General features: G+C 61.3%; 57 protein-coding genes and 8 pseudogenes (1 of these 65 running past the window's edge). 9 read left to right on the top strand and 56 right to left on the bottom strand.

Annotated features, from left to right (window positions below):
• The 6 genes and pseudogenes from X742_RS1000000176755 to X742_RS01000000170375 all read right to left on the bottom strand — a co-directional run.
• A pseudogene (locus X742_RS1000000176755) lies at positions 1-123 on the bottom strand (PRC-barrel domain-containing protein) (it extends 344 nt beyond the left edge of the window).
• 85 nt (positions 124-208) lie between these two features.
• Positions 209-412 (bottom strand): dodecin family protein, encoded by a 204-nt coding sequence (locus X742_RS148425; protein WP_015317939.1) that lies wholly within the window; start codon positions 410-412, stop codon positions 209-211.
• 77 nt (positions 413-489) lie between these two features.
• Positions 490-1,332 (bottom strand): 3-deoxy-8-phosphooctulonate synthase, encoded by an 843-nt coding sequence (gene kdsA, locus X742_RS148430; protein WP_031241255.1) that lies wholly within the window; start codon positions 1,330-1,332, stop codon positions 490-492.
• Complete coding sequence (locus tag X742_RS148435) at positions 1,329-2,210, bottom strand: VOC family protein (RefSeq protein WP_023773662.1); 882 nt, start codon at positions 2,208-2,210, stop codon at positions 1,329-1,331. Before X742_RS148435 ends, kdsA begins: the two co-directional genes overlap by 4 nt.
• Positions 2,211-2,357: 147 nt before the next feature.
• A complete protein-coding gene (locus tag X742_RS148440) occupies positions 2,358-2,648 on the bottom strand; it encodes a Dabb family protein (RefSeq protein ID WP_023773661.1) in 291 nt (96 codons plus the stop codon).
• A gap of 168 nt (positions 2,649-2,816) precedes the next feature.
• Positions 2,817-3,068: a hypothetical protein gene (locus tag X742_RS01000000170375; protein ID WP_032924904.1), complete on the bottom strand. Its 252-nt coding sequence runs from the start codon at positions 3,066-3,068 to the stop codon at positions 2,817-2,819.
• 219 nt (positions 3,069-3,287) lie between these two features.
• Between X742_RS01000000170375 and X742_RS148445 the strand changes: the two genes are divergently transcribed.
• Positions 3,288-4,544, top strand: a complete 1,257-nt coding sequence (locus X742_RS148445; protein ID WP_023773659.1) for a cyclopropane-fatty-acyl-phospholipid synthase family protein — start codon at positions 3,288-3,290, stop codon at positions 4,542-4,544.
• Positions 4,545-4,677: 133 nt separating this feature from the next.
• On the opposite strand, the gene X742_RS148450 is transcribed toward X742_RS148445, so the two are convergent.
• Both X742_RS148450 and X742_RS148455 read right to left on the bottom strand, forming a co-directional pair.
• The gene (locus X742_RS148450) at positions 4,678-6,657 is read right to left on the bottom strand and encodes a bifunctional 2',3'-cyclic-nucleotide 2'-phosphodiesterase/3'-nucleotidase (RefSeq protein WP_023773658.1); all 1,980 of its coding nucleotides are present in this window, start codon (positions 6,655-6,657) and stop codon (positions 4,678-4,680) included.
• 150 nt (positions 6,658-6,807) lie between these two features.
• Positions 6,808-8,073 carry an NAD(P)/FAD-dependent oxidoreductase gene (locus X742_RS148455; protein WP_023773657.1) on the bottom strand — a complete coding sequence of 422 codons (1,266 nt, stop codon included), beginning with the start codon at positions 8,071-8,073 and terminating at the stop codon, positions 6,808-6,810.
• Positions 8,074-8,236: 163 nt separating this feature from the next.
• Between X742_RS148455 and X742_RS148460 the strand changes: the two genes are divergently transcribed.
• Positions 8,237-8,896: a 5-formyltetrahydrofolate cyclo-ligase gene (locus X742_RS148460; RefSeq protein WP_023773656.1), complete on the top strand. Its 660-nt coding sequence runs from the start codon at positions 8,237-8,239 to the stop codon at positions 8,894-8,896.
• A gap of 4 nt (positions 8,897-8,900) precedes the next feature.
• Here the strand turns inward: X742_RS148460 and X742_RS148465 are convergent, their stop codons facing one another.
• Positions 8,901-9,374 carry an Lrp/AsnC family transcriptional regulator gene (locus X742_RS148465; RefSeq protein ID WP_015317948.1) on the bottom strand — a complete coding sequence of 158 codons (474 nt, stop codon included), beginning with the start codon at positions 9,372-9,374 and terminating at the stop codon, positions 8,901-8,903.
• Between the two features lie 157 nt (positions 9,375-9,531).
• On the opposite strand from X742_RS148465, the gene ald reads away from it, so the two are divergent.
• Positions 9,532-10,647 (top strand): alanine dehydrogenase, encoded by a 1,116-nt coding sequence (gene ald, locus X742_RS148470; RefSeq protein ID WP_023773655.1) that lies wholly within the window; start codon positions 9,532-9,534, stop codon positions 10,645-10,647.
• 212 nt (positions 10,648-10,859) lie between these two features.
• On the opposite strand, the gene X742_RS148475 is transcribed toward ald, so the two are convergent.
• From X742_RS148475 to X742_RS148495, 5 genes are all read right to left on the bottom strand, one after another.
• Entirely contained in the window at positions 10,860-11,327 is a 468-nt protein-coding gene (locus X742_RS148475) for a DUF1203 domain-containing protein (RefSeq protein ID WP_023773654.1), read from the bottom strand.
• A gap of 178 nt (positions 11,328-11,505) precedes the next feature.
• A complete protein-coding gene (locus X742_RS148480) occupies positions 11,506-12,069 on the bottom strand; it encodes a GNAT family N-acetyltransferase (protein ID WP_023773652.1) in 564 nt (187 codons plus the stop codon).
• A 4-nt stretch (positions 12,070-12,073) separates the two neighbouring features.
• Positions 12,074-12,955, bottom strand: coding sequence for a 3-mercaptopyruvate sulfurtransferase (gene sseA / locus X742_RS148485; protein ID WP_023773651.1), 882 nt, complete (start codon positions 12,953-12,955; stop codon positions 12,074-12,076).
• Between the two features lie 29 nt (positions 12,956-12,984).
• Complete coding sequence (locus X742_RS148490) at positions 12,985-13,728, bottom strand: alanyl-tRNA editing protein (RefSeq protein WP_023773650.1); 744 nt, start codon at positions 13,726-13,728, stop codon at positions 12,985-12,987.
• Positions 13,729-13,840: 112 nt separating this feature from the next.
• Positions 13,841-14,875: a cysteine synthase A gene (locus X742_RS148495; protein ID WP_023773648.1), complete on the bottom strand. Its 1,035-nt coding sequence runs from the start codon at positions 14,873-14,875 to the stop codon at positions 13,841-13,843.
• Between the two features lie 224 nt (positions 14,876-15,099).
• Between X742_RS148495 and X742_RS148500 the strand changes: the two genes are divergently transcribed.
• Together X742_RS148500 and X742_RS148505 are read left to right on the top strand one after the other, a co-directional pair.
• A complete protein-coding gene (locus X742_RS148500; protein ID WP_023773647.1) occupies positions 15,100-15,921 on the top strand; it encodes an SDR family oxidoreductase in 822 nt (273 codons plus the stop codon).
• Positions 15,922-16,013: 92 nt separating this feature from the next.
• Positions 16,014-16,988 carry an alpha/beta fold hydrolase gene (locus X742_RS148505; protein WP_023773646.1) on the top strand — a complete coding sequence of 325 codons (975 nt, stop codon included), beginning with the start codon at positions 16,014-16,016 and terminating at the stop codon, positions 16,986-16,988.
• Between the two features lie 104 nt (positions 16,989-17,092).
• Here the strand turns inward: X742_RS148505 and X742_RS148510 are convergent, their stop codons facing one another.
• Positions 17,093-18,514: a DEAD/DEAH box helicase gene (locus X742_RS148510; RefSeq protein WP_023773645.1), complete on the bottom strand. Its 1,422-nt coding sequence runs from the start codon at positions 18,512-18,514 to the stop codon at positions 17,093-17,095.
• A gap of 409 nt (positions 18,515-18,923) precedes the next feature.
• Between X742_RS148510 and X742_RS148515 the strand changes: the two genes are divergently transcribed.
• Positions 18,924-20,456, top strand: a complete 1,533-nt coding sequence (locus X742_RS148515; protein ID WP_023773644.1) for an acyl-CoA carboxylase subunit beta — start codon at positions 18,924-18,926, stop codon at positions 20,454-20,456.
• A gap of 34 nt (positions 20,457-20,490) precedes the next feature.
• Here X742_RS148515 and X742_RS148520 read toward each other — a convergent pair whose 3' ends face one another.
• The gene (locus tag X742_RS148520) at positions 20,491-22,020 is read right to left on the bottom strand and encodes a bifunctional ADP-dependent NAD(P)H-hydrate dehydratase/NAD(P)H-hydrate epimerase (protein ID WP_023773643.1); all 1,530 of its coding nucleotides are present in this window, start codon (positions 22,018-22,020) and stop codon (positions 20,491-20,493) included.
• Between the two features lie 357 nt (positions 22,021-22,377).
• Here X742_RS148520 and X742_RS148525 point away from each other — a divergent pair, with 357 nt between their 5' ends.
• Both X742_RS148525 and glnA read left to right on the top strand, forming a co-directional pair.
• Positions 22,378-22,716: a P-II family nitrogen regulator gene (locus tag X742_RS148525; protein WP_006205430.1), complete on the top strand. Its 339-nt coding sequence runs from the start codon at positions 22,378-22,380 to the stop codon at positions 22,714-22,716.
• A 66-nt stretch (positions 22,717-22,782) separates the two neighbouring features.
• On the top strand, positions 22,783-24,192 hold the full coding sequence (gene glnA, locus X742_RS148530) for a type I glutamate--ammonia ligase (RefSeq protein ID WP_023773642.1): 1,410 nt from the start codon (positions 22,783-22,785) through the stop codon (positions 24,190-24,192).
• A 664-nt stretch (positions 24,193-24,856) separates the two neighbouring features.
• Here glnA and X742_RS148540 read toward each other — a convergent pair.
• Entirely contained in the window at positions 24,857-25,897 is a 1,041-nt protein-coding gene (locus X742_RS148540; protein WP_023773640.1) for a glutamine synthetase beta-grasp domain-containing protein, read from the bottom strand.
• Positions 25,898-26,209: 312 nt separating this feature from the next.
• Here X742_RS148540 and X742_RS148545 point away from each other — a divergent pair, with 312 nt between their 5' ends.
• On the top strand, positions 26,210-26,404 hold the full coding sequence (locus X742_RS148545) for a DUF2735 domain-containing protein (protein WP_023773639.1): 195 nt from the start codon (positions 26,210-26,212) through the stop codon (positions 26,402-26,404).
• 74 nt (positions 26,405-26,478) lie between these two features.
• On the opposite strand, the pseudogene X742_RS01000000170370 reads toward X742_RS148545, so the two are convergent.
• The 39 genes and pseudogenes from X742_RS01000000170370 to tuf all read right to left on the bottom strand — a co-directional run.
• Positions 26,479-28,438: pseudogene (locus X742_RS01000000170370) on the bottom strand (MFS transporter).
• A gap of 178 nt (positions 28,439-28,616) precedes the next feature.
• Complete coding sequence (locus X742_RS148550; protein WP_023773638.1) at positions 28,617-29,408, bottom strand: ATP12 family chaperone protein; 792 nt, start codon at positions 29,406-29,408, stop codon at positions 28,617-28,619.
• A 12-nt stretch (positions 29,409-29,420) separates the two neighbouring features.
• Positions 29,421-30,293, bottom strand: a complete 873-nt coding sequence (locus tag X742_RS1000000174880) for a DMT family transporter (protein ID WP_023773909.1) — start codon at positions 30,291-30,293, stop codon at positions 29,421-29,423.
• Positions 30,294-30,332: 39 nt separating this feature from the next.
• Positions 30,333-31,289: pseudogene (locus tag X742_RS1000000174875) on the bottom strand (RluA family pseudouridine synthase); the annotation flags it as partial.
• Between the two features lie 63 nt (positions 31,290-31,352).
• On the bottom strand, positions 31,353-31,727 hold the full coding sequence (crcB, locus tag X742_RS148560; RefSeq protein WP_023773637.1) for a fluoride efflux transporter CrcB: 375 nt from the start codon (positions 31,725-31,727) through the stop codon (positions 31,353-31,355).
• 126 nt (positions 31,728-31,853) lie between these two features.
• Complete coding sequence (locus tag X742_RS148565) at positions 31,854-33,611, bottom strand: hypothetical protein (protein ID WP_245273953.1); 1,758 nt, start codon at positions 33,609-33,611, stop codon at positions 31,854-31,856.
• Between the two features lie 160 nt (positions 33,612-33,771).
• The gene (locus tag X742_RS148570; protein WP_245273952.1) at positions 33,772-35,586 is read right to left on the bottom strand and encodes a hypothetical protein; all 1,815 of its coding nucleotides are present in this window, start codon (positions 35,584-35,586) and stop codon (positions 33,772-33,774) included.
• 122 nt (positions 35,587-35,708) lie between these two features.
• Positions 35,709-36,539, bottom strand: coding sequence for an aspartyl/asparaginyl beta-hydroxylase domain-containing protein (locus X742_RS148575; RefSeq protein WP_023773634.1), 831 nt, complete (start codon positions 36,537-36,539; stop codon positions 35,709-35,711).
• 332 nt (positions 36,540-36,871) lie between these two features.
• A pseudogene (locus X742_RS01000000170365) lies at positions 36,872-38,255 on the bottom strand (replication-associated recombination protein A).
• 168 nt (positions 38,256-38,423) lie between these two features.
• Positions 38,424-39,917 carry a DegQ family serine endoprotease gene (locus X742_RS148580; protein ID WP_023773633.1) on the bottom strand — a complete coding sequence of 498 codons (1,494 nt, stop codon included), beginning with the start codon at positions 39,915-39,917 and terminating at the stop codon, positions 38,424-38,426.
• A gap of 323 nt (positions 39,918-40,240) precedes the next feature.
• Complete coding sequence (gene rplQ / locus X742_RS148585) at positions 40,241-40,669, bottom strand: 50S ribosomal protein L17 (protein WP_023773632.1); 429 nt, start codon at positions 40,667-40,669, stop codon at positions 40,241-40,243.
• 104 nt (positions 40,670-40,773) lie between these two features.
• Positions 40,774-41,784, bottom strand: coding sequence for a DNA-directed RNA polymerase subunit alpha (locus X742_RS148590; protein WP_006205443.1), 1,011 nt, complete (start codon positions 41,782-41,784; stop codon positions 40,774-40,776).
• A 103-nt stretch (positions 41,785-41,887) separates the two neighbouring features.
• Positions 41,888-42,277 carry a 30S ribosomal protein S11 gene (gene rpsK / locus X742_RS148595; RefSeq protein ID WP_006205444.1) on the bottom strand — a complete coding sequence of 130 codons (390 nt, stop codon included), beginning with the start codon at positions 42,275-42,277 and terminating at the stop codon, positions 41,888-41,890.
• 137 nt (positions 42,278-42,414) lie between these two features.
• Positions 42,415-42,783: a 30S ribosomal protein S13 gene (rpsM, locus tag X742_RS148600; RefSeq protein ID WP_006205445.1), complete on the bottom strand. Its 369-nt coding sequence runs from the start codon at positions 42,781-42,783 to the stop codon at positions 42,415-42,417.
• Between the two features lie 200 nt (positions 42,784-42,983).
• Positions 42,984-43,580: an adenylate kinase gene (locus tag X742_RS148605; RefSeq protein WP_023773631.1), complete on the bottom strand. Its 597-nt coding sequence runs from the start codon at positions 43,578-43,580 to the stop codon at positions 42,984-42,986.
• On the bottom strand, positions 43,577-44,917 hold the full coding sequence (gene secY / locus X742_RS148610; protein ID WP_015317976.1) for a preprotein translocase subunit SecY: 1,341 nt from the start codon (positions 44,915-44,917) through the stop codon (positions 43,577-43,579). Before secY ends, X742_RS148605 begins: the two co-directional genes overlap by 4 nt.
• A 193-nt stretch (positions 44,918-45,110) precedes the next feature.
• On the bottom strand, positions 45,111-45,584 hold the full coding sequence (gene rplO / locus X742_RS148615) for a 50S ribosomal protein L15 (protein WP_015317977.1): 474 nt from the start codon (positions 45,582-45,584) through the stop codon (positions 45,111-45,113).
• Positions 45,585-45,606: 22 nt separating this feature from the next.
• Positions 45,607-45,804 carry a 50S ribosomal protein L30 gene (gene rpmD, locus X742_RS148620; protein ID WP_006205449.1) on the bottom strand — a complete coding sequence of 66 codons (198 nt, stop codon included), beginning with the start codon at positions 45,802-45,804 and terminating at the stop codon, positions 45,607-45,609.
• A 24-nt stretch (positions 45,805-45,828) separates the two neighbouring features.
• Positions 45,829-46,392 (bottom strand): 30S ribosomal protein S5, encoded by a 564-nt coding sequence (gene rpsE / locus X742_RS148625; RefSeq protein WP_006333394.1) that lies wholly within the window; start codon positions 46,390-46,392, stop codon positions 45,829-45,831.
• Between the two features lie 132 nt (positions 46,393-46,524).
• A complete protein-coding gene (gene rplR / locus X742_RS148630) occupies positions 46,525-46,884 on the bottom strand; it encodes a 50S ribosomal protein L18 (RefSeq protein ID WP_015317978.1) in 360 nt (119 codons plus the stop codon).
• A gap of 137 nt (positions 46,885-47,021) precedes the next feature.
• Complete coding sequence (gene rplF / locus X742_RS148635) at positions 47,022-47,555, bottom strand: 50S ribosomal protein L6 (protein ID WP_013895694.1); 534 nt, start codon at positions 47,553-47,555, stop codon at positions 47,022-47,024.
• Between the two features lie 88 nt (positions 47,556-47,643).
• Positions 47,644-48,042 (bottom strand): 30S ribosomal protein S8, encoded by a 399-nt coding sequence (rpsH, locus tag X742_RS148640; protein ID WP_006205453.1) that lies wholly within the window; start codon positions 48,040-48,042, stop codon positions 47,644-47,646.
• Positions 48,043-48,054: 12 nt separating this feature from the next.
• Positions 48,055-48,360 (bottom strand): 30S ribosomal protein S14, encoded by a 306-nt coding sequence (gene rpsN / locus X742_RS148645; protein WP_013895695.1) that lies wholly within the window; start codon positions 48,358-48,360, stop codon positions 48,055-48,057.
• Between the two features lie 27 nt (positions 48,361-48,387).
• Positions 48,388-48,966, bottom strand: coding sequence for a 50S ribosomal protein L5 (gene rplE, locus X742_RS148650; RefSeq protein ID WP_023773630.1), 579 nt, complete (start codon positions 48,964-48,966; stop codon positions 48,388-48,390).
• A complete protein-coding gene (gene rplX / locus X742_RS148655) occupies positions 48,959-49,273 on the bottom strand; it encodes a 50S ribosomal protein L24 (protein WP_006205456.1) in 315 nt (104 codons plus the stop codon). The genes rplE and rplX overlap by 8 nt, the downstream gene beginning before the upstream one ends.
• 12 nt (positions 49,274-49,285) lie before the next feature.
• The gene (gene rplN / locus X742_RS148660; protein WP_006205457.1) at positions 49,286-49,654 is read right to left on the bottom strand and encodes a 50S ribosomal protein L14; all 369 of its coding nucleotides are present in this window, start codon (positions 49,652-49,654) and stop codon (positions 49,286-49,288) included.
• Positions 49,655-49,726: 72 nt separating this feature from the next.
• On the bottom strand, positions 49,727-49,966 hold the full coding sequence (gene rpsQ / locus X742_RS148665; protein ID WP_010909280.1) for a 30S ribosomal protein S17: 240 nt from the start codon (positions 49,964-49,966) through the stop codon (positions 49,727-49,729).
• An 11-nt stretch (positions 49,967-49,977) separates the two neighbouring features.
• Positions 49,978-50,178 (bottom strand): 50S ribosomal protein L29, encoded by a 201-nt coding sequence (gene rpmC, locus X742_RS148670; protein WP_006205459.1) that lies wholly within the window; start codon positions 50,176-50,178, stop codon positions 49,978-49,980.
• 13 nt (positions 50,179-50,191) lie between these two features.
• The gene (rplP, locus tag X742_RS148675) at positions 50,192-50,605 is read right to left on the bottom strand and encodes a 50S ribosomal protein L16 (protein WP_006205460.1); all 414 of its coding nucleotides are present in this window, start codon (positions 50,603-50,605) and stop codon (positions 50,192-50,194) included.
• Positions 50,606-50,635: 30 nt separating this feature from the next.
• Positions 50,636-51,503, bottom strand: a pseudogene (gene rpsC / locus X742_RS0137620) (30S ribosomal protein S3); the annotation flags it as partial.
• Entirely contained in the window at positions 51,503-51,892 is a 390-nt protein-coding gene (gene rplV / locus X742_RS148680) for a 50S ribosomal protein L22 (protein WP_010909277.1), read from the bottom strand. The pseudogene rpsC and the gene rplV, both read right to left, overlap by 1 nt.
• 2 nt (positions 51,893-51,894) lie before the next feature.
• Complete coding sequence (gene rpsS / locus X742_RS148685; RefSeq protein ID WP_015317982.1) at positions 51,895-52,173, bottom strand: 30S ribosomal protein S19; 279 nt, start codon at positions 52,171-52,173, stop codon at positions 51,895-51,897.
• 16 nt (positions 52,174-52,189) lie between these two features.
• A pseudogene (gene rplB / locus X742_RS01000000170360) lies at positions 52,190-53,031 on the bottom strand (50S ribosomal protein L2).
• A 23-nt stretch (positions 53,032-53,054) separates the two neighbouring features.
• Entirely contained in the window at positions 53,055-53,348 is a 294-nt protein-coding gene (locus X742_RS148690; RefSeq protein ID WP_010909275.1) for a 50S ribosomal protein L23, read from the bottom strand.
• Complete coding sequence (gene rplD, locus X742_RS148695) at positions 53,345-53,965, bottom strand: 50S ribosomal protein L4 (protein WP_015317984.1); 621 nt, start codon at positions 53,963-53,965, stop codon at positions 53,345-53,347. The genes X742_RS148690 and rplD overlap by 4 nt, the downstream gene beginning before the upstream one ends.
• Positions 53,965-54,687, bottom strand: a complete 723-nt coding sequence (gene rplC, locus X742_RS148700) for a 50S ribosomal protein L3 (protein WP_023773629.1) — start codon at positions 54,685-54,687, stop codon at positions 53,965-53,967. Before rplC ends, rplD begins: the two co-directional genes overlap by 1 nt.
• 61 nt (positions 54,688-54,748) lie before the next feature.
• Positions 54,749-55,057, bottom strand: a complete 309-nt coding sequence (gene rpsJ / locus X742_RS148705; protein WP_010909272.1) for a 30S ribosomal protein S10 — start codon at positions 55,055-55,057, stop codon at positions 54,749-54,751.
• Between the two features lie 69 nt (positions 55,058-55,126).
• Positions 55,127-55,222 (bottom strand): annotated as a pseudogene (locus X742_RS1000000176570) (elongation factor Tu); the annotation flags it as partial.
• Positions 55,222-55,520 (bottom strand): annotated as a pseudogene (gene tuf / locus X742_RS1000000172800) (elongation factor Tu); the annotation flags it as partial. The pseudogenes tuf and X742_RS1000000176570, both read right to left, overlap by 1 nt.

The following is a 55,520-nucleotide window of genomic DNA, read 5'->3' as shown; positions in this document are numbered from 1 at the left end:
CGACGTCTTGTCGAGCATGACGTCCTCGATGCTGCCGATGCTGTCGCCTTGGGTGTTGTAGACGGTCGTGCCGATGACTCGTGAAGCGGCAATGGCTTCGGTGTGACCTGTTTGCGTCGTCATTGTTTGCTCCTCGTTGTCGTTAATCCGCACTTTGACAATGAGGGGCGCGGGCGAAAGTTCCCGACTTTTTTGGCGGGCTGCCCAATCACTCCGCGAGGATGAAAGTCACCTTCATATTGACGCGATAGGCTGCGATCTTGCCATCCTCGACGACGATCTTCTGATCCTGGATCCAGGCGCCTTCGACGTTCTTCAGGGTCTTCGCGGCGCGCGCAATCCCCTTCTCGATGGCGTCTTGAAAGCTTTTCCTGGACGACGAGGTGATTTCGGTGACACGGGCGACGGACATTGGCTTCCTCCTGCCAAAGCGCTCATTTGCCGGACAAGCCTACAACCGGGGCTTATTCGCTACAAGACATTGGCTTTTCAGCCCTTTGCTATCCTGTCGAAGGCCATGAGCCTTTCCAGCAGTGCCGGCATATCCTTCAGCGGCAGCATGTTGGGACCATCGGAGGAAGTCGAATTGTCCGGGTCCTGGTGGGTCTCGATGAACACGCCGGCAACGCCCACGGCAACGGCCGCGCGGGCCAGCGTCTCGACAAAGCGGCGCTCCCCGCCAGACGATCCGCCCTGCCCGCCCGGCTGCTGCACCGAATGGGTGGCGTCGAAGATCACCGGGGCGCCGATCTCGGCCATGACGGGCAGAGCGCGCATATCCGACACCAGCGTGTTGTACCCGAAAGAAGCGCCGCGCTCGGTGGTCAGCACATTGGCATTGCCGGAGCCGGTGATCTTGGCGACCACGTTTTTCATGTCCCAGGGTGCGAGGAACTGCCCCTTCTTCACATTGATGACCTTGCCCGTCCTCGCGGCGGCGACGAGCATATCGGTCTGGCGCGACAGGAAGGCCGGAATCTGCAGCACGTCGACATGCGGCGCCACGATCGCGCACTGTTCCTCGGTGTGGACATCGGTCAGCACGGGAAGCGAGAATTCCTTGCGCAACTCGTCGAAGACGGGAAGCGCGGCGTCCATGCCGGCACCCCGCGTTGCTGACAGCGAGGTGCGATTGGCCTTGTCGTAACTCGTCTTGTAGACGAGGCCGATGCCGAGCCTGCCGGTCAGCTCCTTCAGCGTGCCGGCCATATCGAAGGCGTGCTGGCGCGATTCGAACTGGCAAGGGCCGGCGATCAGCGCCAGCGGTCCGGTATTGTCGAAGACGACGTTGCCGACGGTTACCGACGAATTGGGCGCCAGGGGGTTGCTCATGGGATCTCCCGAAAGATGAAAGCCGCGCCCTGCCCGGATGCCGGCCGCACGATGATGTCATTGCCCGACATATCGTGCTGGATGGCATTGGCCGCAAGCAGGCGTGCGGTGGCGCCAATGTCGGGGATCGAAAAAACCACGGCGGCGAAGTGCAATTCTGATGGCGTACCGGCCGTTATTCCGAAGCGCGCCGTGAAAGCAGCGGCGTCCAGCACGGTCAAGCCTGCGTTCGGCAGATGAAAAACGCCGTCGTGCGCATCGGCGGCCTGATCATTGACCGCCACTGAAATCAGCCGATGCTGCTCGGCGGAAGCGCTGCTGATTGCAATCACCTCGACAATTCCGTCGACCCCATTGGGGTGAGCCTGCAAGGCTCCTCGGTCTACTCTCGGCGCGTTGATGCGCTGACAGGCAAAAAGAAACGCGTCCGTTTGGCCAGGAGCCGCGGCAAAGGCGAGCTTGAACGACGCCGTATGGCTTTTGCCCGCCGAATCGGTAAAGGCTCGGGAGAAGCTCAGCTTGTCTCCAGCCGACAGACCCGCTTCGACATAGCGTTGATGGTCGCCATCCGCATTGTCCGTGCCGAGGACCACCGCGGAAAATCCCTCGTTGCCACGACTTTCCCGATAGAGGCGATCTCGCGCAACGAAGACATTGCCCTCGGCAGCCGCCTCTGTCGCAGCCTGTTTACGGCCAATCGCAAGCGGCTCCAGATAGGAGCCGTCGGCGAGGAAAACGCAGCAGTTTTCCGTGCCAAACGGATGGATTCCGGTCGGAGCGACGACGAAGCCAAGGGCGTTAAGCCGGGCACGCGCCGCATCAAGGCTCTGCGTCGGCAGAACCAGATGATCGAGCGGATGAATGTCTGACGAGGTCATGGAAGCGCGATGTGCATCATTCGGAAGATCGGTTCAAGACTTGATCGCAATGCCGCCGGCGGCGGCCCCGCAACAACCAACTGGAAGAGTCTTGGACATTCGCTTCCGCCGCAACTGGACTTGACGTGGGGCTATCCCCCGCACGGATCAGCTTCGGGCCACGACATCAGCGGAATAGCGCAGCTCGCGCAATGGTTTGACCTTGCTGGTGGTCTGCGCATAGAGCGGGTGCGCCTTGTAGGCTGCCAGCGCCGCGTCATCGGCGAATTCCGCGTAGACGACGACATCGACTTCATCCGACAGCGGGTCGACCTTGGTGTTCAACGTGACCTCGAAGAGGCTGGAATGAGGAATGTCACCAAGCGCCAGCAGTCCGGTGCGAACTGCTTCCACATCTTCCTTGCGCCGCGCGCTGAAGAAAACGATATGCCGGATCAATCCCGCCTCCTCGATCTGAAATGTCGAGGTCTTTTGTGACGGCGGTCTCTTTGCGTCAACCGGTCATGGCGCCACGCGTCCTTGCGACGCGCCTCGATCGGGCTGGCCCTCGTCTCACCGCGGTGAGCACCCCAAATGAGGCGCCAGGCTGCTATCTCAAGAAGGATATCAGGCTTTTCCGGTGACGTAGCGCACGACATGGGAGAGTTCCCTGACCGTGACGTCAAGATACCGGCCCTGATTGTAGAGACCGTCCCAGATCAGAAAGAACGCGATGGCGGCAATGACAATCACATAACGCATGGCCAAAGCTATCGCACTAGCGCTGCGGCTGCCATAGACGTTTTCGATTTCGGGCAGCAGCCTGACGCAAGGCGGCGTATGCCAGCCACCCGCGTGGCGCAGTCCAGCTCTTGGCATGCCTCTTGAAGTTCCGCCTCATCGAGTGGAAGATTGGCGCAGGCATTCATCGGAAAGCGCTGAAGCTCGGGCTAATGGTCGCGCGCTTCGTTCGAGCCCGCCTGTCGCCGGATCCGCAGGCAACCCGGGACTAGGCAACGGCGTTCGAACCCGGCGAATGAACCAAGAGAACCGCGGCTCGGCAATTGCGCCGGCACCACGGAGATCCAGGGGCATGGAATGGCACACGGGGAACAGGATGGCATAGCGCCGGGCGACGTGGTCAGGCTCGACGAGTTCAATTTCGCCGAGAGCGTCAAGGGCCTGCCGGCCAAAGCGCGCATGGTGCTGTCGGCGGCGATGAACCTGCCGCGCGGTTCGCTGAAAGTCTGGATGCCGGACGGCCGCGCCGTTCTCGTCGGCGGCAAGGCGCCGGGGCCCGATGCAGAACTGGTGCTCAAGAACTGGCGCCTGCCGGGCCGCGCCTTTTCCGGCGGCACAATTGGTGTTGCCGAATCCTATATGGACGGCGATTGGGAAAGCCCTGACGTCACCAGCTTCCTGGAATTGTTCGTGGTCAACTCCGCCTTCGGTGAGAGGGTTGCGGGCGGCGCCAGCTGGCTCATCAACACAGTCCAGCGCATCCGTCACTGGTTCAACGAGAACACACGCACGGGATCGAAGCGTAATATCTCGGCGCACTACGATCTCGGCAACGCCTTCTACAAGGAATGGCTCGACCCGAGCATGACCTATTCCTCGGCGCTTTACGCCAATGGCGTCAACGATCTCGAGAGCGCCCAGGCCGCCAAATACCGGGCGCTGGCCAGGGATACGGGCGTAGGCGCGAAGGATCATGTGCTGGAGATAGGCTGCGGTTGGGGCGGCTTTGCCGAATTCGCCGCACGCGAAATCGGTTGCCGAGTCACCGGATTGACCATCAGCCGCGAGCAGCACGACTTCGCCAAGGCGCGCATCGCCAAGGCCGGCCTTGCCGAGAAGGTCGACATCAAGTTGCAGGATTACCGCGACGAAACGGGCACCTACGATCGCATCGCCTCGATCGAGATGTTCGAGGCGGTCGGCGAGAAATACTGGCCGGTGTTCTTCTCCAAGATGAAGGACTGCCTGAAGCCCGACGGCATGGCTGGACTGCAGATCATCACCATCAACGAAGCCGCCTACGACACCTATCGCGCCAGGCCGGATTTCATCCAGCGCTACGTTTTCCCGGGCGGCATGCTGCCGACGCCGTCCATATTGAAATCACTTGGCGCCGCGCACGGCCTTGCCCATCTGCGCGAACGCGTTTTCCCCGAGGACTATGCCCGTACGCTTGCCGAATGGCGCCAGCGTTTCCGAGGGTCGTGGGAGAAAATCGTACCGCTCGGTTTCGACGATCGTTTCAAGAAGCTCTGGGAGTTCTACCTGCACTATTGCGAAGCCGGCTTCCGAGCCAGCTACATTGATGTGCGCCAGGTGGTCTACAAGGCGTAGCCTGTGCGGGCGGCATTTCCACCGATGCGCTGGATCTTGTCATGCCGGTAGTCAAGGGGCGATTCGTGCCGCCGGCCCCTCCAAGGATCTGACATGCGGCCAAGGCTGACCGCACCAGTTTTTGACGGCCTGATCAGAGAAGGATGCGATATCTGGCAAAGCCAGCTTCGCCCTCGCCGGCAGGTTCGATCTTAAGCGACTTCACATCGGCGATGAAGTCCTTTGCCTTGACGCCGGTGTCGAAGACGACGCTGGTTCCCGGCAACGGCGCGAACGACCAGTTATCGTCGGCCGACGGGTTGATGGTGCCCTGGCTGACGATGTATCGAACGATGACATCGCGGTTGGTGTCCGGCGCCTCGTAGATGATCTTCGAGGCATTGATGTCAGGGAAATTGCCACCGCCGCCGGCCCGGTAATTGTTGGTCGCGACAACGAATTTCGCTGCCGGATCAATGGGTTTTCCGTCGAACATAAGCTCAACAATGCGATTGGAACCGGCATTGGCGATGCCGCCCTTGGAATCGTATTTCGGCGGCTGCGACAGGTCTATCCTGTAGGTGACGCCGTCGATCACGTCGAAATTGTAGGATGGAAAATCAGTGTTGATCAGAACCTGGTCGGTCTTCCCGGCCTCGATTCGGTTGAAAATGCCGGCCGACATTTCCAGCCATTCCTTGACCTGAGCCCCCGTAATTTCCACGGCGCGCACCGTGTTGGGATAGAGGTAGAGGTCGGCGACGTTCTTGATCGCGATGTCGCCCGCCGGCACGTCGGTATAGTAGTCGGCGCCGTTGCGTCCACCGGCTTTGAACGGGGCCGCCGCCGATAGCAACGGCACGTCCTTCCACTGTGTGCTTTTCAATATGTCCTTCAGGTACCAGGTTTGCGCCTGGCTGACGACCTGTACCGACGGGTCGTCCGCGACCAGCGCGAAATAGGAATAGAGCGGCGCGGACGTCTTGCCGACAGGGCGGCGTACATAGGCGAGGGTCGCTTGGTGGTCTTGCTCGAGAGCGGCGATGATGCGCTTGTCGTCCGGGACGGTCGGCTTGTTCTTGCTGTCGACACGCTCGAAGATGGGCCGCGCCTCCGATGTCGCCGAGACCACTTTCCACTTCGACCCGTCGCGCTCCAGCATCAGGTCGATCAGGCCCATATGCGAGCCCCAGAAACCGCCCATGACGGCGGGCTTGCCCTGCAGCGTCCCCTTCTGTGCGTCAACGCCCTCGAGCGCCTGGAAATCTTTCTTGCCGGGGAAGACCAGATGCTGGTGTCCGGTGAAGACCGCGTCGATGCCTTCGACGCCTGCGACAAAGAACGAGGCATTCTCCATCATGTCACCCTGCTTGACGTCGATGCCGGAATGCGAGAGCGCGATGACGATGTCGGCGCCCTCCTCCTTCATCCGCGGCACCCACGCCCTCGCCGCTTCGACGATGTCGCGCGTCTTGACGTTGCCTTCGAGGTTCTTGAGGTCCCAGACCATGATCTGCGGCGGCACGAAACCGATGATGCCGACCCTGATCGGCTGTTCCGCGCCTGACCCGTCCTTGATCTTCTTGTCCAGGATTATGTAGGGCTTGAGGTAGAGCTTGTCGTCGCGCGGGTTGGCGGCAAGCTCGGTACCCCGGATCAGATTAGCGCAGACGAACGGGAAATTGGCGCCGGCCAGCACCTTGTCCAGAAAGGACAGGCCGTAGTTGAATTCGTGATTGCCTAGCGTCGAACACTCGTAGCCGAGCAGGTTCATGCCTTTCATGATCGGATGGAGATCGCCCTCCTTCAGGCCCTTCTCATAGGCGATGTAGTCGCCCATCGGGTTGCCCTGCAAAAGGTCGCCATTGTCGATCAGCATCGAATTGGCGGCTTCCTTGCGCACCGCGTCGATGAGGGAGGCCGTGCGCGACAGGCCCATCGTGTCATTGGCTTTGTCGGCGTAGTAGTCATAAGGCAGCACGTTCACATGGATATCGGTGGTTTCCATGATCCTTAGATGCGCCTGGTTGGCCTGCGCCCGGGCGGAGAAGGGGTGAAGCACGATCAGCGCCCCTGTGGCGGCGGCCCCCGCCAGGAGACCACGGCGAGAGACGGGGTGGAGCAGTTGCGACATGTTTTCTCCTTCTTCGACGACCTGACGAGCCCTGCCCCGAAGCGAACTTCGCGCTGAAATCAGCTCAAGTCCACTCAAGAAGTCGCGCGCATCGGCACGCCAATCCATCAGCAACAGATGACGGCCGGATGAAAGGCGCGGTGAAGAAAGTCAGGTCTTGTCGTCGTCGCCCTGGGTGATCAACCGGGCGCTGCGCTGGCCTGTGACGTAGATCCAAAGCCAGCTCAGCGAAACCGCCAGCCGGTTGCGAAAGCCGATCAGGAAATAGATATGGGCAATGCCCCACAGCGACCATGCGAGCCAGCCGGTCAGCTTGATCCAGCCGAAATCGATCGCGGCGGCGCGCTTGCCGATCGTCGCCAGATCGCCGGCGTGCTTGTAGTGGAAAGGCCGCGGGCTGGTGTCGCCGGCAAGCCTGGCCTTGACGGTCGCGGCAACATGCCGTCCCTCCTGCTTGGCGGAAGGGGCCACGCCGGGCACCGGCCGCCCGTCGGGCCGCAGCACGTGGGCGGCGTCGCCGATGACAAAAATCTCCGGGCTGCCGGGCACGCTGAGATCAGGCTCGACCAGCACTCTGCCCGCCCGATCCGCTTTCGCTCCCAGCCACTCGGCGGCTGGCGAAGCGGCAACGCCGGCTGCCCACAGGATCGTGCGGGCCGGTAGAACCGTGTCGCCAAAAACCACGCCGTCGGCATCGCAGCGCGTAACGGCCCGGCCGAGCTCGACCGAAACGCCAAGCCGTTCCAGCTCCTTCCCGGCGTAGTCGGAGAGCTTTGGCGCGAAATTGGCCAGAATGCGGTCGCCGGCCTCGATCAGCACCACGCGCGTCTGGCGCGTATCGATGTTGCGGAATTCGCCGCGCAGCGTGTCTTGTGCCAGTTCGGCAATGGTTCCGGCGAGTTCGACCCCGGTCGGCCCGCCGCCGACGATGGCAATGGTCAGCAGTGCCTCGCGCCTGGCAGCGTCGGGTTCCCGCTCCGCCTGCTCGAAGGCCAGAAGAATGCGGCGCCGAATGGTGGTGGCGTCCTCCAAAGTCTTCAAGCCCGGCGCGAAAGGCTCCCACTCGTCATGGCCGAAATAGGCATGGCGCGCCCCGGTGGCGAGCACCAGCGTGTCGTAGGCGACGGCGCTGCCGTCGTCGAGCAGAACGCGTTTGCCGGCCCGGTCGACACCCGTGACATTGGCGAGCAGCGTGGTCACATCCCTGCGCTTGCGCAAGAGATGGCGGATCGGCCAGGCAACCTCCGAGGTTGCAAGCGCCGTGGTTGCCACCTGATAGAGCAGCGGCTGGAACAGATGATGGTTGCGCTTGTCGATCATGGTGATGCGCACCGGTGCGCCGGCCAGTGCGCGGGTGAATTCGAGACCGCCGAACCCGGCGCCAACGACGACGACATGATGTCTGGCATCGCTCATTTGATTCACCCCTGATGGCAAGATTGCCTGCCCTAGATGTAGGTATCTTGTGCAATGCAACAATGGCAGGACAGTGCTTGAGACTCGTCGTTCCATGTCGTGAATGCACATGTTCTATCGTATCGCGAGGTATAGCGTCATCGAACGTGAGATGAGGTGAGGCATGGCTAACGATCATGACAACCAGGGCCCGGCGCAATACTCTTCGCCGCCCTGCTTCATGCACGAGCTCGACCCTGCGTTCCAGGCACCACTCAGCGACTGGACCGACGTGCGGCGTTGGCGCAAAGCCGAGCGCGAAAGGCTGATCTCCGCCCGACTTGAAGTTTCCGCCGATGCCCGAACGGCAATGTCGCAACGCATCGCCGGCGGGCTGGATGCACTTGTCGGGGAGATCGCGGGCCGCATGGTCAGCCTTTACTGGCCATTTCGCGGCGAGCCGGATCTGCGGCCCTGGATGGCGTCCGTCAATGAGCGTGGCGGCCGCACCGCACTGCCGATCGTGGTCGAGAAAGGGCAACCGCTGATCTTCCGCGCCTACAAACCGGGCGACCGGTTGGAAAAGGGCGTCTGGAACATCCCGATTCCGGCAGAGGGTGATCCGGTGCTGCCGGACATCGTCATCTCGCCCATTGTCGGCATTGATCCGGCAAGCTATCGCCTGGGCTATGGCGGCGGCTTCTTCGACCGTACGCTGGCCGCCATGCCGTTCAAGCCACTGGTCATCGGCGTCGGCTACGAAATGCAGCGTATCGCCACCATCTATCCGCAGCCGCACGACATCCCGATGGATCGGATCGTGACGGAGACGGCCACGGTATAGGGCTCTACGCCATCTCCGGCTTCAGACCCATTGCCGTGCGGTCGACGATTTCGCGCAGGGCGAAGGACGAATTGATCTTCGTCACATGCGGCATCGCCGACAACCATTCCTTGTGGATGCGCTCGTAGTCGACGAGATCCTTGGCCGCGATCCGCAGGATATAGTCGTACTCGCCCGACATCAGGTGGCAAGACAGCACGTTGGGGCAGCGTTTGATCGCTGCCTCGAAATCCGACAGCGTCTTCTCGAACTGGCCGGAGAGCGATATGTGGACGATCGCCGTCATCTGGTGGCCAAGGGCCGCGTTGGACAGCCGGGCGTGATAGCCGCGGATGGTTCCGGACTTCTCCAAATTGTCGAGCCGGCGAGAGCAGGCCGACTGCGATAGGCCGACCTTCTCGGCAAGCGCCGCGTTCGGCATCCGCCCGTCCTTCTGCAAAGTCTCCAGAATGGCGATATCAATCCTGTCGAGCGGCATTTTTCGTGATTCCTGCGAAAAAGCGTAAGATTTTTGCAACGACTATCGAAACCAGCCTGTTCACGCAAGCGCATTCGCAAACACCTGCACGCCGATTCATGGTTCACTCCAGCACTACAGGGAGTGAGCCCAAAAGGGCCCGGATCAGGAGAAGAAAATGCGCATCGGCTGCCCCAAGGAAATCAAGAACCATGAATACCGTGTCGGCCTAACGCCAGGCTCGGTCCGCGAATATGTCGCCCATGGCCACGAAGTGCTGGTCGAGACCGGCGCGGGCGCCGGCATCGGTGCCGATGACAACGCCTATCGCGCCGCTGGCGCCGTCATCGCCAAGACGGCCGCCGACGTGTTCGCCAAGTCGGACATGATCGTCAAGGTCAAGGAGCCGCAGCCCAATGAATGGGCGCAGCTGCGCGAAGGCCAGATCCTGTACACCTATCTCCATTTGGCTCCGGATCCGGAGCAGACCAAGGGCCTGCTCGCCTCGGGCGTCACCGCGATCGCCTACGAAACCGTGACCGATGATCGTGGCGGCCTGCCGCTGCTGGCGCCGATGTCGGAAGTCGCCGGCCGCTTGTCGATCCAAGCCGGCGCCACGGCGCTGCAGAAGGCCAATGGCGGCCGCGGCGTGCTGCTCGGCGGCGTGCCCGGCGTGCTGCCCGGCAAGGTCACCGTGCTTGGCGGCGGCGTCGTTGGTCTGCACGCGGCCCGCATGGCCGCCGGCCTTGGCGCGGATGTCACCATCATCGACCGCTCGATCCCGCGCCTGCGCCAGCTTGACGACCTCTTCGCCGGCCGGATCCACACCCGCTACTCGACCGTCGAGGCGCTCGAGGAAGAATGCTTCTCCGCCGACATCGTCGTCGGCGCCGTGCTCATCCCGGGCGCCGCCGCACCGAAGCTCGTCAGCCGCGAAATGCTGTCCGGCATGAAGAAAGGCTCGGTACTGGTCGATGTCGCGATCGACCAGGGCGGCTGCTTCGAGACCTCGCACGCGACCACCCATGCCGAGCCCACCTACGAGGTCGACGGCGTGATCCACTACTGCGTTGCCAACATGCCAGGTGCCGTGCCGGTGACCTCGGCCCACGCGCTCAACAACGCGACGCTGCACTATGGTCTGCAACTCGCGGACAAGGGCCTGAAGGCTCTGGTCGATGACCATCACCTGCGCAACGGCCTCAATGTCCACAAGGGTAAGATTACCAACCGCGCGGTCGCCGAAGCGCTCGGCTACGAACTGGTCGAGCCGAAAGCAGTGCTGGCGGCTTAAGGCTTCCTTCAGTCTTCCCCGCCGGCTCGAACCGGCGGGTTTGTTCTAGAGCAATCGGCACAGGCAACAAAAAAGCGGAGCCAAAGCCCCGCTTCCTCGATATCGAGATTGCCGCCGGTTCATCCGCGGTCGGCCAATCGATCGACACTGGCTTTCTAGCGCGTATATGCGACAGCAGTACGACAGAGACTTTCTGCCGCCAATCCTAGATCTCATGCGCGCTCGACGCGGCACTGATAGCAATTGTTGCGGGCCGAGCGGACATGCACATAGGCAATGTCCTCACGCTCCAACAAAGTCTCGGCTCGTGCGGCAATTGCTGCGGTCGGGATGACGCCACCGCTGCCGTAGACGATGCGATCATCGCCGCCATAGCCGCGCACGATATAGTCTGGGCTGTCGAGGATCTCCGGCGGCTCCCCTGTCCCGGCGGCACGCTCGCATTCCTGGGCATGCAGGAAGATCGGCCCGGTTTCTGCATAGGGCTGAGGGTCTGGAAATGGCCGGTAGGCGAGGATGAGATAGACATCGCCGGCGGCGATATTCCTGAGGCAATGACGGCAGGGCATCCCGTCGCCGTCAGAGACTTTCCGCTCGGGCGTCCGGCCATAGGCATCGGGGCCGCCGCGCTGCAGGGCCCTGACATTTTCGGTCGGCAGAGCTGTGAATTGGATGGTCATCGCAAGATCTCCGGTACTGGTGACCGGAAACTATGCGCTCGCCGCCGTGCTTCCCACCCGATTCCCGCCAAGCGTCGTCAGATCGACCCTTTCGAGCTCAAGGAAGGCCACCGAAATCGGCTAATCAGTTCGACAATCCTTTGATGAATTGCCGAAGCAGCGGCAGATTCCGGCTGAGTTACGGCCGCATGACGCTGGCCGAGCGCTCGGCGAAAGGTAGGGGATGCACGACTTCCTTCTTCTGCGCGACCGGCTGGAAACCGAGCTTCTGGTAGAGCGGTAGCGCGGCCGGGTGGTCGAGCGTGCAGGTCTGCACCGTCACCCTTTTCGGCCCATATGACCATGCGGCGGCAATCGCCGAACCAAGGAACCAGCGACCGATGCCTTGACCGGTGGCATGTTCCATCATGCCGAAATAGGCGAGTTCGACTTCCTCGGGCAGATGCGGCTTGAGATCGAAGAAGCCGGCTGGCGCACCGTCGAGATAGAGCACCCTGATATCGCGATCCTCGCGGTGGATTCCGGCCGACAACTCATCGTCATTCAGCCTCAGAACATTCACCCACTGCCATTTGCGTCCCACCCGGTCCATGAGGTAGCGATAAAAATGCAAGGGAATGTCCCTGGTCTTCAGCAGCGCTACCTGGCGGTTGTAGGGTACCGGTGGCGAGACGGGCGGTGGGGCATGCATTTCGAGAAAAGTCACAGTGACCTCAATGTCCTGCAGCACGCCGTTTTCCATCAATTCATTCCTTGCCGGTCGTTGCTGGGCCGGTCGTTGCTGGGCCGGTCACGACTGGTGTATCGGACAATCCGCCCCACTCGGTCCATGAGCCGTCATAAAGCCTGTTATCGGTATGGCCAAGCGTCTCCAGCGCCAGCGTGACCACCGCGGCGGTGACGCCGGAGCCGCAGGATGTGACCACGGGTCCGGACAGGTCGATACCGGCGTCCTCGATCACTTTGCGCAAACGGTCCCTCGGCAGCAGCCTGCCGTTTTCCGAGAGCGCGGAGTACGGTACATTGCGCGCGCCCGGCATGTGACCGGAGCGGATCCCCGCACGAGGCTCGGGTTCGCTGCCGGTGAAGCGGCCCGGCCCGCGGGCATCGGCGATCTGGCCTGCCTTTGTATCGACAAGCCGGCGCATATCGGCCAGACCGACGACGCGACCGGCGTCGAAATCGGCATGAAAGACGCTTGGCGCGATCTTCGTCGGCTCGGCCGTTACCGGCCGGCCGGTCGCCTTCCAGCCGTCGAAGCCGCCGTCCAGAATATAGGTCTGGAAGACACCCATGATCCGGAACATCCACCATGCCCGCGGTGCGGAGAAAAAGCCCGGGCCATCATAGACGACAATGGTGTCATCAGCCGACACGCCCATTGAGCCGACATATTGGGCGAAATGCTGCGGCGATGCGAGCGTGTGGGGCAAGGCAGCGTCAGGATCCGAAACCGCGTCCTGGTCCAGGAAACGGGCGCCAGGAATATGAGCCGCATCATACTCGGCGCGCGCGTCGCGCTTTTGTGCAGGCAGATACCAGGAGGCGTCTACGATCGTCAGGCCCGGCTGGCCCAAGCGCCCCTGCAGCCAGTCCGCATCGACGGTAAAAGGACTATCCTCGGCCATTCTTTTCTCCTGCCGCCTTTTGACGCTGTTCAGTTCGCCGGCATAGGACCGAAGCGGATGCGGAAGCGCCTGTTCTCCCGGCCCTTCTTTTCGATCTTGCCGATGTGGATCTCGCCGATTTCGCCGGTGCTCCTCACATGGGTGCCGCCGCAGGGCTGGCTGTCCACCGAGGCGTTGTCACCGATGCAGACCAGACGGATCTTGCCGGTGCCAACAGGCGGCCGGACGTTCTTGGACTTCACCAAACCAGGGTTCGCGGCCAATTCCTCGTCGCTGATAAGCCTGGTGAAGATGGGATGATCAGCCCGCACCAGATCCATCATGCCGGCGGTTACCTCTTCCTTGGTGAAGCTGGCGTCTGGAATGTCAAAATCGACACGGCTGTCGTCCTCGGAAACCGCCGCCCCGGTGATCGGGAACGGACAGATGACGGTGAGCAGATGGCAAGCCGAGTGCATGCGCATCAGCAGATGCCGACGCTCCCACGAGATTGCCAGCTTCACCCGCTCGCCAACGGCCAGTGGCGCCTGCGCGAGCACCGGCACGTGGATGATCTCATCCTTGTTCTCGCCTGATATGGTTGCGGCGATGTCGATGCCGCTACCGTCGGCACGCTCCAACGTGCCGCTATCGCCCGGCTGGCCGCCCGAGGTGGCGTAGAAGATCGTCCGGTCGAGGATGATGCCGCCGCGCTCATTGATGGCGACGACCGTGGCATCAGCCGTCGTGAGATAGGCGTCGTCGCGAAACAGCGCTTCGGTCCTGTGCGCCATCACGCGACCTTCTCGAAGGGCACCGAAATCTTGCTCTGCAATTCCATCCAGCCTGGTACAGGCAGNGTGAGATAGGCGTCGTCGCGAAACAGCGCTTCGGTCTTGTGCGCCATCACGCGACCTTCTCGAAGGGCACCGAAATCTTGCTCTGCAATTCCATCCAGCCTGGTACAGGCAGTTGCTTTTCGCGCAGGAATTCGGGGTTGAACAGCTTCGACTGGTAGCGCGTCCCGTAGTCGCAAAGGATCGTCACGATGGTGTGGCCCGGACCCAATTCCGCAGCCAGGCGCATCGCGCCGGCAATGTTGATGCCGGTCGACCCGCCGACGCACAGGCCTTCCTCCTGGATCAGGTCGAAGACGATCGGCAGCGCGTCCTCATCCCTGATCTGGTAGGAGAAGTCAGGCGTGAAGCCTTCGAGATTTGCGGTGATGCGCCCCTGCCCAATACCTTCGGTGATCGAACTGCCTTCGGACTTCAGCTCGCCGCTGGTGTAGAAACTGTAGAGCGCTGCGCCGAGAGGGTCGGCGAGCGCGATCTTGACGTTCTTGCTCTTTGCTTTCAATCCGAGCCCGACACCGGCCAGCGTTCCGCCTGACCCGACCGCCGAGACAAAACCGTCGACCTTGCCCCCGGTCTGGGCCCAGATTTCCTCGGCCGTCGTGCGGATATGGCCATCGCGGTTGGCGACATTGTCGAACTGGTTGGCCCAGATCGCGCCGTTCGGTTCGCTCCTGGCCATCTGCTCCGCCAGCCGTCCCGACAGTTTCACGTAGTTGTTGGGATTCCTGTAAGGCACGGCCGGCACTTCGATCAGCTCGGCGCCGAGCAACCTGATCGTGTCCTTCTTTTCCTGGCTCTGGGTATCCGGAATGACGATGACGGTGCGATAGCCCAGCGCCTTGGCGACGAGCGTCAGCCCGATGCCGGTATTGCCGGCGGTCCCCTCGACGATGACACCGCCCGGCTGCAACAGGCCGCGTTGTTCGGCATCACGGATGATGAACAGGCCGGCGCGATCCTTAACCGACTGCCCCGGATTCATGAACTCGGCCTTGCCCAGGATCTCGCAGCCAGTTTCTTCGGAAGCCTTGTTGAGGCGGATCAGGGGCGTGTTGCCGATCGCGTCGATCACTGAACGGGGCATTCGGGATTCCTTGTATGCGTGCGCCGAACCCTAGAAACCCAACGCTTAGGTTTCAAGGCAAGAATTCGTCTGGTCCAGTCGCATTTCCGGCGCTGCGGTGTATGGATGTCGCGGGGACCGGCTGGACACCCGACAGTTCATTTGCACCTGGCGTCGAGAAGCACTCTTTTCATTCGATTCCTCCACCGATAGAGCAAGACATCAACAACTCGGCAGGGCGCAGCATGACACTCTATCGGGCCGATCCGAAACACGGCGTAGCCTGGGTCACTGGCGGCAGCAGCGGCATCGGCCGCTCGCTGGCCAGGGATCTGGCGTCACAAGGCTATGCGGTGGCGGTGACAGCGCTGGACGACGATCCGATCGACACGCTCATCGTCGAGACCGCGCAGATGCCGGGCAAGGTCGTGTCCTTTCCCTGCGACGTCACCGACGAGCCGCGCATGGCAAGAACGGTCGCCGCGATCGAGAACGACCTCGGACCGATCGTGCTCGCCATCTTCAATGCCGGTAATTACATCTCGACACCCGGAGAGTCCCTCGTCGTCAAGGACTTTCGCCGCTCCTTCGAAGTCAACTATTTCGGCATCATCCATGGGCTGGTGCCTGTCGTCGAGCATATGCGGGTGCGGGCACGTGGCCATGTCGTTCTGGTCGGCTCGGTGACCGCCTATTTCGGCTGGCCGACCACGGCGGCCTATGGCGGTACGAAGGCGGCGATCAACATTCTGGCCGAGTCGCTGAAATATGATTTCGACAAGATGAACATCCGCGTCCAGGTGATTAACCCCGGTTTTGTCGACACGCCGTTGACCGAAAAGAACATGCTGCCGATGCCTGGCCTGATGCCGGTCGGCCGCGCGACGCGCCGCATGATGCGGGGAATCAAATCCGGCGGCTTCGAAGTGACCTTCCCGTACAGAACGAGCTGGCCGCTGAAATTTCTCGGCATGCTGCCAAGGCCGCTATGCCGATGGGTGATCAGCCTGACGACCAGCTGGAAAGCACGCCCACTGCATTATGAGCGCAAACCGCCCAACAAATAGATGCCCACAGGATTGGTGGCTGGGCCGCCTGAACCGCCGTTGCCTGTTCATGGCCACCACCATAGTCTGAATGTTGTTGCGTGGAGTTTGCGATGGGGCGACGGATCGTGCTTGCTGTGCTGGGCCTGATCGCCATCCTTGCACTGACCTTCCTATTGGGTCCACGCGTACCCGTCGATACCACGATCCGCTTCGATCCTTCCGCCATTGGCGACGACCCGCAAGCCTATGTGGCAAAAGTGGAGGCAGCCATACCCGGTATCCGTGATGGGCTGGAGAAGGAGATCGTCTGGGCCGACCCGATGGTGCATGCAAAGACGCCGCTATCGATCGTCTACATCCACGGCTTTTCCGCATCGAAGGGCGAGATCCGGCCCTTGCCCGACGACGTGGCCGACCAGCTCGACGCCAACCTGTTCTACACTCGCCTCACCGGCCACGGGCAGGACGGCGCGGCGATGACGCAAGGCAGCGTCAATGCCTGGATCAACGACTATGAGGAGGCGCTCGCCATCGGCCGGGCAATCGGCGACAAGGTGATCGTCATCTCGACATCGACCGGCGGCTCGCTGGCGGCCTGGGCGGCGACGCAGCCCGGGGCATCCGAGGGTGTGGCGGCCATTGCATTCATCTCGCCCAATTTCGGCGTGAAAGCATCCGGCGCCGAGATCCTGACCATGCCCTGGGGCAAGCAGATCGCCGAACTCGTCGCCGGCAAGGAACGTAGCTTCGCGCCACGCAACGCGCTGCATGAGAAATTCTGGACCACCAGATATCCGATCGCCGCGACGATGCCCATGCAGGCGCTGACCGACCTTGCCTATGGCGCGCCGGTGGAGAAGGCGACCATTCCCGCCCTGTTCATCTTCTCGGATATAGACAAGGTCGTGCGACCCGACCGCACGCGTGAGATCGCCGCGCGCTGGGGTGCCCCGCATGAGCTGGTGCCCATCGAAAGCACTGGCGATCCAGACAACCATGTCATTGCCGGCGACGCGCTGTCGCCATCCACCACCGGATTCCTGGCGCAACGGATTGCCGTCTGGATCCAAGCAGTGGCGAAGTAAGGGTCGAAGACAAAAACGACGGCTGAAGCAATGCTCAGCCGCCGTTTTATTTGTAGTCGGCACGAGGCAACCGCCGAGAACTGGCCGGTTACCGCAGGGGTTCGTTAGGCAGCCCGTGCCGCCGGACGCTTGCCGCCGAAGCGGCGCTTGTTGTTGCCCTTGAAGGGTTTTGCACCTTCCGGCTTGCGCTCACCGGCAAAGGCCGGCTTGTCGCCAAAACGCTTCTTGCTGAAACCGCTATTCGGCTTCTTCTCGCCGCCCGGCCGCCTGCCATCGCGACGGCCATTGCGGTCGCGATCGTTGGCGGGTTCGAAGCGCTCGTTCTTTTCCGCCGGATTGCGTGCCGGATCGGGGCTGCCGAGATGGTCGGCAACGATTGGCAGCTTGGTGCGGATGATGCGCTCGACCTGGCGCAGCTTGCTATTCTCCGAAGGATCGCAAAGCGTGAGCGCGATGCCATCCATACCATTGCGGCCGGTGCGGCCGATGCGGTGGACATAGCTTTCGGCTTCGTCCGGCAGGTCGAAATTCACGACATGGCTGATGCCGGGCACGTCGATGCCCCGCGCGGCGATGTCGGTCGCGACCAGAATGCGCACCGATCCATCACGGAAATCGTTCAGTGCCTTCTGACGGGCATTCTGCGATTTGTTGCCGTGAATGACGGCGGCCTTGAAGCCGTCGCGCTCGAGGTCCTTGGTCACCCGGTCCGCGCCATGCTTGGTGCGCGAAAAGATGATGACGGACTTCATCGCTTCGTCGGCGAGCATCGTCGACAGCACCTGGCGCTTCTGCTTGGTGCGGGCGAAGACGACGCCCTGCACGATCTCGGCGGCCGCGGTGCTTTGCGGCGAGACCTCGATGCGGACCGGGTTCTTCAGGAGGCCCTTGGCGAGTTCGGCGATCTCGTCCGGCATGGTGGCCGAGAACAGCGCCGTCTGGCGGTCGGGCGCGGTCGCCTTGGCGATGCGCTTGACGTCGTTGATGAAGCCCATGTCGAGCATGCGGTCGCCCTCATCCAGCACCAGCCATTTGGTGTCGGAGAGGATGAGGTCGCCCTCGCGCACCAGGTCGGTCAACCGGCCCGGGGTGGCGATGAGGATATCGACGCCGGGAGCAACCTTCTTCACCTGGCTGAAGCGCGAGACACCGCCCAGCACGAGTGCCGTCGAGACATGCGCGCCCTTGGCGAGGATCTTGATGGTGTCCTCGATCTGCACCGCGAGTTCGCGGGTCGGCGCCAGGATCAGCGCGCGGGTCGTCTTGGCGCGCCGCTTGGTGCCGAGTGCGATGATCTTCGACAGGATCGGCAGCGCGAAGGCAGCGGTCTTGCCGGAGCCGGTCTGGGCGATGCCGAAAATGTCACGGCCTTCCAGCTGCGGCGGGATCGCCTGCATCTGGATCGGCTTCGGTTCGGCGAAGCCGGCATTGTGGGTGGCCTTGAGCAGCGCACCAGTAATTCCCAGCGCCGCGAACCCGGAGAGTTCCGCGGTGTCGTTGCCGGGCAATGTGTTTTCATTGGTCAAAATAATCTTCTTTCACGCGGCCTCTGGCCGCAAACGTCAATGGCGGCAGGGCGCAACCTGCCGTCGAAAATTTGATATGAAACGACAAGGCGGGCGGACGCGGGCGTCCACTCGGCTGCGCTGTCGTGCCCGAAGGCATCATGCCACGGGGCTTTTTCGCCACTTTGTGATGTACCGGAAGAGGGGCCGATATACCGGAAAGAGGGAAAACAGACGCAACCAGTCTCATTTGTCGAGAAGGCCGGAATCTCCCGGCCCAAGCGCCTATGGGCTGCATATGGCTGAGTTCGCCCCGGAATGCAAGAGGCGCGATGCTGCGGTGCAGCAAAAACCAACCAAAAGCCGACGCTTGCACTCCCCGACTGGCATCATTACCACAAACGCAGCTTCCGATTGTGGGGACCGAACGATGAAGGACGTGCTGAAGGAACTCGAGCGACGGCGCGACATCGCCCGGATGGGTGGCGGCCAAGCCCGTATCGATGCGCAGCACAAGAAGGGCAAGCTCACCGCGCGCGAACGCATCGAGGTGTTTCTCGACGAAGGCTCGTTCGAAGAATTCGACATGTATGTCGAGCACCGCTCGACCGATTTCGGCATGGAGAAGACAAAGATCGCCGGCGACGGCGTCGTCACCGGCTGGGGTACGATCAATGGCCGCCCGGTTTATCTCTTCGCCAAGGATTTCACCGTGTTCGGCGGTTCGCTGTCGGAAGCCCATGCCGAGAAGGTCATCAAGGTGCAGGAGATGGCGCTGCGCAACCGTGCGCCAATCATCGGCCTCTACGACGCCGGCGGGGCGCGTATCCAGGAGGGCGTCGCAGCCCTCGGCGGCTATGCCGAGATTTTTCAGCGCAACGTGCTTGCGTCCGGCGTTATACCGCAGATTTCTGTGATCATGGGGCCGTGCGCCGGCGGTGACGTCTATTCGCCCGCCATGACCGACTTCATCTTCATGGTGCGCGACACCTCCTACATGTTCGTCACCGGGCCGGACGTGGTGAAGACCGTGACCAATGAGACGGTGACCGCCGAGAGCCTCGGCGGCGCGTCGGTGCACACGACGAAGTCCTCGATCGCCGACGGCGCCTATGACAATGACGTCGAGGCGCTCTTGCAGATGCGGCGGCTGATCGACCTGTTACCAGCTTCCAACACGTCGGAGATCCCCGAGATCGAATGCTACCAGTCGGTCACCGACCATGACATGTCGCTCGACCGGCTGATCCCCGACAACGCCAACAAGCCCTACGACATCAAGGAATTGATCCTGAAGGTCGCCGACGAGGGCGACTTCTTCGAGATCCAGCAGAGTTTCGCCAAGAACATCGTCACCGGTTTCGGCCGAGTCGAAGGCCGAACCGTCGGCTTTGTCGCCAACCAGCCGATGGTGCTGGCCGGCGTGCTCGATTCCGACGCCAGCCGCAAGGCGGCGCGCTTCGTGCGCTTCTGCGACTGTTTTTCTATTCCCATCGTCACCTTCGTCGATGTTCCAGGCTTTTTGCCGGGCACGGCGCAGGAATATGGCGGGCTGATCAAGCACGGCGCCAAGCTGCTTTTCGCCTATGCCGAGGCGACCGTGCCGAAGATCACCGTCATCACCCGCAAAGCCTATGGCGGCGCCTATGATGTGATGGCGTCAAAACATCTGCGCGGCGACATGAACTATGCCTGGCCGACGGCGCAGATCGCCGTCATGGGGGCGAGAGGCGCGGTCGAGATCATCTACCGCAAAGACATCGGCGATGCCGAAAAGATCGCGGCCCATACAAAGGCTTACGAGGACCGCTTCCTGTCGCCTTTCGTGGCCGCCGAGCGCGGCTATGTCGACGAGGTGATCATGCCGCATTCGACCCGCCGCCGCGTAGCGCGCGCGCTACGCATGCTGCGCAACAAGGATATGCAGAACCCCTGGAAGAAGCACGACAATATCCCGCTGTGAACGGGTGTCGCGGTCATCGCTCAAATGTGGTTGATCAGCGCCCGCCTCCGGCAGCCACCAGGTCGCGCAGCACCGGCACTATCGCCAGCGGCAAATCCTCGGCGATCAACCCCGGTCCGAACCGACTGCCGGCCTCGGCATGGATCCAGACCGCCGCGCAGGCTGCTTCGAAAGCCAGCATGCCTTGGGCAAGCAGGCCGGCCGTGATGCCGGACAACACATCGCCCGATCCTGCGGTGGCAAGCCAGGCCGCGCCGTTGGAATTGATCGCCGCCCTGCCATCGGGAGCGGCGATCACCGTGTCGGCGCCCTTGTAGACGATGACGGCATTGGCGCGCGCGGCCGCCGCGCGTGCCTTGTCCAGCTTGGACGAGACATTGTCATCGGCGATGTCAGCAAACAGCCTGGCGAACTCGCCTTCGTGCGGTGTCATCACCAGCGCGGGCGCGCCCGGCCCGCGGGCGGCTTCGAACAAGATATCCGGCGCCTCACGAAACGAGGTGATCGCGTCGGCGTCGAAGACCAGGCCGCCAATTCCGGTGGACGCGGCCGCCGGCTTGCCCGACGCGAGTAGCACAAGTGCGAACGCCCGGGTTTTTTCGCCGATGCCAAAGCCGGGTCCGAGAACAAAAGCCGATAGCCGGCGCTCCCCGACGAATGCTTCAATGTCGGCAGCATCGTCGGCCTTGCGCAGCATGATCGAGGTCAGGTGCGCGGCATTGACCTGCATGGCGTTGCCCGGCGACAGAACCGTCACCGCCCCTGCCCCGCTTCGGGCAGCGGCTAGCGCTGAGAGCCGCGCCGCGCCGGTGGCGCTCGGCCCGCCGGAAAAGACGCCGACATGGCCGCGCTTGTATTTATGAGCGTCGACGGCCGGCACCGGCAAACCGCGCGACCAGAGTGCCGGTCCGTTCTCGAAGGTCTGGGGCTGGAGCCTTGCAATCACGTCATCGCCGATTCCGATACCGGCAAGCACGACCTCGCCGCATCGCTCCCGGCCGGGCAGGAGCAGATGGCCTGGCTTCTTGCGCGCGAAGGTCACGGTGAGGTCCGCCGAAAAGGACGTGCCGAGCACCTTGCCGCTGTCACCTGAAATGCCGGAAGGCAGGTCGACCGCGACAACCGGCAAATGCAGCTTGGCGGCCAGATCGACCGCCCTGGCGGCTTCGCCGGACAGCGGCTTGGACAGCCCTGCCCCATAAAGCGCATCGACCACGATCGAGCAGGGACCGGCATCAAAGTCCGATAGCGGCCGGGGTTTGATGGGGCATTCCGCGGCGGCGAGTGCCGCGTCGCTATCCGGCCTCGGCGGGCCAGACGTCCAGACCGTGGTGGCGACACCGCTGCCAGCCAGAATGCGAGCGACGACATAACCGTCGCCGCCATTGTTGCCCGGGCCGCATAACACATGGACATGCGCCGCGGAGGGATAGCGGCTGAGCACTTCGGTCGCGACGGCCTGCCCGGCACGGCGCATCAATCCAATGCCGTCGATTGGACCTGCTGCAATTGTCAGCCGATCCGCCTCGCCCATCTCGGCGGACGTAAGAAGTTCGTGGCTCATGGATTGCCGATCCGCATTCGATCAAGCATTGTCCAGTTTTCGGCTCGACGCAAACGGGGAGGAGTTGGCGCTGTCATGACCACGTCGACCGGCGCGAGGATTGCAAGCACGGATCTGCCCGCAGGATGAGCAATTTGCCCGAATATTGGGCAGACATGCACAGTCGTGCCGGGTAGGCTGCAGCCATCCATGCCGCTTCCGATGCAGCGAATGACGCGAATTTGCATCCGGGGGTGACATGACTTTGAAATCGTATGACACCGCTTCTGTTCCCTGCGACTGGCACAGTTCGTGCTTGATTGAGACGCAAGCGGGGGCTCACAACCCGTTTTTTTGGCAGTGGAGGCCACTTTTTACATGAAAAAGATCGAAGCGATCATCAAGCCATTCAAGCTGGACGAAGTGAAGGAAGCGCTTCAGGAGGCCGGACTGCAAGGCATTACCGTTACCGAGGCCAAAGGCTTCGGCCGCCAGAAGGGTCATACCGAACTCTACCGCGGCGCTGAATATGTCGTCGACTTCCTGCCCAAGGTGAAAATCGAGGTCGTGCTCGGCGACGATGCCGTGGAAGGCGCGATTGAGGCTATCCGCAAGGCGGCCCAGACCGGCCGCATCGGCGACGGCAAAATCTTCGTCTCCAACATCGAGGAAGTGGTGCGCATCCGCACCGGCGAAACCGGAATGGACGCGGTTTGATCCGAGCCGGCCGTCCTCTAAGAAACGTCATCCATCAAAAAACGTCAGCACACAGGGATACATGACATGACGACAGCCAAAGACATCATGAAGCAGATCAAGGACAACGACGTTAAATTCGTCGACCTGCGCTTCACCGACCCGAAGGGCAAGCTGCAGCACGTCACCATGGATGTCGTCGAGGTCGAGGAAGACATGTTCGCCGACGGTGTAATGTTCGACGGCTCCTCGATCGCAGGCTGGAAGGCCATCAACGAATCCGACATGGTGCTGATGCCCGACCCGGACACCGTCCACATGGACCCGTTCTTCGCGCAGTCGACCATGGTCATCCTGTGCGACATTCTCGATCCGGTCTCCGGCGAATCCTACAACCGCGACCCGCGCGGCACCGCCAAGAAAGCCGAGGCCTACATGAAGTCGGAAGGCATCGGCGACACCATCTATGTCGGCCCGGAAGCCGAGTTCTTCGTGTTCGACGACGTGAAATACAAGGCCGATCCCTATAACACAGGCTTCAAGCTCGATTCGACGGAACTGCCGTCGAACGACGACACCGATTACGAGACCGGCAATCTCGGCCACCGTCCGCGAGTCAAGGGCGGCTATTTCCCGGTGCCGCCGATCGATTCGGCGCAGGACATGCGCTCCGAAATGCTGACCGTACTCGCCGAAATGGGCGTGCGCGTCGAAAAGCACCACCACGAGGTCGCCGCCGCCCAGCACGAGCTCGGCATCAAGTTCGACGCGCTTGTCCGCAACGCCGACAAGATGCTGATCTACAAGTACGTCGTGCACCAGGTCGCCAATGCCTATGGCAAGACGGCCACCTTTATGCCGAAGCCGATATTCGGCGACAACGGCTCGGGCATGCACGTCCACATGTCGATCTGGAAGGGTGGCAAGCCGACCTTCGCCGGCAATGAATATGCCGGCCTGTCGGAAAACTGCCTGTTCTTCATTGGCGGTGTCATCAAGCACGCCAAGGCGATCAATGCCTTCACCAACCCGCTGACCAACTCCTACAAGCGACTGGTGCCGGGCTATGAAGCGCCGGTGCTGCTTGCCTATTCGGCGCGCAACCGCTCGGCCTCCTGCCGCATCCCGTTCGGCTCGTCGCCGAAGGCCAAGCGCGTCGAGGTCCGCTTCCCCGATCCGGGCGCGAACCCCTACCTGGCGTTCTCGGCGCTGCTGATGGCCGGCCTCGATGGGATCAAGAACAAGATCCACCCGGGACAGCCGATGGACAAGGATCTCTACGACCTGCCGCCGAAGGAACTGAAGAAGATCCCGACCGTCTGCGGTTCGCTGCGCGAAGCGCTCCAGAGCCTCGACAAGGACCGCGGCTTCCTGAAGGCCGGCGGCGTCTTCGACGACGACCAGATCGACAGCTATATCGAGCTCAAGATGGCCGAAGTGATGCGCTTCGAGATGACCCCGCATCCGGTCGAGTACGACATGTACTATTCGGTCTAGGAATCCGCTCGAACAATGTTTCAAGGCCCTTGAAGGTTTTCCCCCTTCAAGGGCTTTTTGCCGAAAAGGCTCATCGATGGATTGCGTGCGGCCAGCCACGCAACGATGGCCAACTTCCTTTTTTGGGGGACGCAATCAATCGCCAGGAGCGAGCGGCACACTGCCTCAGGCTGCAATGCCCGCTCGTCCGGCGCCCCCGCCAATGCCGTCGTTCACGAAACCCCCGCCCCGTTCGAACAGCATCGCTTGGCGTAACCCCAAGGCCACGAATACGCATGCCGCGGCGTGGCCTGTCAACGCCGCCACACGGAGGCATAAATCGCCGATTTCAATGTATGAACAGTGGCTTATATAAAGGATCGCTGGCGTACGGACCGAGCTGAAACAGGCTGTTTTCCGGGCTTTTTCAATGAAAACTTGGAAATGCACGAGACGAGTGGCGGCAAGGAGCGTCAACCAAAGCCCCTCGTTTCGGTGGAACCGCTCGTTGTTTTTCAACCTGACTTTTTTTGGGGGAATTCGCCGCTCCGGGGCAGTCGGTGAAGATGCTGACCGCGCGTGGCGTCATGTCGGGTCGGTAAAAAGAAAGGCCCAGGCGCTTCCGCCCAGGCCTGTATTGCAAGAACATCCATCTGCCGCGCATTGATGCGCGCCGTAAAACGGATCATGCGGCGGCAGAAATCTCTGCGCTCGCCGAGACCGAAGCGATCGTCTTCAGGATCTGCGAGGCGATCTGGTAGGGGTCGCCCTGCGAGTTCGGACGACGGTCTTCCAGATAGCCCTTGTAATCGTTCTTGACGAACGAATGCGGGACGCGGATCGAGGCGCCGCGATCGGCGATGCCATAGCTGAACCTGTTCCACGGCGCGGTCTCGTGCTTGCCGGTCAAACGTTTGTCGTTGTCCGGGCCGTAGACGGCGATGTGGTCCATCAGGTTCTTGTCGAAAGCCGCCATCAGCGCTTCGAAATAGGCCTTGCCGCCGACTTCACGCATATAGGCGGTCGAGAAATTGGCATGCATGCCCGAGCCGTTCCAGTCGGTGTCGCCGAGGGGCTTGCAGTGGTATTCGATGTCGATGCCGTACTTTTCGGTCAAGCGCTGCATCAGATAGCGGGCCATCCACATCTGGTCGGCGGCCTTTTTGGAACCCTTGCCGAAAATCTGGAACTCCCACTGCCCCTTCGCCACTTCGGCGTTGATGCCTTCATGGTTGATGCCGGCCGCGAGGCAGAGATCAAGATGTTCCTCGACGATCTGGCGCGCAACGGAGCCGACATTCGAATAGCCGACGCCGGTATAGTACGGCCCCTGCGGTGCGGGATAGCCGCTCTCGGGGAAGCCGAGCGGACGGCCGTCCTTGTAGAAGAAATACTCCTGCTCGAAGCCGAACCAGGCGCCTTCGTCGTCGAGGATGGTGGCGCGCTTGTTAGATGCATGCGGCGTAACGCCGTCGGGCATCATGACTTCGCACATGACGAGCACGCCGTTGGTGCGGGCCGGATCGGGATAGACCGCGACCGGCTTCAGCACGCAATCGGAGCTGTGGCCCTCGGCCTGCTGCGTCGAGGACCCGTCGAAACCCCACAGCGGCAGTTGCTCGAGCGTCGGGAACTCAGCGAATTCCTTGATCTGCGTCTTGCCGCGAAGATTCGGGACGGGGGTGTATCCATCGAGCCAGATATACTCGAGCTTGTATTTGGTCATTCTAGAGCCTCTCGTTGCTTGGACACCGCAAGCAGGCGGATGTCGATGCATGGCCGAAACAGGCCGGCCTGCCGATGGATAAAAAGCAATTCGTGTGCCACTCGGCTGTCGCAGGGTGCGGCAAAATGATCATGCCCAGGCAGTTATTTTAATGAGCCGCCTCAGCAATGCATGCGGATGATCCAGGCGGCAATACTGCTTAAATCATAGGCAAATCATGATCTTTCATAGGCATATTGCCTAAATGACTCGCAGGACCTATTTTGATGAGAGCTGAATCAATGAGCCTCTGAAAAAGCAGGGAGACCGGCAATGCAAGTCACGCAATCGCGACCGTCGGCGAAAATCCTGATGTTCCCGCTGGCAGCGCGCAGGTCTGCCTTAAATTTAAGCGCCAAGGCCAAATTCGCGGCAGAGCTTGCCGCGCTTCGCGGCGAGCACGCCGATTTCGATGGCTGGTACCACGAGGCCGCCGTTGAGGAAGAAGATCCGCGGCGGAAGAGCTGAACCCTTCCACGTCGATCTTGAAGAAAAAGCCCGGCGCGATCGCTCGCGCCGGGCTTTTCGTTCTGGCCTACCGACTATTCCTTGGCGCGCAGGTCGGTTCCGAGCGTGTCCTTGACGAAGATCATGCCGATGATCAGCGTCATCGCCGCGATGACCACCGGATACCAAAGGCCATAGTAGATATCGCCCTTGTAGGCGCTGAGCGCAAACACCGTCGCCGGCAGCAGGCCGCCGAACCAGCCATTGCCGATGTGGTAGGGCAATGACATGCCCGTGTAGCGAATGCGAGTCGGGAACATCTCGACAAGGATCGCCGCGATCGGTCCATAGACCATGGTCACGAACAGGACCAGGATGAACAGGATGCCGATCGTCATCGGCCAGTTAACCGCCGCCGGATCGGCGAACATCGCAAAGGCACCGCCGCCCGGTATGTTGTAGACGGTGACCTCGGGTGCGCCCGCTGCCTCATCGGCGGTCAAGACCTTGTCCTTAACCGCCTGATCGGTCGGAACCGCTGCCTTCTCGCCGCCGCGGATGGCGGCTGCGTCGAGCTTAAGTTCAGGATTGGCTGCGATGAAGGCATCGAGTTTCTGGTCCGCGACCTTGATCGCCGCTCGCTTCAGCGGATAGCCNATTGGCTGCGATGAAGGCATCGAGTTTCTGGTCCGCGACCTTGATCGCCGCTCGCTTCAGCGGATAGCCACCGTCCTGCAAGGACATGTTGACTGCCTTGACGAAGGCGGCTTCCTTAGCCTTGGCCTGATCGCCGGCGGCGACCGCATCGTAAGACGCCACTGTCTCTGTACCGATTTTGACTGACGCGGGCGTCCCGGCCGCAGCCGTCGACACCACTTCATAGGGAACCGAGTTCTTGGTCAGGAACGAAGTCGCGATGTCGCAGGACGTCGTGAACTTCGCCGTGCCCACCGGATTGAACTGGAACTTGCAGTCGCCGGGAGCTGCCGTCACCGTTGCCCGAGTGCTCTGCTGAGCCTTGGCGAGCGCCGGATTGGCGGCCCAGGTCAACGCCTTGAACAGCGGGAAGGTACAGACGATAGCCAGCGCAAGACCAGCCATGATGATCGGCTTGCGGCCGATCTTGTCGGAGAGCCAGCCGAAGACGACGAAGAAGATCGAGCCGATAGCCAGCGCGATGGCGATCATGATGTTGACCGACTGCGCGTCGACCTTCAGCACGTTCTGCAGGAAGAACAGCGCGTAGAACTGGCCATTGTACCAAACCACGGCCTGACCGGCGGTGAGGCCGAGCAGCGCCAGGAGCGCGATCTTGGCGTTCTTCCACTGACCAAAGGCTTCCGAGAGCGGCGCCTTTGAGCCCTTGCCTTCGTCCTTCATCTTCTGGAAGGTCGGAGACTCCGAGAGTGACAACCGGATCCAGATCGAAACGGCGAGTAGCAGGAAAGAGACGATGAACGGAATGCGCCAGCCCCAGGCGGCGTAGGTCTCCTTGCTCAGCGATCCCTGCACGATCAGGATGACGATCAGCGACAGGAACAGGCCGAGCGTCGCTGTTGTCTGGATCCATGAGGTGTAGAAGCCACGGCGGTCATCGGGTGCATGTTCGGCGACATAGGTCGCCGCGCCACCATATTCGCCGCCCAGCGCCAAACCCTGCAGCATGCGCAGGACGATAAGGATCACCGGAGCCGCGATGCCCAAGGTTGCATAGCCGGGGAGCAGACCGACCAGGAAGGTCGACAGGCCCATGATCGTCATTGTGACCAGGAATGTGTATTTGCGGCCGACGAGGTCGCCGATGCGACCGAACAGCAGCGCGCCGAACGGGCGAACCAGAAAGCCTGCGGCAAAGGCCAGCAGTGCGAAGATGTTACGCGTTGCCTCGGGAATGGTCGGACTGAAAAAGGTTGAGCCGATGAAAGCCGCCAGTGAGCCGTAGAGATAGAAATCGTACCATTCGAAAACAGTGCCCAGCGAGGAAGCGAAGATGACTTTCTTCTCCTCCCGCGTCATGCCGCGGCTCGTTCCGCCGGCGGTCGATGCCATTGCCATAGGGTTTATCCTCCCGTGAGACCTAGATGCTGTGCGCCGACGTCCGCGTTCTCCTCCGAACGCGGACTCAAAGACGCAGCCAACACAGGGAAAATGGCAGAAAGGGCGGGGAAAGGGCACCGCGACGATGGGATTATGACTTTCGTATTAGGTGCAGTGCGAAGGCGGAGCGAAGCGCTCAGGCCCGCAGTGCTTCGAGCAAGCCGACGGCGGCCATCATGTCCCGTTTGCGAGCGGCGCGGCGCGCGACGGCTTCGGCGTCCTGTCCCCACTGTGCGGTCTGCCAGTCCTCGTCGACATGGCCGGCGGCCCAGGCCTGCTCGCCGTCTAGCTCGCCGAAATCGACCGCCAAGGCCAGCAATGCCGAGCCGGTCAACGACGTCATGACATGAATGGCGGCAAGGCGCAGCGGTTCGGCGCGTTGCGCCAGATGGCTGCCCAGCACCGCAATGGTTTCGCGCGGTTGCTCGACATGGATGATGCCCTCGGCAAGGTTGAAGCGGGCCCCAAGTGCCGCGCGGGCCCAGTCGATGACGGGATCCCACTGCTCGTTCTGCCGCTCGACCAGCCCTTGCGGGGCATCGGCGCGATAACAGAGCAGATCCGACGAGGCAAACCGCAGAATGTCTTCCAGAACCGCCTGCGGATCGCTGGCCACGCCATCGATGGCGGTGTTGACCAGCCGCATAACCGGCATCGTCATCGGATTGATCGTCTCGCCCTGTTCCGCGAACTCGCCGGCAACCAGCGTCGCGGCCGCCTCGGTTGGCAGCGCCAGCAGCGCTTTGCCCGGCGTGCGCACCGGCTTGCCGTCGAGATGGATGGCAAAGCCACCTTCCACCGGCGCGACCGAGACCTTCTTATACAAGCGCTTGGGCAGCGGCGTCTTCATCTGAATCTGGGCGCGACGCACCGGATCCGGATCGGAAAGATACTTGCCCGCTTCGAGGTCGTTGAGGATATCACGCATGAAGTGCCTTTCTTACACCGGTATCAGCTTGCGTGCCGGCCGGTTGACGATGACCAGGCCGGCCGCAATCAAGCCAAGTGCAAGAAAAATGCGAATGGTCAGCGGCTCGTTCAAGATGATCGCACCGCTTAAGACACCGAAGACCGGCGACAGGAAGGTGAAGCTGGACAAGCCCGAGGCCGGATAGCGGCGCAGCAGCCAGAACCACAACACATAGGTGAAGGCGACGATATAGATCGCCTGGAAAAGCAGCGCCAATGTCGGCAACAGGGAGGGATCGCGCACCGGCGGGCCGGCAAGAGGCAGCACCATCACGCCAACGATCGCAGCGCCGGCGAGTTGATAGAGCAGCAGTTTTTCCGCACTCGCCTCGACCAGTTTCGATCGTTTGATTAGGATATTGGTCAGGGCCCAGAACAACCCCGAACCGAGGCTCAGGAGATCACCGAACAGCATGTCTCCGCTACCGCCGAGCTTATCGGAAAAGACCGCGGCAAGACCGGCGAAGGCCAACAGCAGTCCGAGGAACTTGCGCACGGTGATCTGTTCGCCGAGCAGGAAATGGCCGCCGATCAGCATCCAGAACGGCATTGAGTTGACCAGCAAAGTATTGCGCGCCACGGTCGTATGCTCCAGGCCAACGTAGAGACAAAGGAACTCGACGCCGAAAAGCAAGCCGACCGCGATACCCGCCGGCAATGTCCCATCCCTGGTGAACAGCGCAATGCCGCGCCAGCGACACCAGAGAAAGACGCAGAAACCACCGATGACCGAACGCGCGATCGAGAGGAAGACGGGGTCGTAACCGGCATAAGAGACCTTGGCGGCGACGTAGTTCAGTCCCCAGGAGAATGTCAGGCCGACCATGATCGAGGCGGCGGCCATGTCGACCGCGTCGCGCCGATCGAGCGCATCGGTGGCNTCGAAGCCGATCAGGTTCCAGCTCTGGCGCATGTGCGGCGGCATCGGCGCGGTGACGTCGATGACGCCCTTGTCCGGGTGCGGGATAATGATGCGGCGCGCGTGCAGATGCAGCCGGTTTTGAATGCCGCCAGGAAAATCCCAGTTGGTGTCGGCCTCGAAGTATTTCGGGTCGCCGATGATCGGGCAGCCAATATGGGCGGCATGGACGCGAAGCTGGTGTGTGCGGCCGGTATAGGGTTCCATCTCCAGCCAGGTCATGGTCTGCGCCGCCTGCTCGATGATGCGATAATAGGACACGGCGTGGTCGGCGCCTTTCTCGCCATGCGCGGCGATGCGCACGCGGTCGCCGTCCGGCGTAGCCTCCTTGATCAGCCAGGTCGAGATCTTGTCCTCGCGCTTGGGCGGCACGCCCTTGACCAGCGCCCAGTAGGTCTTCTTGGTTTCCCGCGCCCGGAACGCCTCTGAAAGCTTCATCGCGGCCAGCCTCGTGCGGGCCACCACCAGCACACCCGACGTGTCGCGGTCGAGCCGGTGCACCAGCCGCGGCTTCTCGCCTTTCTGGCTGCGCCATGCTTCCAGCATGTCATCGACATTGCGGGTAACGCCGGAGCCGCCCTGAACGGCGAGGCCCGCCGGCTTGTTGAAGACGAAGACCTTGGGATCCTCGTGGATCAGCATCTTGGCGAGCACATCGGCGTCGCCCTGGTTGCGGATCGAGTGGCCGGTGAGCGCGCTCTCGCCCTTCTTGTCTACCTCGAGCGGCGGAACGCGAACCATCTGCCCTGGCTCGACGCGGGTGTCGGCCTTGACCCGGCCGCCATCGACGCGGATCTGGCCGGAGCGCAGCAGCTTCTGTAGATGGCCGAAGCCAAGGCCCGGGAAATGGGTCTTGAACCAGCGATCGAGCCGCATGCCCGCCTCGCCGGCCTCCACCGTGATCTGTTCAACGCCTGCCATGTCTTCTTCGCTTATCCGTTTCCCGAGCAGGGCTCTTGGCCTGCGCTTGGCGCGGCAATAACATTATGAAACGGTTCTTGCGAGCCAAAGTCCCAGAAACAGGGCAATGATCGCGCCAACGACGCTGGCAAGCGCATATCCGAACGCCGGCAGTGTCGAGCCGCGTTCCCACAGGGCCGCGAAGTCGAGCGAAAAGGCGGAGAAGGTGGTGAAGCCTCCAAGAATGCCGGTAGCAACGAACAGCCTGACCTCATTGGACCCGCCGCGACGCGCAAGGATGGCGATGAACAGCCCCATCGCAAACGAGCCGACGATGTTGATCGCCATCGTGCCCCAGGGATAGTTGGGACCGACGAGGCGCAGCGCGCCCATGCTGGTCAGATGGCGGATGCCGGCGCCGATGCCGCCGCCGACGGCTACGAGAAGCAGATTGAACATAGAACGTTACTGCCTTTGCACGCGTGGCGGCGTCAATCCCTCAAGTTTGCGACGGCGCTCCGGAACGCGCTTGCAACTCGCGCAACTTCACATCGGCCAGCTACCGGAAACGCAATCGATCCGACGTCACCATTGGGGCGGTTGCCAGCTTGGGTATTTCTTTTGAAATTCACTATAAAGAGCGTCGACCTCGACTTTGCTGACCGGACGCATCTGCTCATAGAGATAGCCGTCGACCCCCTCGGAGAGTTGATAAGAGGCCAGGCGCCTGTATGCGGCGCCAATGCCCCTGCCTTCGAGGATATATTGGTTTGGCATCGTGACGCAGATCTGCGCGCCCTGCTGCAGGTGGGTAACGGGCGGGTCGGTAACGACTATAAATTTAGATTTCAATGCTTTCGGCCCGAATTCATCACGGCTGTCCACTTGACAAGTCGGCTCCAGGTGTGAGGACAAACCAGGGTTCATTCCAAGCAACAGCCAATCGTTCATGACCGAACCTGAAGCAAACACCGCAAAACGATCATCGGGTTCCATCTTGGCGAGAAGGTCATCAGCGAGCCGCTTATATTCAGGCAGATTGTCGAGGTGAAGAGGAAGCGTGGCTTCCCTGGCGTACACGTAGCTGATCGGCGACAGCAGTTGTCGACCGCTCGGCAAGAAGGTGCCCAAGAACGCCAGTCCAGCGGCAACGGCTATACTAGCTGCCGTCCATCGCGCCCTCAGCGTTGACCCCGAAACGATCGCGACGATTGCCTGAGCATAGGCAGGAAAAAGCCAAAGAAATATAGGCATCGAATGATGGCGATCCGGATCCTGCGTCCGGGTAAACAGAAAAAAGGTGAGCGCCGAGGCAACGGCACAGAACAAAGAGAAGCGGTTGCCGCGTACAACAGAGAAATAAAGGCCCACCAGGATCAATAGCCAGTTTGCATAGCTGAGCCTGGATCCAATTTGCTCGAGTTGGGAGAGGAAATTCGTCTTGTATCCGGCGTAGAGCTCGCCGTAGTTGGTCCCCAAAATCTCGAGGATCAGGGGCAGCTGGAAAATCCATGCCGCTCCGGCAACAACGAGAACCGCACACAAGCCTCCCAACACGGCTTTCCAGAGGGCCGGAAAGTCCCGGTTCATTGCGATCCGCGGTAAAAAAAAGAATGCCGCGGAAATTGCGACCGCCACGGCGGAATACGCATACCAGCGGCGCAGCATGAACGCCAACCACAGATATCCACCGACCCGTACTCCGCTGGCCACCGGCTCCTGCGTGAGGAATTTTGATTTCCAAATGAAATAGGTTGCCGCGACTAGCGCCAAGGAACCGGCAATGTCCGGCATCCCGCGAAGTGTCGCCGCCCAAAATGGTGTGTAGAGAACGGCCGCAACCCAAACGGCAAACCAGCTTCGTGGCGAACGCTTCGCGGGGACCGCCTCGAGATAGCTTATTCTACCTATGAAGAGAGCAGTCGGAACCAGGTAAACCGCAACAACCGCAGCGATGTATGAAAATCTCGAGCCGCCGAAGACCGTGTAGAATGGCATCAGCGGCGCCAAAATCGCCACACTGTAACTGTCCTTCTGGATAGATGCCCGCAATTGGCGCAGCCACTGGACGGGATTCTCAACCAGGAAATCACCCTGCTGGTTAAACACCTTGAAATAGGCGTCATAATCCCAATAATAGACTGGATCTTCCAGACCTATGTATATTGCTACAAAAGCAACGCACAGCAATGCTGTGCATATATAAAGCCCGCCCCAAAGCCAACCGCTCCTGAGATTTTCCACTTGGGTCACCGAAGCGAAATTGCGAAACCGACCAATCCGAGCCAAGATATTTGCCGCCGCTAATGTACAACAAAAAACCGCTTGCAGATTACGAAGCATCAGATTCGCGCAACAACGACAAGCTACATACTTCAGCGCATTTCGGTTGTGAGCGATCACAGCGATTGGCAAGGCACGCCACGCGCATATGGAGAAGGCCGTGGCCTGCGCTCGGATGGGGTCGCTTGAGCAGCATTGAAATGCAATCGATACAAGGTGACTACTCAGGCGCGGTCCAATGCGGATATTTCTTCTTGAACTCGCTGTAGAGGGCGTCGATTTCCACTTTGCTGACCGGGCGCATCCGCTCGTAGAGGTAGCCGGCAACACCGCCGGACAGCTGATATGCCGCAATGCGCTTATAGGCAGCACCGATGCCTTTTCCTTCGAATATATATTGGTTCGGCATCGTGACGCACAGTTGCGCGCCCCATTGCAAATGAGTAACCGGTCGGTCGGTGACGACCGCATACCTTGATTTCAATGCTTCCGGTACGAACTGGTCGCGACTATCCACCTGGCAAGACCACCCGACGTAAGGGAGAAGGTTTCGGTCCATGCCAAAAAGCAGCGAGTCGCTCAGGACCGAGCCCGACGCAAAGACGGAAAACCGATCCTCTGGTCCCATTTTGCTTGTAAGATCGGCAATAAGCCGTCTGTATTCGGGAAGATTGTCGAGATGCAGGGGGAGTGTGGCTTCCTTGGCAAAAACGACGCTGACCGGCGACAGCAGCTGACGACCTATCGGAAAAAAGGTGCCCAAAAAAGCGAGTCCAGCGGCAACGGCAATGACGGCGGTTGACCATCGCGCTCTCAGCGCCGACACCGAAACGATTGCAACGATCGCTTGGCCATAGGCGGGAAAGAGCCAAAGAAACATCGGCATCGAATGGTGCCGTTCCGGATCCTGCGTTCGGGTGAAAAGGAAAAACGTGAGTACCGAGGCGACAGCGCAGAACAAGACAAACCTGTTGCCTCGCGCAACGGATAAGCAAAGGCCCACCAGCACCAAGAGCCAATTCAGGCAACTGAGCCTGGAGGCCATTTCGCCAAGTTGGGTGACGAGATCCGTCCTGTACCCGCTGTAAAGATCGCCATAGCTGGTTCCCAGAATCCTGGCGATCAGCGGAAGCTGAAAATTCCACGCGCTTCCCAGGATGACGGCGAGCGCGCACATGCCCCCCAACATGGCTTTCCGCAGCGCAGGGAAATCCCGATCCTTGGCAACCTGCAACAGACAAAAGAAAGCCGCGGAAATAGCGACCCCCATCACGCTATAGGCGTACCAGCGGCGCAGCATGAACGCCAACCACAGGCACGCGCCGGCGCTCATTGCGCTGATCACAGGTTCACGGGTCAGGAACTTCGACTTCCAAAGAATCCAGGTCCCCGCGGCAAGCGCGAAACAACCGGCAATGTCCGGCAGCCCACGAAGCGTTGCCGCCCAGAACGGCGTGTAGAGAAAGACCGCGATCCAGACGGCAAACCAGCCTCGGGACGGAGACGTCGCGGAGACCGCTTCAACGTAGCTCATTCTTGCTATGACAAGAATCGTCGGGACAAAATAGACTGCGACTATTGAGGCCATATAGGAAAGTCGTGAGCCGCCAAACACCAGGTAAAACGGCATCAGAGGCACCAAAATCGCCGCACTGTAGTCGTCCCTTTCGATGGAGATGCCTACATGACTCAGCCATTCCAGAGGGCTCTTGACCAGGAGCGCGCCCTCCCGGTTGAACGTGTTGAAATAGGCGGCGAAGTCCCAATAGTAGACGGATTCTTCGAGGTTTATGTAGACGACGCAGACAGCAACACCCAGCAATGCGGTGGCTATGTAGGTTGCCGTCCAGAATCCGAAGACCTTGTCGCTTGTCACCTGAGGCCGCCAAGAGAGGGAGAGATAAGAACCGTTGCGATCAAACGGGAAAGCGCTGGCACAGCCAAGAGCCATTCCGGCAAATGCGCACCCCATGAGAATCACAGGATGAATATTGAGCTCGAAACGGATGTATACTTGAACAAGCGGACGCCGCAAGCGTGGAGCGCGCCTTTCCAGGAGGTCCGCCGGACATCAGCGCCCTGCAATGAATGGCCGAACTCACACCTGCAGGCGTCAGAACGCTGCCGGTATCCCCGGCAGCGTTGACGAATTTCGGCTCAGGTCGTTCCAATCTTCTTCGGTTTGGTCGAGCCAATCATCTTCCAGTTCTTGTAGAACATCGAGTTGATGCGCTCGACGCTCACCGAGACGACCGCAAGCATGCCAGCGATCAGGCGGGGCACCGGGGACGGCCTGATAATATCCATGAACACGCAGTAGCGGCGGCCATCATACTCGTTGACCGAACGATGCAGCAGCGTGTCGTCGAAAATGAACTGCGGATTGTCGTACCAGTAGTTCTTGACGTTGCCGCATTCGACGAAAATCTCCGCTTTCACCGGGATCAGATTGTAGAGGATACGCAGGCTGAGCCGCAGCGGCCCGAAATGCCAGGAGGTCGATTCGCGCTTGCTGAAGACGGAAACGGCAATCGTCTTGATATATTTGAAGTCCTTGTTGAATTCCTCGACGTTGTCGATCCTGTGCTTGCCGTACCACTGGTAGACATACATGCCGCGCCGGCCGGCGCCGAAATTGGCGTCGATGTCGGCGATGATCTCATCCTTGCGCGCCTTGAAGACATCAAGGACCTCATTGACCTCACGCTGATAGTCGGCGGGAAACTGCTCCAGCTTCCACACGCCCGGATTTCTGTAGCACAGGAGATCGACCAGCAGGTTGAAGGGGGACAGCAGCCAGGTGAAGAGCCCGTTGCCCAGGAAGTAGCCGCTGAACAGCGCCAAATCCTTCCTATCGTTGCGCAACACGTCGATCAGACCACAGACGATGAAGATCGTCGTTAGGATCGGGATGAAATAGAAGCCAAGGGCGAGAAGAGGGATGGCAATGGCGAATTTGCGAAGGGATTTGCGAAGGGTTTTTGTCATTTTTCCACGCGCGAAGCGCGATCCTGTTGCGAATGAGGTGCCCAATAATGGCAACGGCCACCGCCCGACCGTGCGCCTTGATAAGGTTTTTTGGATCACCGCACAACGGCCATGGTATCTGGCCGGGCTGGGTGCGGCCTTGTCGAAACCTCAAATGGCAGTGACGTCAGGATGGCGACCGACACGCGCTCCTCCTCTGGCCGGCTCGGGCGCTTCGGCGATGGTATCAACATGACGCTAGCGGCGAGCAGCCCATGCAGGAGAACCGAAGCGGACGACCAGGGCGAGGCCGCGTTTTGCGCCGATAGGGCCACCGGGCTCCGCAAGCCCGGCTATTCCCGCTCTTTGCGCAGCTTTGCCCAGTAGTCGAGCCGCTTCCTGATGTCGCGCTCGAAACCACGCTCGGGCGGATCGTAGAAGGTCTGGCGGCCCATCTTTTCCGGAAAATAATCCTGGCCTGAAAAGGCATCTGGCTCATCATGGTCGTAGCGGTAGCCGGCGCCGTAATCCTCTTCCTTCATCAGCTTGGTCGGCGCGTTGAGAATATGCTTCGGCGGCAGTAGCGAGCCATGTTCCTTAGCGGCCCGCATGGCAGCCTTGAAGGCAGTGTAAACGGCATTGGATTTGGGCGCGGTGGCGAGATAGACGGTGGCCTCGGCAAAGGCGAGTTCCCCCTCCGGAGAGCCGAGATAGTCGTAGGCATCCTTGGCCGCGTTGGCGACGACCAGGGCCTGCGGATCGGCCAGCCCGATGTCCTCCATCGCCATGCGAACCAGCCGGCGGCCTAGATAGAGCGGATCCTCCCCGGCATCGAACATGCGCGCGAGATAGTAGAGGGCGGCATCGGGATCCGAGCCGCGCACCGACTTGTGCAGCGCCGAGATCAGGTTGTAATGGCCATCCTGGCCCTTGTCGTAAATCGGCGCACGGCGCTGGACGATTCGCTGCAGCCCTTCGGGATCGAATATCTCGCCAGGTTTGGCCGCGCGCCAGACCTCTTCTGCCAGTGTCAGCGATGCGCGTCCGTCGCCATCGCTCATACGAATGAGCATCGTGCGCGCTTCATCACCAAGCGGCAGCGCCCTGCCCTCCGCCTCCTCCGCCCGCGTCATCAGCTTGGCGATGCTGTCCTCACCCAGCGAATGAAAGACCATGACCNCTGCCCTCCGCCTCCTCCGCCCGCGTCATCAGCTTGGCGATGCTGTCCTCACCCAGCGAATGAAAGACCATGACCCGCGCGCGCGACAACAAGGCCGCGTTGAGTTCGAAGGACGGGTTTTCTGTGGTGGCGCCCACCAGCACGACCGTCCCATCCTCCATGACGGGGAGGAATGAATCCTGCTGGGCGCGGTTGAAGCGATGTATCTCGTCGACGAAAAGCAAGGTCTGGCGGCCGTTGGCACGGCGCAGCTTGGCCGCCTCGAACACTTTCTTCAGGTCGGCGACACCGGAAAAGACCGCCGATATCTGCTCGAAGGCAAGGCTGGTCTCGCCCGCAAGCAGCCTCGCCACCGTGGTCTTGCCGGTGCCTGGCGGCCCCCAGAAGATCATCGATCCCAGCGAGCCGGAGCCGATCAGCCGGGTCAGCGCGCCATCGGGCCCCGTCAGATGTTCCTGGCCAACGACCTCGCCGAGATTTTTCGGACGCAACCTGTCGGCCAGCGGCCGTCCGGGCGGCACCTTTTCCGGTTCGTCAACGCTGAACAGATCGGCCATGCACTTCCTCAGAGCAATTCCAGGAAAAGTGTGAAGCGATTTTCCGTCCGGGATTGCGTCAAAACTTCCGTCCGGGATTGCGTCAAAACAAGGATATAGAGCAGGTCGGCGTTTTGGTGAAACACCGACCTGCTCCAAGTTTGGAGCGCGATCCCTTCAGGGTCGAACTCAGTAACGCAAAACCTGGCGCAGTATCTGCCCGCCGCGCTCGACGGTAAAGCGCCACCAGCGCGTATCCTGCTGGGCGACCTGCACCAGCACCGCGGCGGTGTCGATGGTGGTGCCGTTGACCTCGCGCACGATGTCGCCTGGCTGAAAGCCGAAATCGGCGGCCGGCGAATCGCGATTGATATCGATCACCGTCACGCCCTTGAGATCGGTGCGCAAGCCAAGCTTCTGGGCAAGCCGCGGCGACAGTTCCGAAACCTTCGCGCCCGAGAACGGGCTGCGGCCATGCAGCGTCACTTCCGAGGCTTTCGCCCCCGCCGGCGCGCGCTCCAGCGCAATGTCCATCGCCGCTTGCTGACCCTTGGTCAGGATCGCGAAATTCGCCTTGGTGCCGATCGACAGCGTCGCCATGCGGTAGTCGAGCGCCTCGATGCTCTCGACCGGCTTGCCATTGATCTGCAGCACGACATCGCCCGGCTTCAATCCTGCCTTGCCGGCGGGACCCGTCACGTCGACGGAGGAGACCAGCGCGCCGGTCGGCTTTTCCATGCCCAGCGATTCGGCGATCTGCGGCGTCACCGCTTCGAATTCGGCGCCGATATAGGGCCGTTCGAAGAAATCGAGACCGGCCTTGGCGGCATCGGCGAAAGCCCGCACCATGTTGGCGGGGATGGCGAACCCGATGCCGATCGAGCCGCCGCTGCGGCTGTAGATGGCGGTGTTGATGCCGATCAGCTGGCCGCCCATGTTGATCAGCGCGCCGCCAGAATTGCCGGGGTTGATGGCGGCGTCTGTCTGGATGAAATAACCCGAATCCGAAACGCCGATATGGCTGCGGGCAAGCGCGGAAACGATGCCGCTGGTTGTGGTCTGGCCAACACCGAACGGGTTGCCGATGGCCAGCACCAGGTCACCGACCTCGAGCGCGTCGGAATCCCCGATGGCGATGACCGGGAACGGCTTGTCGGACTCGATCTTGAGCACGGCGAGATCGAGCGTCTCGTCCTTCAGCATCACCTTGCTGGTGAATTCGCGGCCGTCGGCGGTCGCCACCTTGACCTCATCGGCATCCTTGATGACGTGGAAATTGGTCACGATGACACCGCTCGGATCGACGAGCACGCCCGAGCCGAGCGAAGACTGCGCACGCGGCTGGGCACGGCCGAAGAATTCCTCGAAGAATGGATCGCCTTCGAAAGGCGATGTCACCTTGGCGGTCTGCGAGGCATAGACGTTGACCACCGCGGGTGCCGTCTGCTTGACCAGCGGCGCGAATGAAAGCTGGACCTCCTCCCGGCCGAAAGGCACGCGCTTGTCCGGACCTGAAGTGGCATTCTCGCCTTCGACGCCATGCAGCAAGTCCGTCAACACGTCGGAGAGGCCTGGATCGGCGGGCTTGGCAGCGTCTTCGGCCAGCGCCTGCCGAACTGCCGGTGTGGCTGCGAACACCATGAAGGCGCAGAGCAGAACAAAGGACAGTCTTTTGGCGCGCATTACGAATCCTCCAAGCGAGTTCGGGCGCATTGTCCCAACGAATGTGCAAAATGAAAGGCTAAGCCGCTGAAATCCGATTATTTTCGCGGCAGTCAATCGTTTTGGGCACNCAGAGCAGAACAAAGGACAGTCTTTTGGCGCGCATTACGAATCCTCCAAGCGAGTTCGGGCGCATTGTCCCGACGAATGTGCAAAATGAAAGGCTAAGCCGCTGAAATCCGATTATTTTCGCGGCAGTCAATCGTTTTGGGCACGCCTTGGCGCACGCCGTTATGAAAAAGGGGCCCGCAGGCCCCTCTAATTCACTCCGAAAAGGCGAAGCCTTATGCGGCTGCGACTTCGTCCGTGCCTTCGGCTTCGATGCGGGCGCGATCGCCGGCGCCCTTGGCCGAGGTGTCGCGATCGACGAACTCGATGACCGCCATCGCGGCATTGTCGCCGTGACGGAAGCCGGCCTTCATGATGCGCAGATAGCCGCCGTTGCGGGTGGCATAGCGCGGGGCGATGGTGTCGAACAGGCGCTTGACGACGCCTTCATTGCCGATCTGCGCGATCACCTGGCGGCGCGCGTGCAGGTCGCCGCGCTTGCCGAGGGTCACCAGCTTCTCAACGATCGGACGCAGGTCTTTCGCCTTCGGCAAGGTGGTGACGATCTGCTCGTGCTCGAGCAGCGACACCGCCAGGTTGGCGAACATCGACTTGCGGTGGCTAATGCTGCGGGCGAAGCGGCGGCCTTTAAAACCGTGGCGCATGGCTCTTTTCCTTCTTCAGTTGTTCAAGAGGCCACGGCCTCCGAGGGTTTTCCGCATGACCGTCGGATCGAGCGGCTCACGCCGCTGATCCTTGGAATTCATGCTCAATACTGGTCTTCGTAACGCTTGGCGAGGTCTTCGATGTTTTCCGGCGGCCAGTCCGGCACTTCCATGCCGAGGTGCAGACCCATCGCCGCCAGCACTTCCTTGATCTCGTTCAGCGACTTGCGGCCGAAGTTCGGGGTGCGCAGCATCTCGGCTTCGGTCTTCTGGATGAGATCGCCGATATAGACGATGTTGTCGTTCTTCAGGCAGTTGGCCGAACGCACCGAAAGCTCGAGTTCGTCGACCTTCTTGAGCAGCGCCGGGTTGAAGGCGAGCTCGGTGACGGCTTCGGCGGCGACTTCCTTCTGCGGCTCGTCGAAGTTGACGAACAGGCCAAGCTGGTCCTGCAGGATGCGGGCGGCGAAAGCCACCGCGTCCTCGCCCGAGATCGAACCGTCGGTCTCGATGGTCATGGTCAGCTTGTCATAGTCGAGAACCTGGCCCTCGCGGGTGTTCTCGACCTTGTAGGAGACCTTCTTCACCGGCGAATAGAGGCTGTCGACCGGGATCAGCCCAATCGGCGCGTCCTCGGCGCGGTTGCGCTCGGCAGGCACGTAGCCCTTGCCGGTATCGACGGTGAATTCCATGCGGATTTCAGCGCCTTCGTCCAGCGTGCAGATGACGTGGTCGGGATTGAGGATCTCCACGTCGCCAACCGTCTGGATGTCGCCGGCAAGAACCGCACCCGGGCCCTGCTTGCGAACGACCATGCGCTTGGGGCCATCGCCCTCCATGCGGATGGCGATTTCCTTGATGTTCAGGACGATGTCGGTCACGTCCTCGCGCACGCCGGCGATGGACGAGAATTCGTGCAGAACACCGTCGATCTGCACGGCGGTGACGGCCGCCCCGCGAAGCGAAGACAGAAGCACGCGGCGCAGCGCGTTGCCAAGCGTCAGGCCAAAGCCACGCTCGAGCGGCTCAGCGACCAGCGTGGTCAGCGTCTTCTTCTTCGACGAGAACTCGATCTTGTTCGGCTTGATCAGTTCCTGCCAATTTTTCTGGATCATGATGCTTTCCTTCCGTTGACCCGCCACCATCCAATCGTGGCGGGCGACCTGGAATACCGCGGAGGAACGCCCTTGGGCGCTCACGCGGCGTTCGATAAATTGCTTAGACGCGGCGCTTCTTGCGCGGGCGGCAGCCATTGTGCGGGATCGGCGTCACATCACGGATCGAGGTGATGGTGAAGCCGGCCGCCTGCAGGGCGCGCAACGCCGACTCACGACCGGAGCCCGGTCCGCAGACCTCGACTTCGAGCATGCGCATGCCGTGTTCCTGGGCCTTCTTGGCAACGTCCTCGGCAGCCATCTGGGCGGCGAACGGGGTCGACTTGCGCGAGCCCTTGAAGCCCTGGGCACCGGCCGACGACCAGGCAATCGAATTGCCCTGCGCGTCGGTGATGGTGATCATCGTGTTGTTGAAGGTCGAATTGACGTGGGCAACGCCCGACGAAATGTTCTTGCGTTCGCGACGGCGAACACGAGCGGCTTCCTTGGCCATGATAGTCCTTTCAGTTGATCTCTACACCGCCGTAATGCCAGCGGCTCCACCTGGAAAAGTGAGAAGTGAATTAGTGAGTAGTGACAGTGCAGGCGTCAACGCCGCAATTCACTACCCGCCACCAGCTACTCAGTCTCTTACTTCTTCTTGCCGGCGATCGACTTGGCCGGGCCCTTGCGGGTACGTGCGTTGGTGTGCGTGCGCTGGCCGCGAACCGGCAGCGAGCGGCGGTGACGCAGGCCGCGATAGCAGCCAAGGTCCATGAGCCGCTTGATGTTCATCGACACTTCGCGACGCAGGTCGCCTTCGACCTGGTAGTCGCGGTCGATGGTCTCGCGGATCTGCAGCACTTCCGCATCGGTCAGCTGGTTGACGCGACGCTCGGCCGGGATGCCGACCTTGTCGACGATCTCCTGGGCGAACTTCTTGCCAATGCCGTGAATGTACTGAAGCGCGATGACGACGCGCTTGTTGGTCGGAATGTTGACGCCGGCTATACGAGCCATGTTCTTCTCTTCTCCATGTGGGCCGGACAAGCCGGCATTATTCAGATTGCCCCGCGTCCGGTGGAGGCCGGCCCTTGCGGGAGTTTCCAGTTCAAAGCGACTGCCCTGCCCTTGCGGACAGGCAAAGCGCGCATCTGATAGGAAGACGGGCCGCCATACCGCAGCAAGCCATGTCCGTCAAGCTTAATCTTTAAATTCCCTTACCGCGCCTTCTCGGCCGCGGCGAGCACGGCTTCAATCTCGGCGGTTACCGCGTCGATACTGGCCATACCGTCGACAGTCTTGAGCTTGCCTTTGGCGTAATAGTAGCCGGTCAGCGGAGCGGTCTTCTTGTAGTACTCCCGCAGGCGCTCCTCGAACACGGCGGGATTGTCGTCCTTGCGAACCGGCTGGCCGGCGGCCTTTGCATCATCGGCGCGCTTGACGATTCGACCAACCAGGGCCTTGTCGTCGACAACCAGTTCAATGACGGTGTCGAGACCAATGCCACGCTCTGAAAGCATCGATTCAACCGCATCGGCCTGCACCAGCGTGCGCGGATAGCCGTCGAGGATAAAACCCTTGGCGCAGTCAGCCTGATCGATACGCTCGGCGACGATGGCGTTGACGATGGCGTCGGACACCAGCTCGCCGGCATCCATCACCGCCTTGGCACGCTTTCCGACCTCGGTACCGGCCTGAACGGCGGCACGCAGCATATCACCCGTCGAGAGCTGCGGTATGCCGTGTTTTCCTACCAGTCTTTGTGCTTGTGTCCCCTTGCCCGCTCCTGGCGGCCCAAGCAAAATCAACCTCATCTGGCTTTCTTCCCCCCGCGCAGCTTCGACTTCTTGATCAGGCCTTCATACTGGTGCGCGATCAGGTGACCCTGAATCTGCGCAACCGTATCGAGCGTGACACTGACCACGATCAGAAGCGATGTGCCACCGAGGTAGAATGGTACGCCAGTCGCCGAGATCAGGAACTCCGGCAACAGGCACACCAGCACCAGATAGATGGCGCCGACGACAGTGATGCGGGTGAGAACGTAGTCGATGTAATCGGCGGTGCGCTCGCCCGGACGGTAGCCCGGGATGAAGCCCGAATGCTTCTTGAGCTGGTCGGCGGTGTCCTTCGGGTTGAACACGATCGCTGTGTAGAAGAAGGCGAAGAACACGATCATGGCCGCATAGAATGCCATGTAGAGCGGCTGGCCGTGGCCAAGCGAGGCCAGGATGGTGCTGGCCCAGGCCGGCATGTTGGTCGTCTGCGAGAAGCCGGCGACGGTGGCCGGCAGCAGAAGCAGCGACGACGCGAAGATCGGCGGGATGACGCCCGAGGTGTTGAGCTTAAGCGGCAGATGCGAGGTGTCGCCCTGGAACATGCGATTACCGACCTGGCGCTTCGGATACTGGATCAGCAGGCGGCGCTGGGCGCGCTCGAAGAACACGATAAGCGCGATGACGACGATGGCCAGCACGATGATCGCCAGGATCAGGCCGGTCGACAGGGCGCCGGTACGGCCGAGCTCCAGTGTGCCGGAAATGGCATGCGGCAAGCCAGCGACGATGCCGGAGAAGATGATCAGCGAAATGCCGTTGCCGATGCCGCGCGCGGTGATCTGCTCGCCCAGCCACATCAGGAACATGGTGCCGCCGACCAGCGTGACGACGGTGGAGATGCGGAAGAACATGCCGGGATCGCTGACGATGCCGTTGCCGTTCTCCAGTCCCACCGAAATGCCATAGGCCTGCACCAGCGCCAGAAGCACGGTGCCGTAGCGCGTGTACTGGTTGATGACCTTGCGGCCCTGCTCGCCTTCCTTCTTCAGCGCTTCCAGCGAGGGAATGACCGAGGTCATCAGCTGCATGATGATGGAAGCGGAGATGTAGGGCATGATGCCGAGTGCAAAGATCGCCATACGCTGCACGGCACCGCCGGCGAACATGTTGAACATGCCGAGCACGCCCTTGCTCTGCGAGGAGAAGGCCTGGGCGAAAGCGTCGGGATTGATGCCGGGAAGCGGGATGTAGGTACCGAGGCGATATACGAGCAACGCGCCGATGGTGAACCAGATGCGTTTCTTAAGGTCCTCCGCCTTGGCGAAGGCCGAGAAATTCAGATTCGAGGCTAGTTGTTCAGCAGCCGAAGCCATGCCTGATTCTCCGCTTGGTAACGCTTGATGGCCCGTGAGGTCAGGCGGTGCGTTTCACCGAAGCTCACGAGATAAGCTCCGGGCTGTAAACATGCAAGCGGCCGCGTCGACGCGGCCGCTAAATTGAGCAGGTCAAAGCGCGATCGGAAGCAAAAACGGATACCACTCTTGCCGCCCGCGCTTCAAATTGCCGTTACTCGGCGGCTGCCTTTTCCGGCAGCTTGACCGAACCGCCGGCCTTTTCGATCTTCTCGATCGCGGCCTTGGAGGCGCCGGCGACGTCGAAGGCGAGTTTGGCCTTGAGTTCGCCATCGGACAGCACGCGCACGCCATCCTTGACGCGACGGATGACACCGGCGGCGACAAGCGCCTCGGCCGTCACGGTCGCCTTGACGTCAAGCTTCTTGGCATCGACGGCTTCCTGGATACGGGCCAGCGAGACAACGGTGAAGCTCTTGGCGAAGATGTTGTTGAAGCCACGCTTCGGCAGGCGCCTGTAGAGAGGCATCTGGCCACCCTCGAAGCCGTTGACGGCGACGCCGGAGCGCGCCTTCTGGCCCTTGACGCCGCGACCGGCGGTCTTGCCGGAGCCGGAGCCGATGCCGCGGCCGAGACGCTTCTTGGAGTGCGTCGCGCCGTCCTTGTCACGGAGATCATTGAGTTTCATCTGGGTTCTCCTGCGCTCTTGCTCAGCCCTCGTCCACGACGCGGACGAGATGCTGGACGGCAGCGATCATGCCGCGCACGGAAGGCGTATCTTCCAGTGTGCGCTGCTTGTGCATCTTGTTGAGGCCGAGGCCGACCAGCGTTGCGCGCTGTTCTTTCGGGCGGCGGATCGGCGAACCGATCTGCTCAACGGTGATGGTCTTGGTTGCTTTCTTGGCCATGGTCAAAATCCCTGGTCAGATCGACTATTCTTCAGCCGCAACGGCGGTGCCGCGGCGGGCCTGAAGGGTCGAATACTTGATGCCACGCGCGGCAGCCACATCCTTGGGATGCATCTGGCTCTTCAGCGCGTCGAAGGTGGCGCGAACCATGTTGTACGGGTTCGACGAACCCATCGACTTGGCAACCACATCGTGCATGCCCAGCGTCTCGAAGACGGCGCGCATCGGGCCGCCGGCGATGATGCCGGTACCCTGCTTGGCAGCGCGCAGCAAAACGCGGCCAGCGCCCCAACGTCCCTCAACGTCGTGGTGCAGCGTCCGGCCCGAGCGCAACGGCACGAAGATCATGTCGCGCTTTGCGGATTCAGTTGCCTTGCGGATAGCTTCCGGCACTTCGCGCGCCTTGCCGTGACCAAAGCCAACGCGGCCCTTCTGGTCGCCGACGACGACGAGTGCGGCAAAACCAAAGCGACGGCCGCCCTTGACGACCTTGGCGACGCGGTTGATGTGGACAAGCTTGTCAACCATCCCGTCATCGCGTTCTTCACGATCGCGGCCGCGGCCGCCATCCCTACGTTCCTGTGCCATATCCTGTTCCTTGTTCTTTTCCGGAAGCACGGGTTGCTGATTGCCGGCGCCGCTTTGGGTCGCCGACGGTGAAAGTTATTTCTTCCTTTGCATGATCTTATCCGAAAAGTCTGGAACTTTCGGAGGTCATGCTTAGAAGCTGAGACCGCCTTCGCGGGCCGCTTCAGCCAGTGCCTTGACGCGGCCGTGATAGATGTAGGCGCCGCGATCGAAGACGACTTCCTTGACGCCGGCCTTGGTGGCGCGCTCTGCAATCAGCTTGCCGATCGCAGCGGCGGCAGCAGTGTCAGCGCCGGTCTTGAGCGAACCCTTGAGGTCCTTCTCGAGCGTCGACGCGGCGGCGATGGTGTGGCCCTTGGCGTCGTCGATGACCTGGACGTAGATGTTCTTCGACGTGCGATGAACCGACAGACGCGGACGCTCGCCGGCGACTTTCTTGATCTGACGGCGCACGCGCTGCGCTCGGCGCTGGATGGATTCCTTGATAGCCATGATAGTTCCTTGCCTTCAAAAAACGGGGGCCGCCATATGCGGTAGGCGAAGCGCCTCCCGCGACCGCTCCCCGCGGCGTTAACTTCCGTGGCTTGGTCCCTGTCCGAAAAGTCTGCAACTTTTCAGGGCCAAGCCGATTACTTCTTCTTGCCTTCCTTGCGGACGATCTTCTCGCCAGCGTAGCGGACGCCCTTGCCCTTGTAGGGCTCGGGACCGCGGTATTCGCGGATCTCCGCCGCGACCTGGCCGACCTGCTGCTTGTCGATGCCGGCCACGGTGATTTCAGTCGGCTTCGGCACGGTGATCGTGATGCCGGCCGGCGTCTCGTAGACGACATCATGGCTGAAGCCAAGGGCTAGTTGCAGGTTCTTGCCCTGCAAGGCGGCGCGATAGCCGACGCCGGTGATCTCGAGCTTCTTCTCGAAACCGTCCTTCACGCCCTGCAGGATGTTGACGATCTGCGTGCGCGACATGCCCCACTTGGAGCGGGCGGTCTTGGTCTGGTCGCGCGGCTGGACAGCGATTTCGCTGCCTTCCATCTTGACCAGGACTTCGTCGTTCACCACGAACTTCAGCTCGCCCTTGGGGCCCTTCGCCGTCACGGTCTGGCCATTGACGGTCGCGGTCACGCCCTGCGGCAGCGAAACGGGTTTCTTTCCAATACGAGACATCAGGTTGTCCTCGTCACTTCTCTTGTTTCAGGTCTCTGTCTTCGGGAACGATCCGAAGACCGAATTCCACGTGCGGTAAGCTGCCGGATCAGAAGATCTGGCAGAGGATCTCGCCGCCGACGTTCTGTTCGCGTGCTTCATGGTCGGCCATCACGCCCTTCGGTGTCGAAAGGATGGCAATGCCGAGGCCGTTGGCCACGTGCGGGATCGACTTGGCCGAGACGTAAACGCGGCGGCCGGGCTTCGATACGCGGGCGATTTCGCGCACCACCGGGGCACCGTCGAAATACTTCAGCTCGATTTCGATCTCGGACTTGCCGTTATCGAAGTCGGTCTGGCTGTAGTCGCGGATATACCCTTCAGCCTTCAGCACGTCGAGGACGCGGGTGCGCAGACGCGAGGCCGGCGTCGAGACACTCGACTTCTTGCGGCCATAGGCGTTGCGGATGCGGGTCAGCATATCGCCGAGAGGATCGCTCAATGACATATTATGTCCTCCTTACCAGCTCGACTTGACCAGGCCCGGGATCTGGCCGTTATTGCCGAGATCCCGAAGCGCGATGCGCGATACTTTGAGCTTGCGATAGTAGGCGCGCGGGCGGCCGGTGACTTCGCAGCGGTTGCGGATGCGGATTTTGGCCGAGTTGCGCGGCATGGCGGCAAGCTTGAGCTGAGCGCGGAAGCGCTCTTCCATCGGCTTGGATTGATCCATGATGATCGCTTTGAGCGCAGCGCGCTTGGGACCGTACTGGTCTGCAAGCTTGCGGCGCCTGTTGTTCTTCTCGACTGAGCTGGTCTTTGCCATTTCAGATTTTTCCTTTTCTCGCTGCCGTTACTGGCGGAAGGGGAAGTTGAAGGCCTTGAGCAAAGCCCTGGCTTCGTCGTCCGTCTTCGCAGTCGTACAAACGATGACGTCCATGCCCCAGATCTGATCAACCTTGTCGTAATTGATCTCCGGGAACACGATGTGCTCCTTGATGCCCATGGCGTAGTTGCCACGGCCATCGAAGCTCTTGGGGTTCAGTCCGCGGAAGTCGCGGACGCGCGGCAGCGCGATGTTCACGAGGCGGTCGAGGAACTCGTACATGCGTTCCTTGCGCAGCGTGACCTTGGCACCGATTGGCATCTTCTCGCGAACCTTGAAGCCCGCGATCGAATTGCGGGCGCGGGTGACGACGGCCTTCTGGCCGGCAATCATCGCCAGGTCCTCGGCCGCGACCGAAGGTTTCTTCGAATCGGCGGTCGCTTCGCCCACACCCATGTTCAGCACGATCTTGTCGAGGCGCGGAACCTGCATCTCGTTGTCGTAGCCGAACTGCTCCTGCAGCGCCTTGCGGATGGTCTCGTTGTAGACCTGCTTGAGGCGCGGCGTGTTGTTGGCAGTCGCCTGCTTGGTTTGAGCCTTAGCCATTGATGACTTCTCCCGAGCGCTTGGCGACGCGCACCTTCTTGCCGTCCTTCTGGAAGATGAAACCGACGCGGGTCGGCTTGCCATCCTTCGGGTCGGCCAGCGCGATGTTCGACAGCTGGATCGGCGCTTCCTTGGTGATGATCCCGCCCTCTTGGGACTGGGACTGCTTCTGGTGACGACGGATCATGTTGACGCCGCGCACCAGCGCGGTGTCATCCTTCGGCTGAACCGAGAGGACTTCGCCCGAACGGCCCTTGTCCTTGCCGGCCAGCACGACGACCTTGTCGCCTTTTCTAATCTTTTGCATTGGTCCGGCTCCTTACAGCACTTCAGGCGCGAGCGAGATGATCTTCATGTGGTTTTTGGCGCGAAGTTCGCGCGGAACCGGTCCGAAGATACGCGTGCCGATCGGCTCTTTTTTGTTGTCGACGAGAACGGCCGCGTTCTTGTCGAAACGGATCACGCTGCCGTCCGGGCGGCGGATGTCCTTGGCCGTGCGAACCACGACCGCCTTCATCACATCGCCCTTCTTAACGCGGCCGCGCGGAATGGCTTCCTTGATCGACACCACGATGATGTCGCCCACGGAAGCGTATTTCCGCTTCGAGCCGCCCAGCACCTTGATGCACATGACACGACGCGCGCCGGAATTATCCGCCACGTCGAGGTTTGTTTGCATCTGAATCATGACTGGCCGCCTTCTTCTTTTCTAACGGGATGGGCTCGAAGCCCCTCCCCGGTCTGTCCAAAATTCGTTTGTTTACGCCTGATCCGAGGATACGACGATCCAGCGCTTGTCCTTGGAAATCGGCTTCGATTCCTGGATGAACACCTGATCGCCAACCTTGTGGGCGTTGTTCTCGTCGTGCGCCTTGTACTTCTTGGTCATGCGCACGGTCTTCTTCATCACGGGATGCGTGAAGCGCCGTTCGACCTTGACGACAACCGTCTTCTCGTTCTTGTCGCTGACGACGGTGCCCTGCAGAATGCGCTTTGGCATGGTTTTCGTCCTTAAGCCTTCTTGGCCGCGGACTTTTCCGCAGCGATGGTCTTGATACGCGCAATGTCCTTGCGGACCTGCCTCACGCGCGCGGTCTTCTCGAGCTGGCCGGTGGCCTTCTGGAAGCGCAGGTTGAACTGCTCCTTCTTCAGGCTGGCCAAGTCGTCGGTCAGTTGGTCCTGGGTCTTGGTCCGGATGTCTTCGGCTTTCATGATCAGCCCGTCCTTATTCTGCGATGCGCTGTACGAAGCGCGTCCTGACCGAGAGCTTGGCCGCGCCGAGACGCAGCGCCTCACGGGCGGTTTCTTCATTGACGCCGTCGATCTCGAACATGATGCGGCCCGGCTTGACGCGCGCCGCCCAGTAATCGACCGCGCCCTTGCCCTTGCCCATGCGGACTTCGGTCGGCTTCGACGTGACCGGCACGTCCGGGAAAATGCGGATCCAGACGCGGCCGGCACGCTTCATTTCGCGAGTGATCGCGCGGCGGGCCGCCTCGATCTCACGCGCGGTGACGCGGTTCGGCTCAAGCGCCTTCAGCCCGAAACCACCGAAATCCAGGTTGGTGCCGCCCTTTGCGGTACCATGGATACGGCCCTTGAACTGCTTGCGGAACTTTGTGCGCTTTGGCTGCAGCATCGTTCTAACTCCAAATTCCTAAATGTCTCAGGCGTTTTCGCGACGACGACCGCGTTCGCGATCACCACCACCGCCATGCGCGGCATCACCCTCGGTCGCGCGACGTTCCGAAGCCATCGGATCGTGCTCGAGGATCTCGCCCTTGAATACCCAGACCTTGACGCCGCAGATGCCATACGCCGTGTTCGCCTCGGCCGTGCCGTAGTCGACATCGGCGCGCAGCGTGTGCAGCGGCACGCGACCTTCACGGTACCATTCCATGCGCGCGATCTCGGCGCCGCCAAGACGGCCGGCGCAGTTGATGCGGATGCCTTCGGCACCGAGGCGCATGGCCGACTGAACGGCACGCTTCATGGCGCGGCGGAACGCGATACGGCGCTCGAGCTGCTGGGCGATCGACTGGGCGACCAGGGTCGCGTCGATCTCCGGCTTGCGCACTTCAACGATGTTGAGGTGCGTCTCGGACTTCGTCATCTCCATCAGCTTCTTGCGAAGCTTCTCGATGTCGGCGCCCTTCTTGCCGATGATCAGACCCGGACGCGCGGCATGGATGGTGACGCGGCACTTCTTGTGCGGACGCTCGATCACGACCTTCGAGATCGCGGCCTGNCTTCGTCATCTCCATCAGCTTCTTGCGAAGCTTCTCGATGTCGGCGCCCTTCTTGCCGATGATCAGACCCGGGCGCGCGGCATGGATGGTGACGCGGCACTTCTTGTGCGGACGCTCGATCACGACCTTCGAGATCGCGGCCTGCTTGAGTTCCTTCTCAAGATACTTGCGGATCTTGATGTCCTCATGCAGCAGCTTGCCGTACTCGCCGGTGTTCGCGAACCAGCGCGAATCCCAGGTGCGGTTGATGCCGAGGCGAAGACCGATCGGATTGACTTTCTGGCCCATTATGCGGCCTCCCCTTTTTCTTCGACTTCACGAACGACGATCGTGAGGTGCGAGAACGGCTTCTCGATACGGCTGGCGCGACCACGGCCACGAGCGTGGAACCGCTTCATGACGATCGACTTGCCGACATAGGCTTCCGCCACTACCAGCGCATCGACATCAAGGTCGTGGTTGTTTTCCGCGTTGGCGATTGCCGATTCCAGCGTCTTCTTGACCGTGCCGGAAATCCGCTTGGCCGAGAATTCGAGATCGGAAAGCGCTGTCGCGACCTTCTTGCCGCGGATCAGCGCGGCAACCAGGTTCAGCTTCTGCGGGCTGATACGGATCGTGCGCAACACGGCGCGCGCTTCGTTGTCAGCAAGCCTGCGCGGAGCTTTGGCCTTGCCCATGATTATTTCCTCTTCGCCTTCTTATCCGCGCCGTGACCGTAATAGGTCCGGGTCGGAGCGAATTCACCGAACTTGTGACCGACCATGTCCTCGTTCACCGAAACGGGAACATGCTTCTGGCCGTTGTAGACACCGAAGGTGAGGCCGACGAACTGCGGCAGGATGGTGGAGCGACGGCTCCACATCTTGATCACCTCATTGCGACCGCCTTCACGAACCTTGTCCACCTTCTTGAGAAGGTAGCCGTCGATGAAGGGGCCTTTCCAAATAGAACGAGTCACTTGGCGTTACCTCTTCTTAGCTCTTGCGCTGATGGCGCGAGCGCAGGATGAACTTGTCGGTCGCCNGGTCGCCTTGTTGGACCGCGTCTTCTTGCCCTTGGTCGGCTTGCCCCACGGACTGACCGGATGACGGCCACCGGAGGTGCGGCCTTCACCACCGCCATGCGGGTGGTCGACCGGGTTCATGGTCACGCCGCGATTGTGCGGGCGCTTGCCACGCCAAACCGTGCGGCCGGCCTTGCCGTCGTTGATGTTGCCGTGGTCCGGATTGGACACGGCACCGACGGTGGCCATGCAGGAGCCGTGAACGACACGCTGCTCGCCCGAGTTGAGGCGCAGGATCGCCATACCCTGGTCACGGCCGACCAACTGGCCGTAACCACCTGCCGACCGGGCGACCTGGGCGCCCTTGCCCGGCTTCAGCTCGATGTTGTGGACGATGGTGCCGACCGGCATCGAGGCCAGCGGCATCGCATTGCCCGGCTTCACGTCGACCGCTTCGCCAGCCACGATCTTGTCGCCAGGAGCCAGACGCTGCGGAGCGATGATGTAGGACAGCTCACCATCATCATACTTGATCAGTGCGATGAAGGCGGTGCGGTTCGGATCGTATTCAATGCGCTCGACCGTGCCGACAACGTCGAACTTGCGACGCTTGAAGTCGATCATGCGGTACGAACGCTTGTGGCCACCACCGATGAAGCGGGCGGTGATACGGCCGTGGTTGTTGCGGCCGCCCGACTTGGTCAGACCCTCGGTCAGGCCCTTGACGGGCTTGCCCTTATAGAGGCCCGAGCGGTCGACGATGACCAGCTGGCGGGTGCTCGGCGTTACCGGGTTGAATTTTTTCAGTGCCATTGTTGTTGTCCTCGCGGCCTTGCTCAGAGACCCGTCGCGACGTCGATCGACTGGCCGTCGGCCAGCGTCACGATCGCCTTCTTGACGTCGCTCTGGCGGCCGATCGTGCCGCGGAAGCGCTTGATCTTGCCCTTGCGGACAAGCGTGTTCACGGCCATCACCTTGACGCCGAACAGCGCTTCGACGGCGGCCTTGATTTCGGGCTTCGACGCCTTCTTGGCGACGTTGAAGACGACCTGGTTCTGCTCGGAGGCCATGGTCGACTTTTCAGTGATCGCCGGCGAGACGATCACGTCGTAGTGACGAAGGTCGGTCATTTAAAGCGCTCCTCGAGAGCCTCGACGGCGGCCTTCGAAAGGACCAGCGTGCCGCGGCGCAGAATGTCGTAGACGTTGATGCCCTGGATGGGCAGCACGTCGATGTTGGGGATGTTGGTGGCTGCCAGCTTGAAGTTCTTGTCAAGCTCGGCCCCGCCAATCACCAGGGCGTTGGTCAGGCCCAGTGTCGCGAAATTCGCGATCAGCGCCTTGGTCTTGGCCTCGGTCAGCTTCAGCTCGTCGATGATGATGATCGACGCGCTCTTGGCCTTGGCCGAAAGGGCATGCTTGAGGCCAAGCGCACGAACCTTCTTGGGCAGTTCATGCTCATGGCTGCGAACGACCGGGCCGTGGGCCTTGCCGCCGCCGCGGAACTGCGGAGCGCGTGCCGAGTGGTGACGGGCGCGGCCCGTACCCTTCTGCTTGTACATCTTGGCACCGGTGCGCGCGATTTCGGCGCGGCCCTTGGCCTTGTGCGTGCCCTGCTGCTTCTTGGCAAGCTGCCAGCGCACGACGCGCTGCAGAATGTCCTCGCGGGGATCAAGGCCGAAAATTCCGTCGGAAAGTTCCACCTTGCCGGCGTCTTTGCCGCCGAGCGTTGTGATCTTGAGATCCATTATTCCGCTCCCTCTGTGGCCGGAGCCTCGTTCTTAGCAGCTGCCTCAACGGCGCGGATCGCGGCGGGCTTCGGCGCATTGGCCGGCAGAGCCACTTTGGCCGCGTCGCGGACCAGGATCCAGGCGCCCTTCGATCCGGGAACCGCGCCGCGGATCAGGATCAGGCCGCGGTCGGCATCGGTCGAAACGACCTCGACATTCTGCGTGGTGACCCTGACGTCGCCCATGTGACCAGCCATATGCTTGCCCTTGAACACCTTGCCCGGGTCCTGGCGCTGACCGGTCGAACCGTGTGTACGGTGCGAGACCGAGTTACCGTGGGTCGCGCGGCCACCACCCATGTGGTGGCGTTTGATGACGCCCTGGAAACCCTTGCCGATCGTCGTGCCCGTCACATCGACCTTCTGGCCGGCGACAAAATGGTCGACGGTGATCTCGGCGCCGACGTCGATCATGTTGTCGGCGGAGACGCGGAACTCAGCGACCTTCGCCTTCGGCTCGACGGAGGCGGTCGCGAAATGGCCGCGCATCGCCTTCGACGTGTTCTTCACCTTGGCGAGGCCAACGCCGAGCTGAACGGCGGTGTAGCCATTCTTCTCCTGCGTGCGCTGTGCCACGACCTGGCAGTTCTCCATCTGGAGAACGGTGACGGGAACATGTTCCCCGGCATCATTATAGATGCGGGTCATTCCCACCTTCTTTGCAATCACACCTGAACGCATCGGTTCAATTCCTTTAGAGTTCCGGGCCAGGGGCACCGCCCCTTACCGCGCTCTCATTCCCTTAGAGCTTGATCTCGACGTCGACGCCGGCGGCCAGATCGAGCTTCATCAAAGCATCGACCGTCTGCGGGGTCGGATCGACGATGTCGAGCAGACGCTTGTGCGTGCGCATCTCGAACTGCTCGCGGCTCTTCTTGTCGACGTGGGGCGACCGGTTGACCGTGAACTTTTCGATCCGCGTCGGCAGCGGAATGGGGCCGCGGACGTTTGCCCCGGTGCGCTTGGCCGTCGACACGATTTCCTTCGTCGAGGCGTCGAGCACGCGGTGATCAAACGCCTTCAGGCGGATGCGGATATTCTGTCCGTTCATGCGTCACTTCCTTGTTCTGGCGCGGCGCGGGCAACTCCGGCGCCCGCGACAGATCGGTTTAAGTCCAAATTACTCTTTGATGGTGACGACGATGCCGGCACCGACGGTGCGGCCGCCTTCACGGATGGCGAAGCGCAGCTTCTCTTCCATGGCGATCGGCACGATCANACGACGATGCCGGCACCGACGGTGCGGCCGCCTTCACGGATGGCGAAGCGCAGCTTCTCTTCCATGGCGATCGGCACGATCAGCTCGACATCGACCGTGATGTTGTCGCCGGGCATCACCATCTCGGTGCCTTCCGGCAGCGACACGATGCCGGTCACGTCGGTCGTGCGGAAGTAGAACTGCGGACGGTAGTTGGTGAAGAACGGCGTATGACGGCCGCCTTCGTCCTTGGTCAGGATGTAGGCTTCGGCCACGAACTTCTTGTGCGGCTTCACCGTGCCCGGCTTGGCCANTT

It is taken from the genome of Mesorhizobium sp. LNHC229A00 (assembly GCF_000502415.1).
Lineage (GTDB): Bacteria > Pseudomonadota > Alphaproteobacteria > Rhizobiales > Rhizobiaceae > Mesorhizobium.
This window is presented reverse-complemented; position numbering and strand designations above follow the sequence as displayed.

What these genes read in the sequence shown, in the direction of transcription:
- X742_RS148425 (WP_015317939.1), bottom strand. Translation starts at nt 412, where the DNA reads ATGTCCGTCGCCCGTGTCACCGAAATCACCTCGTCGTCCAGGAAAAGC.
- kdsA (WP_031241255.1), bottom strand. Translation starts at nt 1,332, where the DNA reads ATGAGCAACCCCCTGGCGCCCAATTCGTCGGTAACCGTCGGCAACGTC.
- X742_RS148435 (WP_023773662.1), bottom strand. Translation starts at nt 2,210, where the DNA reads ATGACCTCGTCAGACATTCATCCGCTCGATCATCTGGTTCTGCCGACG.
- X742_RS01000000170375 (WP_032924904.1), bottom strand. Translation starts at nt 3,068, where the DNA reads ATGCCAAGAGCTGGACTGCGCCACGCGGGTGGCTGGCATACGCCGCCT.
- X742_RS148445 (WP_023773659.1), top strand. Translation starts at nt 3,288, where the DNA reads ATGGCACACGGGGAACAGGATGGCATAGCGCCGGGCGACGTGGTCAGG.
- X742_RS148450 (WP_023773658.1), bottom strand. Translation starts at nt 6,657, where the DNA reads ATGTCGCAACTGCTCCACCCCGTCTCTCGCCGTGGTCTCCTGGCGGGG.
- X742_RS148455 (WP_023773657.1), bottom strand. Translation starts at nt 8,073, where the DNA reads ATGAGCGATGCCAGACATCATGTCGTCGTCGTTGGCGCCGGGTTCGGC.
- X742_RS148460 (WP_023773656.1), top strand. Translation starts at nt 8,237, where the DNA reads ATGGCTAACGATCATGACAACCAGGGCCCGGCGCAATACTCTTCGCCG.
- X742_RS148465 (WP_015317948.1), bottom strand. Translation starts at nt 9,374, where the DNA reads ATGCCGCTCGACAGGATTGATATCGCCATTCTGGAGACTTTGCAGAAG.
- ald (WP_023773655.1), top strand. Translation starts at nt 9,532, where the DNA reads ATGCGCATCGGCTGCCCCAAGGAAATCAAGAACCATGAATACCGTGTC.
- X742_RS148475 (WP_023773654.1), bottom strand. Translation starts at nt 11,327, where the DNA reads ATGACCATCCAATTCACAGCTCTGCCGACCGAAAATGTCAGGGCCCTG.
- X742_RS148480 (WP_023773652.1), bottom strand. Translation starts at nt 12,069, where the DNA reads ATGGAAAACGGCGTGCTGCAGGACATTGAGGTCACTGTGACTTTTCTC.
- sseA (WP_023773651.1), bottom strand. Translation starts at nt 12,955, where the DNA reads ATGGCCGAGGATAGTCCTTTTACCGTCGATGCGGACTGGCTGCAGGGG.
- X742_RS148490 (WP_023773650.1), bottom strand. Translation starts at nt 13,728, where the DNA reads ATGGCGCACAGGACCGAAGCGCTGTTTCGCGACGACGCCTATCTCACG.
- X742_RS148495 (WP_023773648.1), bottom strand. Translation starts at nt 14,875, where the DNA reads ATGCCCCGTTCAGTGATCGACGCGATCGGCAACACGCCCCTGATCCGC.
- X742_RS148500 (WP_023773647.1), top strand. Translation starts at nt 15,100, where the DNA reads ATGACACTCTATCGGGCCGATCCGAAACACGGCGTAGCCTGGGTCACT.
- X742_RS148505 (WP_023773646.1), top strand. Translation starts at nt 16,014, where the DNA reads ATGGGGCGACGGATCGTGCTTGCTGTGCTGGGCCTGATCGCCATCCTT.
- X742_RS148515 (WP_023773644.1), top strand. Translation starts at nt 18,924, where the DNA reads ATGAAGGACGTGCTGAAGGAACTCGAGCGACGGCGCGACATCGCCCGG.
- X742_RS148520 (WP_023773643.1), bottom strand. Translation starts at nt 22,020, where the DNA reads ATGAGCCACGAACTTCTTACGTCCGCCGAGATGGGCGAGGCGGATCGG.
- X742_RS148525 (WP_006205430.1), top strand. Translation starts at nt 22,378, where the DNA reads ATGAAAAAGATCGAAGCGATCATCAAGCCATTCAAGCTGGACGAAGTG.
- glnA (WP_023773642.1), top strand. Translation starts at nt 22,783, where the DNA reads ATGACGACAGCCAAAGACATCATGAAGCAGATCAAGGACAACGACGTT.
- X742_RS148540 (WP_023773640.1), bottom strand. Translation starts at nt 25,897, where the DNA reads ATGACCAAATACAAGCTCGAGTATATCTGGCTCGATGGATACACCCCC.
- X742_RS148545 (WP_023773639.1), top strand. Translation starts at nt 26,210, where the DNA reads ATGCAAGTCACGCAATCGCGACCGTCGGCGAAAATCCTGATGTTCCCG.
- X742_RS148550 (WP_023773638.1), bottom strand. Translation starts at nt 29,408, where the DNA reads ATGCGTGATATCCTCAACGACCTCGAAGCGGGCAAGTATCTTTCCGAT.
- X742_RS1000000174880 (WP_023773909.1), bottom strand. Translation starts at nt 30,293, where the DNA reads ATGGCCGCCGCCTCGATCATGGTCGGCCTGACATTCTCCTGGGGACTG.
- crcB (WP_023773637.1), bottom strand. Translation starts at nt 31,727, where the DNA reads ATGTTCAATCTGCTTCTCGTAGCCGTCGGCGGCGGCATCGGCGCCGGC.
- X742_RS148565 (WP_245273953.1), bottom strand. Translation starts at nt 33,611, where the DNA reads ATGCTTCGTAATCTGCAAGCGGTTTTTTGTTGTACATTAGCGGCGGCA.
- X742_RS148575 (WP_023773634.1), bottom strand. Translation starts at nt 36,539, where the DNA reads ATGACAAAAACCCTTCGCAAATCCCTTCGCAAATTCGCCATTGCCATC.
- X742_RS148580 (WP_023773633.1), bottom strand. Translation starts at nt 39,917, where the DNA reads ATGCGCGCCAAAAGACTGTCCTTTGTTCTGCTCTGCGCCTTCATGGTG.
- rplQ (WP_023773632.1), bottom strand. Translation starts at nt 40,669, where the DNA reads ATGCGCCACGGTTTTAAAGGCCGCCGCTTCGCCCGCAGCATTAGCCAC.
- X742_RS148590 (WP_006205443.1), bottom strand. Translation starts at nt 41,784, where the DNA reads ATGATCCAGAAAAATTGGCAGGAACTGATCAAGCCGAACAAGATCGAG.
- rpsK (WP_006205444.1), bottom strand. Translation starts at nt 42,277, where the DNA reads ATGGCCAAGGAAGCCGCTCGTGTTCGCCGTCGCGAACGCAAGAACATT.
- rpsM (WP_006205445.1), bottom strand. Translation starts at nt 42,783, where the DNA reads ATGGCTCGTATAGCCGGCGTCAACATTCCGACCAACAAGCGCGTCGTC.
- X742_RS148605 (WP_023773631.1), bottom strand. Translation starts at nt 43,580, where the DNA reads ATGAGGTTGATTTTGCTTGGGCCGCCAGGAGCGGGCAAGGGGACACAA.
- secY (WP_015317976.1), bottom strand. Translation starts at nt 44,917, where the DNA reads ATGGCTTCGGCTGCTGAACAACTAGCCTCGAATCTGAATTTCTCGGCC.
- rplO (WP_015317977.1), bottom strand. Translation starts at nt 45,584, where the DNA reads ATGAAACTCAATGATCTCCGTGACAAGGACGGCGCGACGCACTCCAAG.
- rpmD (WP_006205449.1), bottom strand. Translation starts at nt 45,804, where the DNA reads ATGGCCAAGAAAGCAACCAAGACCATCACCGTTGAGCAGATCGGTTCG.
- rpsE (WP_006333394.1), bottom strand. Translation starts at nt 46,392, where the DNA reads ATGGCACAGGAACGTAGGGATGGCGGCCGCGGCCGCGATCGTGAAGAA.
- rplR (WP_015317978.1), bottom strand. Translation starts at nt 46,884, where the DNA reads ATGGCTATCAAGGAATCCATCCAGCGCCGAGCGCAGCGCGTGCGCCGT.
- rplF (WP_013895694.1), bottom strand. Translation starts at nt 47,555, where the DNA reads ATGTCTCGTATTGGAAAGAAACCCGTTTCGCTGCCGCAGGGCGTGACC.
- rpsH (WP_006205453.1), bottom strand. Translation starts at nt 48,042, where the DNA reads ATGTCATTGAGCGATCCTCTCGGCGATATGCTGACCCGCATCCGCAAC.
- rpsN (WP_013895695.1), bottom strand. Translation starts at nt 48,360, where the DNA reads ATGGCAAAGACCAGCTCAGTCGAGAAGAACAACAGGCGCCGCAAGCTT.
- rplE (WP_023773630.1), bottom strand. Translation starts at nt 48,966, where the DNA reads ATGGCTAAGGCTCAAACCAAGCAGGCGACTGCCAACAACACGCCGCGC.
- rplX (WP_006205456.1), bottom strand. Translation starts at nt 49,273, where the DNA reads ATGCAAAAGATTAGAAAAGGCGACAAGGTCGTCGTGCTGGCCGGCAAG.
- rplN (WP_006205457.1), bottom strand. Translation starts at nt 49,654, where the DNA reads ATGATTCAGATGCAAACAAACCTCGACGTGGCGGATAATTCCGGCGCG.
- rpsQ (WP_010909280.1), bottom strand. Translation starts at nt 49,966, where the DNA reads ATGCCAAAGCGCATTCTGCAGGGCACCGTCGTCAGCGACAAGAACGAG.
- rpmC (WP_006205459.1), bottom strand. Translation starts at nt 50,178, where the DNA reads ATGAAAGCCGAAGACATCCGGACCAAGACCCAGGACCAACTGACCGAC.
- rplP (WP_006205460.1), bottom strand. Translation starts at nt 50,605, where the DNA reads ATGCTGCAGCCAAAGCGCACAAAGTTCCGCAAGCAGTTCAAGGGCCGT.
- rplV (WP_010909277.1), bottom strand. Translation starts at nt 51,892, where the DNA reads ATGGGCAAGGCCAAAGCTCCGCGCAGGCTTGCTGACAACGAAGCGCGC.
- X742_RS148690 (WP_010909275.1), bottom strand. Translation starts at nt 53,348, where the DNA reads ATGACCGACCTTCGTCACTACGACGTGATCGTCTCGCCGGCGATCACT.
- rplD (WP_015317984.1), bottom strand. Translation starts at nt 53,965, where the DNA reads ATGGATCTCAAGATCACAACGCTCGGCGGCAAAGACGCCGGCAAGGTG.
- rplC (WP_023773629.1), bottom strand. Translation starts at nt 54,687, where the DNA reads ATGCGTTCAGGTGTGATTGCAAAGAAGGTGGGAATGACCCGCATCTAT.
- rpsJ (WP_010909272.1), bottom strand. Translation starts at nt 55,057, where the DNA reads ATGAACGGACAGAATATCCGCATCCGCCTGAAGGCGTTTGATCACCGC.